This is a genomic window from Paraburkholderia phenoliruptrix, from assembly GCF_019511605.1.
GTDB lineage: Bacteria > Pseudomonadota > Gammaproteobacteria > Burkholderiales > Burkholderiaceae > Paraburkholderia > Paraburkholderia phenoliruptrix_A.
In genome coordinates, this window is the sequence record NZ_JAEUAV010000028.1 from 57,672 (window position 1) to 99,126 (window position 41,455).

Consider the following 41,455-nt stretch of genomic DNA (forward strand, 5'->3'; position numbering starts at 1 on the left):
GCGGCTGCTCGTTTCGCTCGGGGTGAACAGCCAGCTCGCGAAAAACACCGCGCAGCAGGTGCGCGCGAGTCTGCTGCAATCGGCCACGCGCTTTCAGACCGTTACGTCGACGTCGGGCACGACGTCCACGCCGGCTATCCAGGGCGGCGCGATGGGCGGCGGCTTCACCGACAAGCCCGGCATCGAGGACAGCGAAGACAGCGCCGCCCACGCGCCGCTGCAACTGACGAGTGTGGATTCGCTGCTCGACATTCCCGGCTACACGCCGGAGATGGTCGCGCGCTTGCGGCCTTTCGTCACCGTGTTGCCGACGGTGACGGCCGTCAACATGAACACTGCCTCCGCCGAGGTGATCGCGGCGGTGGTGCCGGGCATGAGCCTGTCTTCTGCGCAGGCGTTTGTCGCGCGTCGGCAGACGGTGTTTTTCCATAACGTGGGCGACGTGCAGCTCGCGTTGCGCGGCGCGGGCGTGCAGTCCGTTTCGATCGATCCCGCCGAGCTCGACGTCAACACCAACTACTTCTTCATTCACGGCCGCGTGCAGCATGAGCGCGCTGAAGTGGATCGTACGACGCTCGTCTATCGGGATGCTTTGACTCACACTACACGTATCGTGCGGGTGCAAGACCAACTATGAATAACGCCTTTCCCAGAGAGAGTGGCCTTTGAGCACGCTGATCGTCTTACTGCCGCCGCGTGATCCGGCGGTGCCGTCGCAGGAATGGCAACTGCCGGACCTGCCGTTCGTGCTGCTCGACAAGTCGGGGCGCACGCAACGCGCCGGGCGCTCGGCGCTTGGGCTGTTGCCGCGCGCCACGTCGACGGTGCTGATGGTCGCCGCGCGCGACCTGCTGATGATGCCGGCCACGCTGCCGCCGCTGCGCGGCCCGAAGCTGCGTCAGGCGCTGCCCAACATCGTCGAGGATCAGTTGATCCAGGACCCGCAAACCTGCCATATCGCCGTCGATCCGCAACCGGCTGCGGGCGGTCGCCAGGTGCTGGCGATCATCGACCGTGGCTGGTTCCGCTTTATCTGCGAAGCGTTCTCCGCTGCCGGTCATCGCAGCTTGCGCGCGGTGCCGGTAACGCGCTGCCTGCCCGACGCGCCGCGTGCCGCGCCTTCGCCAGACCCCGAAACGGTGGGTGCGGCGGAGCCGGCCCTGGCGGGCGCGGGTGCGGCTGTGGGCGCCGGCACGTCGGCGCGCGATGCCGCGCCAGGCAGGAACGCTGCGCCGGGCGCGGTGCCCGACGCCGTGCCTGAGCTCTCGCCGGAAGTGGTGCCGATGGTGGCGGCCGTACTCGGCGCGGTGGTGCAAACCGCGCCGGCGATGCTGCTGGAAGGCGCCGTGGAAAGCGGCCCGCCGCGCGTCGAACTGGCGATTGCACGCGGCGCGCAAGGCGAAGGACTGGCGGTGCCGGCGAGCGCCGTGAACGCGACGCTTGCTGCGCTTGCCGGCGCGACGCCGGTGTCGCTCTACATGCTGACCGAGATGCCGGGCAATGAGCCGAGCCTCGGCACCCGCAGCCCGGCGCGGCTTGCCGCCCAGGTGCACGGCGCGAGTCCGCTGCCGTTCGAGCAGCTCGCGCGGCGTGCGCTCACGTGCCGCTTCGACCTGTGCCAGTTCGAATTCGCTTCGCAGCCGTGGCGGCTCGACCGCGCGACGCTGCGTCGCTTGCGCCTGCCCGTGCTGCTGGCCGTGGGTGCGCTGGTGGTCGCGATTGTCGGAGCGAACGTGCAGTGGCTGATGCTTGCGCGCCAGCGGGACGCCATCACCACGCAGATGACCGAGTTGCTGCTCAACGCGTTCCCGAAGACCACCGTCGTGCTTGACGCACCGGACCAGATGTCGCGCCAATTGCAGCAACTGCGCGTGGCGGCGGGCCAGTTGTCTCCCGATGACTTCCTGTCGCTTGCCGACGGCCTCGCACGCTCGTTGCCGCCGGTGCCCGTGAACGGCATCGCCGCGCTGGATTATCACGACCGGCGGCTCGACGTCACCTTCAAGCCGGAGGTCAAGCTCGACCCGGATTTTGCCAAGCGCCTTTCGCGCAACGGACTGAACGGCGCGGTGGACAGCAATACCGGCAAGTGGACCATCAGGAACGGACAATGAAAGCTCAACTCGCTCAGACCTGGGCCGGCTTCTGGGAACAGCGGACCGACCGTGAAAAAGTGTTGCTGACGTGGGGCGGCGGCGTGCTTGCCGTGGTGATCGCATGGTCGGTGCTGTGGGCGCCCGCGCAGGAGGGACGCGCGCGTCTGCGTGAAACGCTGCCGACCTTGCAGCGTCAACTCGCGCAGATGACGGCGCAAGCCAACGAAGCACGCCAGCTCTCGGCGGCGGCGCAAGGCGTTGCGCCAACTGGCGGCGCGTTGAAGGACGCGCTCTCCGCGTCGCTTGGCGACCACGGCCTCGCCGCCGCGCAGGTTCAGGTGATCGGCAACGCGGTGCAGGTGCAGATGAAGAACGTGTCGTTTCCCGCGTGGACGGCCTGGGTCGACGACGTGCGCCGTCAGTTCAAGGTGCAGGTCGCGGAGGCGCACGTGACCGCGCTGAAGGAGGACGGCCAGGTGGATCTGACTGCGTCGTTGCAGCCGTCGACGGCGAAATGAGCGCGCAGCTACGGGATCTCGCATGACTTACTGGATGCGGCGCCTGCGTGCCGCCCTGCCCTGGTTGCTGGTCGCGGTGTTTTCCAGCGCGGCCGTGATGCTCGCGATGCTGCCGGCCGCGTGGATCACGCCACAATTCGCCCGTCAAAGCGGCGGGCACGTGAATCTGGTCGATCCGGCCGGATCGCTGTGGCACGGCTCCGCGACGCTGATGCTGGCCGCCGGCTCGGATATGAGCGCCGCGACGTTGCTGCCCGGCCGGATCGAATGGCACACGGCGTTCTGGCCGCTTTTCACAGGCCGCGTGCGCATGACCATGCGCCATAGCGAGGCGATGCCGGAGCCCATTACCATCGACGCGACGCCGCGCAGCGCGAATCTGACGCCCGGCTCGATTGCCGTGCCCGCTTCGCTGCTGACCGGCCTTGGCGCGCCGTTCAACACACTCGATCTGCAGGGCGATGTGCGGCTCTCGTGGTCCGACTGGCGCAGCTTCAACCGCGAGGCGTTCGGCCAGTTGACGGTCGCGCTGAACGACGTGAGTTCGCGGGTTTCGCCGGTCAAGCCGCTCGGCTCTTACCAACTTGCGTTCCAGGCGGAAGGCGTAGCGTCGACGCTCGAATTGCGGACCGTCAAGGGGCCGTTGATGCTGAGCGGGCGTGGCGTGGTGTCGCCCGCCTCCACGTCGTTTCGCGGCACCGCGACCTCCGCGCCCGAGGCGCGCGAGAACCTGGCGGGACTGCTCAACCTGCTCGGACGGCCGAGCGGACCGGATACCGTGACGTTGTCGTTCGTCCATTGAGCGGGATTCGCCGCCTGGCGCTGCTGTCCAGGCACGCGCAGACGCGCTTGCTGTAGCCGCAAAAAAAGAGGCATGACCGGTCATGCCTCTTTGCTTTTCTGCGTGATGCGGGCGATGTGCTGGCTTCGCCCGGCAGGTGCTAGTTGCTTTGCGCTGGCGGCTGGGTCCGGGTTTGCTCAGGCGGCGGCGTCGTGCCGCTCTGCGCCAACGGCGCCGCCGCTGATGCGGGCAGTGGCGCTGGCGCCGATGTGGGTAGCGGCGCTGGCGCCGCGGCGTCGCCGGTTTCGCGGTTCATTTGCAACACGTCCCAGCCGCCGCCCAAGGCCTTCACCAATCCGACCGACGACACCATCCGCTGACCCGCGATGGTCTGCAGCTTTTGCTCGGCGGTGAACGCCGTGGTTTGGGCGGTCAGCACGTTCACATAGCCGACCGTGCCGGCCTTGTACTCGTTGGTCACGATGGCCAGCGCCTGGCGCGCGGATTCGACCGCCTTTTGCTGCACCACGATTTCCTGTTCGAGAATGCGCTGCGACGCGAGATTGTCTTCCACGTCCTGGAAGGCCGTCAGCACCGCGAGGCGATAGGTCGCGACACTCTGGTCGTAGGCGGCACGGGCCGCTTCGGTTTGCGCGCGGCGCAGGCCGGCATCGAACAGGGTCGCCGCGAGTTGCGGGCCGACCGTCCAGAAACGCGAGGGCGCGGTCAGCAATTGCGAGAACACGGAGCTTTGGAACCCGCCGTTCGCCGACAAGGTCAGCGACGGAAAAAACGCGGCAATGGCAATGCCGATCTGCTCGTTGGCCGCAGCGGCCTTGCGCTCGGCCGAAGCGATGTCCGGCCGCCGCTCGAGCAGCGCCGACGGCATTTGCGCAGGCACGGCGGGCGGCGTCGCGGTGAGCGGCATCGGCGGAATCGAGAAGGTGGAAGCCGGCTCGCCGACGAGCACCGCGATCGCATGTTCGTCCTGCGCGCGCTGCACGCCGTTGTCGATGGCGGACGCCTGCGCCGATTGCAACTGCGTTTGCGCCTGAATCACGTCTGAACGCGCGGCTACGCCCGCGGCATACTGGTTTTGCGTGAGTTGCAGCGAGCGCTGATAAGCGGCTACGGTTTCGTCCAGCAGCTTCTGGTTGGCGTCGAGCGCGCGCAACGCGAAGTACGTCTGGGCGAGCGTGGCTTGTGCCGACAGACGCGCGTTCGCCAGGTCCGCTGCGGCGCCTTGCTGGCCCGCCTTCTGCGCGTTTACCGAGCGGCTCACGGAACCCCACAGGTCGGGCTCCCAGCTGGCGTCGAGTTGCAGGCTATAGCTGTTGTAGACGCCCGAGCGGCCCGCGCTGCTCGTGCTCGACGAAGAACCGCTGCCCGAACGCGTGCCGCTCGCCGTGGCGCCGAGGGTCGGGAAGTACGCCGCACGGGCCTCGCCCACCAGCGCGCGCGCCTGCCGGTAGGCGGCCGCATATTGCGCGATGGTCTGATTGGCGGCGTTCAGCTTGTCTTCGAGCGCGTTGAGTTGCGGGTCCTGATAAATGGTCCACCAGGGCCCGCGATCTTGTTGATCCGCGGGTTCCGCGACTTTCCAGCCGGGCGCGGCCTCCTTGTATGACGCGGGAATCTCGGCGGCGGGGCGCTGGTAGTCGGGGCCGACCGCGCAGCCGGCGACGAGGCCCGCAGCGGCAAGCGCGACGGCCAGGGTCAGGGCGCGCGGCGCACATGTCCGCGCGGGCGAGATTCGGTCAGACTGCATGCATTATTTCCTTCTGGACGCCACGATGCCGCGGATGACGGTGTCGGCCTGTGGATGTGCCGGCATGTTAGCGTATGAGTCCGCTCGGCGCGGCAAACAGAAAGGGTAATTCGGGCAGCGACGAAGGTGTGTTACTGAGGGTGTCGAGAAGGTTACGCGCTGTTACCGGCGCGGGAAGCGGGCGGGCTTTCGAGCGGAATTGGCTGGAGCCTTTGACTTTGCGAGTCAGCATGAGCGGATCGGAAAGCACGCATGCAGACTAGTGGGTCGGGCCTGCAGTTGAACGCGCGAATGGGACCCGCGAATGGGACCCGCGAACGGCACGCGCGAATGGCACGCGCGAATGGGACCGCCGAACGGGACCCGCCACCCAAGACCCCGAAGCTCAGAGCGGCAAGCCGAAGAGGCTAACTCAGACCCGTTCCACCGCGGTCGTCTTGCGCGCGAGCTTTCCTGCGGCGGCCCGGCACGGCGCGTCCGCACGCGCCTGGCATGCGCTCGTTGCGCCGTGTGCCGCGGTAGCCGCGCTGGCCGTAACTGTCGGCGCCGCGGTCTGGTCGGCGGACGCACCCTGCGTCCCTTTGCGCCCCCGACGATGCTCGAGCCAAGCCAGCACCGCGACCCCCACCGATCCACCCGGCAGCACGAACAGCGTCGCGAACAGCGCAAGCTTCCACCAGCGGCGCGGGCCGTGGAAGCTCTGCAATGTATGCAAAGCGGAACCGGTCAGGGAGCGGCCAAGGCCGCCGAGGGTATTTTTCAGGTACAGCATGGGAGGAACATCCTTGGGTCGCGCCGGCTTGGCGGCGGACGAAAAAAGCGGTCAGAACATAGGCTCGGGTGGCGCGAATCGCGTAACTCGTTGCTTAACATAATATTGACTATGCAAGTAAATTTCAAGATACTGTGCGGGTTTGCACGGCCCGCTGTTGTTTTTCGGCGGCTTGCGCGCTTATCCATTCGTTTCGCGGCAAGGTCCATGTACTCCAAATGACTGACGGCCATTACAAAGCCGACGAGATCCGGCTCGACACGAGTCTCGGCTACTACCTGTCGAAAGCGCGGAACGTGCTGGTGGAGCGCACCGATCGGGCGGTCAAGCCGCTGGGACTAACGGCGCAGCAGATCGGCGTGATCCTGATGCTGGCCGCGCAGCGCGCGAGCACGCCTTTCGAGTTGTCGCGCGTCATGTCGTACGATAGCGGTTCGATGACGCGGCTCCTCGACCGCCTCGAAAAGAAAGGCTTCCTGGTACGTACGCGCAGCGACGCGGATCGCCGGATGGTGAAGCTCGAATTGACGCCGCAAGGGCAGGAAGCGGCGCGGCAGTTGCCCGGCATCGGCGCGGCCGTGCTGAACGAGCAGTTGCGCGGTTTTTCGGCCGCGGACCTCGCCACGTTCATCGATCTGTTGGGCCGCTTCATTGCCAACGGTATCGATCCAGGCTCGAACGCAGGGTGTGGTTTGTGTCCGGGCGGGCAAGCGCCTGACACAACGCTCGACGATTCATCGCCGGAAAACGGCAAGCAGTAGCTGAAGTGCGCCTTCCTGGGCGCAGTTGCAAATCAATCTCTGTCTGGGCAGAGTGTGATGGAGCATGTAATGCTGCCTCACACGACGCGATAAACGTGGCGACAATCTTTTCGCGCTGAGGAGAACAACAAATGGCCGCTAGTGCTTCCGACGCTGCCGGATCGGCAGTTCAACCTGCCGCCCCGTCCGCGACTCCGCCTGCGGCGGAACCGGCTCCGCTGAAGGGCGGCGCGCTCGCGCTGCTGACCGTCGGCCTCGCGCTCGGCACTTTCATGGAGGTGCTGGACACCTCGATTGCCAACGTGGCCGTGCCTACCATCTCCGGCAGTCTCGGTGTGGCGACGAGCCAGGGCACGTGGGTGATCTCGTCGTACTCGGTGGCGTCCGCCATTGCGGTGCCGCTCACCGGCTGGCTCGCGCGGCGCGTTGGCGAGGTGCGGCTCTTCACGCTGTCCGTTCTGCTCTTTACGATTGCTTCCGCGTTGTGCGGTTTCGCGCAGAACTTCGAGTCGCTGATCGTGTTCCGTCTGGCTCAAGGTCTTGTTTCGGGGCCGATGGTGCCGCTCTCGCAGACCATTCTGATGCGCTCGTATCCGCCCGAAAAACGCGGGCTCGCGCTCGGGCTGTGGGCGATGACCGTGATCTGCGCGCCGATCTTCGGGCCCGTCATGGGCGGCTACATCACCGACAACTACACATGGCCGTGGATCTTCTACATCAACGTGCCGATTGGCCTTTTCTCCGCCGGTTGCGCGTTCCTGCTGCTGCGCGGACGCGAGACGAAAACCACGCAGCAGCGCATCGACGCCATCGGTCTCACGCTTCTCGTGATCGGCGTGGCGTGCCTGCAGATGGTGCTCGACCTCGGCAAGGATCGCGACTGGTTCAACTCGACCTTCATCGTGACGCTTGCCGTGATCGCGGTGATCTCGATTGCCTTCATGCTCGTGTGGGAGATGACCGAAAAAGAGCCCGTGGTGGACCTCTCGCTATTCAAGGACCGCAACTTCGCGCTCGGGGTGATCATCATCTCATTCGGCTTCATGGCCTTCTTCGGTTCGGTGGTGATCTTTCCGCTGTGGTTGCAAACCGTGATGGGTTACACCGCCGGCCTTGCGGGTCTTGCCACCGCGCCGGTCGGCATACTCGCCTTATTCCTCTCGCCGATGATCGGCAAGAACATGCACCGGCTGAACCTGCGCGTGGTGGCGAGCTTCGCGTTCGTCGTATTTGCGTTCGTTTCGTTGTGGAACTCCACGTTCACGCTCGACGTGCCGTTCAATCACGTGATCTGGCCGCGCCTCGTGCAAGGCATCGGCGTGGCCTGCTTCTTCGTGCCGATGACGACCATCACGTTATCGAGCGTGCCCGACGAACGGCTCGCGAGCGCCTCCGGCTTGTCGAATTTCTTCCGGACGCTCTCTGGCGCGATCGGCACTGCGATCAGCACGACGTACTGGGAAAACGACGCGATTCGCCATCATGCGATGCTGGTCGATAACGTCAACGTCTATGCGGCGAATACGAACGAGTACACGAACGCGCTGGCGGGCATCGGCCTTTCCGGCGACGGCATTACCGCGCAGTTGAATCAGGTGGTTACCGCGCAGGCTTATATGCTGGCCACCAACGACTTCTTCCGCATTTCATGCCTGGCCTTCGTCGTGCTTGCCGTACTCGTGTGGATCACGAAACCGCGCAAGGGCGTTGGCCCTTCTATGGGCCATTGAGCGCGCGCAACGCGCTGCTCACTGACTCGCGGCTTCGCCTGTGGACGGCACGACCGACTGCCCTTGCCGCGCGTCAGGATGCAGGGCGTCCGGTGCGGGCTTCACATCGCTTCGCTGTGTGGCCGGCCCGGCGCCGCGCACGTACTGCTTGAAGTCGGCGCCCGCTTCCCAGGGGTTCGGCTTGCAGCCGAGCGAGCCGTCGCAATGCGCGGCAAAGCCTATCGTCGAGGTTCCGTCGGGGTTGGGCGCGCGGGTGATCTGATAGGCGAGCGCGCGCTTGCCGCCGTCGGGGCCGGCGGTCTGGATCAGCGTGTCGGTCGAGGTTTCGACCTTGTACTTCGAGTTATCGGTCACCCAGGTGCGTGCGCGCTGCCACCACAGGTCGCACTCAGCCTTGCCGGAGCACGTGAGCGGCGTGGTGGCGATCTGCATTACGTCGGGATCCACTTGTCCGCGCGTCGAGCACCCCGTCGCGCCAACGGCCGCAGCCCCAACGCACAGCACGGCCAACAGGTTTGTCCTTATCACCTTGATCCTCCCTCTCGTTCGCGTGTTCCATGAGTTTGGACCGCATCGTGCAGAGCGTGTTTCGTTCAGATCAGAGAAAAGGTGAAATCTGCGCAGCATTTGCCGATCTGGCCGGCGCATCGCGTAGTCGTTACCGTCGCGCGTTGCGCGAAAAAAAAGCGGCTCACGAAGCCGCTTTCCTGTTTTGCCGTCGGCCCGCGCAAGCCGTGCGCGGGCCGCCGCGCTTATATGCTGAAGCGATTCAACGTGTACGCCCGATAAGCGGCGACGAATGCATCAAACGATCCGACTTCCTCGCGCTCGAGCTTGGCCTGTTCTTCGAGCGACTGCGCGGCGAGATCGGCAAACTCCTTCGCAACGCTTGCCTCCAGCGGACGCGCGCGGAAATGCGCAGCGTGTGCTTCGCTCTGCTCCAGACCGAACTGGAGAAAGCTCTGCTGCTTGTCGCGCATGGTTTGCAACACCCGCGCCGACGGCGTCAGCGACGCATCCGCCAGCTTTGCGCGTTGCACGGCCACGGAGCGGGCGTGCGCGTCGCCGCCATGCAGCGCGTCGAGTGCGGCTGCCGCTGCGTCGATCTTGACGAACAGTTCGTCGGCCCATTCGCTCATCGCAATCGCGTTGCCGTCGCGCGTGAGTTGGAGACCGGGCTTGCGCCCCTCGGTGGTTACGCGTGCGAAGTTCTGATTGGCTTCACAGTATGCGGGCGGCGGCAGCGGCGCGCTCTCGTCGAGCGCGCAGACGAGCAGATAGGCGTCGAGAAAACGCGACGTTTCGAGCGAAATGCCGACCGGCTCGAACGGATCGATGTCCATGCAGCGCACCTCGACGTATTGCACGCCGCGCGCCGCGAGCGCGTGCAGCGGACGCTCGCCAGGATGCGTCACGCGCTTAGGACGGATGGTCGAGTAGAACTCGTTTTCGATCTGCAGCACGTTGGTGTTGATCTGCACCCACTCGCCGTCGCGCTGCGTGCCGATGGCCTCGTACGCGGGATACGGCTGGCTCACGGCCTTGGCGAGAGCGTCGAGATAACCGGGCAGCGTGTCGTAATCGGCATGCAGCGCCGCCTGGGCGGTGGTGTTCGAGTAGCCGAGATCGCTCATGCGCAGGCTTGTCGCATAAGGGCGGTACAACGTGTCGGCGTCGAAGGTTTCGAGCGTATGTTTGCGCTCGCGCAAGAAGCGCCGATCGAGCGCAGGCGACGCGCCGAACAGATACATCAGCAGCCAGTTGGTGCGGCGAAAGTTGCGGATCAACGCGAGGTAACGCTCGGACTGGAAGTCGACGGCGCTCGCGGTGGATTGCTGATCGGCATGCAAGAGCCGCCACACTTCTTCGTTCAGCGAATAGTTGTAGTGGATGCCCGCGATGCACTGCATGGTGCGACCGTAACGCAGCGCGAGGCCGATGCGGTACACGTACTTCAGTTTGCCGATGTTGGAAGTGCCGTAGTTAGCGATCGGAATGCCTTCGTCCGTGTCGGGAAGCAGGCCCGGCATCGAGTTATTCCACAGAATCTCGTCGCCGAGTTCCGCGTAGACGAAACGATGCAACGTGTCGAGCTTCTCGAGCGTGAGCGCGACGTCGTGCTCGGCCGGTGTGATCAGTTCGAGCAGCGCTTCCGAATAGTCGGTAGTCAGCGAAGGATGCGTGAGCGCCGAACCTAGCGCGCGCGGATGCGGCGTCAGCGCGAGCCGGCCTTCGTGCGTCACGCGCAGGCTTTCTTTTTCTATGCCGCGCAGGCCGCGCAGCAGCGCGTCGCGCTGCGGCCCTGAAGTCAGCACGGACAGGCGGTGCAAGAACGCGTCGGTCGTGCGGGATGAGGTCGTGTTTGGCATTGATGCGAGTCGGGCGTTGTCGGCCGCCATGTGCCGCTTCGCGGCTTGCCGGCAGCAGCTTACGGTCGACAACGTTCGGCGGAATTTTCAGTAGCGGGCACTTTAACATCTCGCCACGGCGCCTGCTTGAGGCCGCCTCGGTGGCCCCTCGCGGACCGTCCGCTATTCTGTTTTCACGTCGCAAGCGCCACTTTGGCCTCACGTTTCCGAGGCTTATTGCCGCCCATTTGAGGATTGCGCGCTCGCCCTTCTAGCCGCCGCGCGCGGCCCCTGCCCGGTCGGCTACTTCGTTCCACAGATGCATTGCGGCGTAGGCGCGCCACGGGCGCCAGCTCTCGGTGCGGGTGCGCTGCTGCGTGGGCCGCACGAGCGACGGATCGCGCGCGCTGATTGACTGCATCAGCACCAGGTCCCACGCCGGCCACGCGTCCGGATCGCGCCACGCGCGCATTGCCACGTATTCGACCGTCCACGGGCCGATGCCCGGCAGTGCGAGCAACGCGGCGCGCAGGCTGTCCGTGTCGATGCCCGCGTTGTCGAGCGGCACGTCGCCGCTCGCAACGGCGCGTGCAAAGCCTTGCAGCGCCGCCACGCGTTTGCCCGGCATGCCGATTTGCGCAAGATCCACGGTAGCGAGGGCCTCGGGCGTCGGAAAGCGCCATGCGGTGTTCTCATGTGCATGCCCTTCAATGCGCTCGCCCGCGCGCTGCACCAGCCGGCCGATGATGGTGGTTGCACCCTTCACGCTGATCTGTTGACCGACAATGGCGCGCACGACCAGCTCGAAACCGGACCATGCGCCAGGCACACGCAAGCCGGGCGCCGCCTCGACAAGCGGCGCAAGCCACGGGTCCGCGGCAAGCGCGGCGCCGATTTTCCGCGGATCGGCGTGCAGGTCGAACATCTTCGCAATCGGCGCGGCAAGCGCGTCGGCATGACGGCTCACTGGGCCTTCGATGCTCGCCACCAGACAGCGCTTGCGCGCATGCCGACGCACGCTGAGCGTGCCGCTTTCTCCGGACCATTCGATCGCGCGGCGATACGCGTCGTCTTCGACGGTTTCGACGCCAGGCGTCGCGCGGCCACGGAAAAAGCGCAAGAGGCGCGGCCAGTCGAATGGGGCTTTATAGGGAAGTTCAAGAGTTGCGACGTGCTCGAGCGTGCTCACGCGGCGTGGTCCAGTTTGGTGGAAAGAATTGGATCAGAGGTCGTTTCGGGGCTGCTGGTTTCGTCGGCGGAAACGGGGTGCGCGTGCCGCGCCTCGTTCTCCAGCAGCGCGGCCTTGCGCGGCAAGCCCCAGCGGTAGCCGGCCAGCGCCCCGCCCTTTTGCACCACGCGATGACAGGGAATGGCCAGCGCAACCGGATTCGTCGCGCACGCGCTTGCCACGGCGCGCACGGCGCGCGGTGCGCCGACCGCCTCGGCAATCTCGGTGTAGCTGCGCGTCTCGCCGTACGGAATGCCTCGCAGCGCCTGCCAGACCCGCTGCCGGAAGGCCGTGGCGGCAACGTCGAGCGGCAGGTCGAACTGCTGACGCGTGCCGCGCAGGTAAGCGTCGATCTGCGCGATGAACGGTGCCAGCCGTTCGCCATCTTCCACGAGGCCCGCGTTGGCGAACTCGCCGCGCAGTTCGTCGACGAGCAATGCCGCGTCGTCGCCGAAACCGATCTTGCAGATGCCCTTGTCGGTCGCGGCCACCAGCACGAAGCCGAGCGGCGTGGGCGCGCTCGCGTAGCGCACCGTGAGCCCCGCGCCCTTGCGGCGATAGTCCGACGGCGCCATGCCCAACTCCGCCGGCGCGCTGTCGTACATCCGCGAAGGCGAGTTGAAGCCGGCATCCAGCGTGGCGCGCGTGACGTCCGCGCCGCTTCTGAGCGCATCGCGCAATGCCGCGCCGCGTCGCGCGGCCTGATATTCGCGCGGCGATACGCCTACCACCCGCTTGAAGATCCGCTGAAGATGAAACGGGCTCAGATGCACGGCGTCGCTCAGTTGCGCGAGCGTGAGACGCTGCTGCGGGTCGGCGTCGAGCGCGGCGCATGCCCGCTTCACGATTTCCAGTTCGCGCGGCAAGCCGCCCGGCTGACAGCGCTTGCAATCGCGGAAACCGGCCGCGCGGGCCGCGGCGGCATCGGCGAAAAAGGCGACGTTCTCGCGACGCGGCTGGCGCGACGCGCAGGACGGGCGGCAGAACACGCCCGTGGTCTTCACCCCGTAGAAGAAGGCGCCGTCCGCGAGCGGATCGCGGCGGGTGACGGCTTCCCAGCGCTCGTCGTCGGAACGGCAGGGGGGCCGGCTGGCGTTGGTGGGCATGCTGGCGCCGGTGCTCGTTTCAGCGGGATGGCGGGTGCGGTTCATGACGGTTCCCGAACAGTGCTTTCGATGCTCATCAATCTAGGCCGTGTCCCGCCACAGTACGCTCCGGTTCTTGCGGTGTCATTGCGCTTTCTCGTACGCGGCAGGCGCCCACGGCCCCCGTCAGACCCACGTTTCGCCTCAACTTGCGGCAAATCTGCACGATATCGGGTTTTCCCCTAAAAAGTTATTGCGTCGCACCAACCCCATGTGTATATTAGTACCTGTCTCCTCCATGTCTCCTCCTGATATGGATTCAGCCCGCTCCACATAGAGCGGGCTTTTTTTCGTCTGTACGCTCCGCACGGCCCGGCTCAGGCCGCTTCAACGCCCGCCTCGCTTTCTCCTACACTGGCTGTTCACCGTCGCTGTTCTCGTCAGAAGCCAGTTGCCGGAGGTGTTCTTTGAAGATCCATATACGCGAGATCGATCACGTGGTGATCCGGGCCGCCAACGCGCAAGCGCTCGCGCGGTTTTACTGCGATGTGCTTGGCTGCACGCTGGAAAAGGAACAGCGCGAGCTCGGTCTGACGCAACTGCGCGCCGGGCGCTCGCTAATCGACTTGCTGCAAGTAGGCGCGAAACTGGACCGCCCTGAGAACGGCGTGCCGGGTGCGGCTCGTAACATGGATCACGTGTGCCTGCGGGTCGAACCGTTCGACGCCGATGCGCTCAGGGCGCATCTGGCGGCACACGGCGCGCGGCTCGGCGAAGAAGGCGTGCGTTATGGCGCGGACGGCTACGGGCCGTCGCTGTATCTGTTCGATCCGGAAGGCAACATGGTCGAGCTGAAAGGACCGCCCCAGGCGGCTCACGCGACGTCGCTCTGAGCGCCGCACGCCTGCCCGCCCGGAACTCAGGCGTTCGCGGGCGCCTTCAACACCGTCCAGTCGATTTTCACCGCGTCGGCTTCGGCGCTGCCTAGCCACGCTTCGCCGTCCTGCACGGTGCATTGCAGGCGCATGGTGCGCTCTGCGAGCGAGCCGAGTTCAGCGGCCACGTTTTCGCCAAGCGACCAGACCGTCACGTTGCGCATGCGCTCGACCTTATTGCGCACGCCCTGCCACCAGATGTCCGAAGTCCGGCCGCCATACGCAATCACAATGACCTCGTTGGAACGGCCGCTCGCTTTCGCAATGCGACGTTCGTCGGGCTGGCCGACCTCGATCCACATGTCGATTGCGCCTGTCAGATCTTTTTGCCACAGATCCGGCTCGTCGACATCCGACAAACCCTTGCAGAACTCGAGGCGTTCCTGCGCGAACAGCGCGAACGCGGCGACGCGCACCATCATCCGTTCGTCGGTTTCCGACGGGTGACGGGCGATGGTGAGCGAATGGTCGGCGTAATAGTGCCGGTCCATGTTGGCGATCTGTAGTTCCGCCTTGTAAATCGTCGATTTGAGAGCCATGCCGTTGCTGAACCAGACGCTCGCCCCACCGGAGCGAACGGAAAATGAGTCGTCGACAGCGCGTTGCCGTCTTCCGTGTTTGTTGTACATTTTGCGTCCCTCCCGCGCCGTTAGCCGGCCATCTCATGTACGGGAAGAAGCATTTATCGAGCCACGGCCGCCTCCGAAGGCGTGCCGTACACCTCGCCGGCCGCCTCGCGCAGCGCTTCCAGCACCACGGAGGCCGCTGGCGAGAGCAGATGCGACTGGCGCGTGATGATACCGAAAGTGTCCATCCTGCACGGCAACTCGATCGGCAGGCGTTTCAATACGCCGTACTGTTGGTACTGACCCGCCACTTCGTTCGGCAACACTGCCAGCATGTCGCTTTGAAGCAGCAAGCTCGAAATGGCCAGGAAGTTGTTGGTGTTGACGACGTCTTGCGGCGGATTCAGCCCGATCTGCGAGAACATCAGATCGAAACGATGCCGCAGCACGCTGCCGGGCGGATGCAGCACCCAGCTCGCATTGACGATGCCGCGCAAGGTCAGGCCGGTCTCGTTCTCGAGCGGATGACCGGGCCGCGCGACCACGCAAAGCGGTTCGTCGGCGAGCGGTTCGTAACGGACCTCGGTCTTGAACTGGTTCTGCCGCTCCAGCACGCGGCCAATCATGATGTCGAGCTCACCTTCGGCGAGCCGCGGCAGCATGACGTCGGAGGTTTCGACTTCCGCCCACAACTGCAATTGCGGATAGCGCTCCTTCACGCTAGCAATCGCGCGCGGCACCATGGTTGCCGCCGCCGCCGCAATCACGCCGATCCGCACCTGCCCGGCGAGCCCGGCGCGCAGCGCCGAGATTTCGTCGTGCGCGTGGCTCAGATTGGACAGCACCATGCGCGCGTGGCGGATCATCACCTCGCCGTATAGCGTTGCATGCATGCCGTGCGGCGTGCGGTCGAAGAGGCTCACGCCCAGCATGTCTTCCAGTTCCTTGAGCAGCCGCGAAGCCGCCGGCTGCGTCATGCCGAGCACGTCGGCGGCGCGTCGCACGTTGCCCTCTTCCTCCATTGCGGCGAGCAGCAGCAACTGCCGCGTTTTCAGCCGCGCACGCACGAACCAGTTCGAGTAGCTACGCGTCATCGCCTGTCTCCAACGTCTTTGTCGTTGGCTCCATCATGCCATACCGGAATTGTTATCGGGATAGCCGAAAAAGGGATTGGAAAGTTATTGCGCCCACTCATACCATTCGTGGACTTTCAGGCTTCTCATGTGGCGCCATTCCGTCGATGAACCGCGATCCGCTCGTCCCGCTCGTTGCCAGCCCGCTGCGCCATTACATCAATGGCGGCTGGGAGACGGGCGCGACCACCGGCGTGTCGCTCAACCCGTCGGACCTCGACGACCTTGTCGGCGAATATGTCCGGGCCGACGTGCGGCAGACCGACAGCGCGATTGAAGCGGCCAACGCCGCTTTCGGCGAATGGTCGCTGAGCTCGGGCCAGCGTCGTGCGGACGCGCTTGACGCAATCGGCAGCGAAATGCTCGCGCGCCGCGACGAACTGGCCCGGCTGCTGGCGCGCGAAGTCGGCAAAACCTTGCCCGAGGCGCTGGCCGAGGCGACGCGCGCGGGCCAGATCTTCAAGCTGTTCGCTGCCGATGCGCAGCGCGCGTACTTGGAGCCGGTCGCGTCGTCCCGCGCCGGTGTAGAGATCGACATGACGCGCGAGCCGCTTGGCGTGGTCGGCATCATCGCGCCCTGGAGCGCGCCGTTCGCCACGGCCGCCGCAAAAATCGGCGCGGCGCTCGCGCATGGCAATTGTGTCGTGTTCAAGCCAGCCGAATCGACGCCGGCTTGCGCGGCGGCGCTCGCGTCCATTGTGAGCCGCGTGGGCTTGCCCGCCGGCGTGTTCAATCTGGTAATGGGCAGCGGCCGGCAGGTCGGCGCGCGCATCGTCGCGCATCCGCTCGTGGCCGGTATCAGCTTCAGCGGTTCGGCGGAAACCGGAACGCGCGTGCTGCAAGCCGCCGCGGCCCGTCAGGCGCGTGTACAACTGGAGATGGGCGGCAAGAACCCGTTCGTGGTGCTCGCCGATGCCGATCTCGACATAGCCGTGGAAGCCGCGTTGACCGGCGCCTACGGCTCGACCGGCCAGCGCAGCACGGCGGCGGCGCGGCTGATTGTCGAACGCGCGCTGTACGAGCCGTTTATCGACGCATTGCAGGCGAAGCTCGCCAAACTCACCGTCGACCACGCGCTCAAGCACGGCACCGACATGGGTCCGGTCGCCAACGCCGCGCAGCTCGAGCGCAATCTCGACTATGTCCGGATCGCGGCGCAGGAAGGCGCGCAACTACTGCATGGCGGCCGGCGGCTGGAACGCGCGACGCGCGGCTACTTCTTCGAACCGGCGCTGTTTGCGGGCGAGGCCGAACACCGTATCGCCCGCGAGGAAATTTTCGGCCCGCTCGCCGTCGTGCTGCGTGCCGACGATTACGAACACGCGCTGCATCTCGCGAACGACACCGCCTATGGCCTGTGTGCGGGCATTTGCACCCGTTCGCTTTCGCGAGCGCGGCATTTTCGCCGTCACGTGCATGCCGGCCTTGTCACGATCAACCTGCCGACCACGGCGGTCGAGCATCACGCGTCCGCGAGCGGCCGCAAGGCGTCTGCGTACGGCTCGACGGACGCCGCATTCTGGACCGCCGTGAAAACGGCTTACGTCGCGGCTTACGTCGCGGGTTGATCGTGAGGATCAGCACACGCATGGCCGCCGCAGGCCCCGATTCGCTGAACCGCTTTGTACGACCCGGCTAACGCCGTGTATCGCCTCGCTGCACATAAACGAAATCAATGCAGCTTTTCAACCTCAGGAGACAGACATGACCAGCAAGCTTCGCCGTTTGACGCTGACCGCAATCGCCGCGGCCACCCTTGCCGCGCCCTTTGCGATGCAGCTTTCCGCGCACGCCGACCAGCCGCTGAAGGTCGGCTTCCTCGTGAAGATGCCGGAACAGGCATGGTTCATCAACGAACAGAAAGCGGCGACCGCGCTGGGTCAGAAGGACGGCTTTTCGGTGGTGAACATCGGCACGCCGGACGGCGAAAAAGTGCTGTCCGCCATCGACAATCTCGGCGCACAAGGCGCGCAAGGCTTCGTGATCTGCGCGCCCGACGTGCGCCTCGGACCCGCGATTCAAGCGCGCGCAAAGCGCTACAACATGAAGTTCGTGACGGTCGACGACCAACTGGTCGATTCGACCGGCAAGCCGCTCGCCAACGTGCCGCACCTTGGCATGTCCGCGTTCAAGATCGGCAACCAGGTCGGTCAGGCGATCAGCGACGAAATGAAGCGCCGCGGCTGGAAGCCGGAAGAAGTCGGCGCGCTGCGCATCACGAACTATGAATTGCCGACCGCGAAGCTGCGCACCGACGGCGCGACGCAAACACTGCTCGCCGGCGGCTTCAAGAAAGAGAACATTTTCGACGCCCCGCAAAAGACGACCGACGACGAAGGCGGCTTCAACGCGTCGTCGCCGGTGCTCGCGCAGCATCCGAACATCAAGAAGTGGGTGATTTTCGCGCTGAATGAGGAAAGCGTGCTGGGCGGCGTGCGCGCGACCGAGCAGTTGCATATTCCGGCGGCGGACGTGATCGGTGTCGGCATCAACGGGGCGGGCGAAGCCTTTGCCGAATTCCAGAAGAAGGAGCCGACGGGCTTCTACGGCACGATCGCCGTGAGCTCGACCATGCATGGCCGCGAAAGCACGGAGAACCTCGTCCAGTGGATCAGGAACGGCAAGCAGCCGCCTGCTGACACGCAAACCACCGGCAAGCTGATGGTTCGCAGCAACTGGCAGGACGTGCGCAAGGAACTCGGCATCTAAGCCCCGTTCGAGTTTCGCACGCGGCGGGTCGCGTCGCGCTTCTCTCCCGGCTTCTCGCCTCTCGCGCGAAGCCGGGGCGGCCCGCACCGTTGTCCACCACTGAGGTTTTTTCGATGATGTCCTCCCACACTGCATCTTCCGCTGGCAATGCCGAGGCGGTGCAAGCGCCCTCGTCCGCGCTCGCCACCACTGAGCCGTATCTGCAACTGGACGGCATCACCGTGCGCTTTCCCGGCGTGCTGGCGCTCGACCAGGTGTCGCTCGAAGTGCGGCGCGGCGAAGTGCACGGACTGATGGGCGAGAACGGCGCGGGCAAATCGACGCTGCTCAAGGTGCTCTCCGGCGTGAATCAGCCGGTCGCGGGCACGCTGTCGCTCGGCGGCGTCGAGCAGCAGTTCACGACGACAAAGGCGGCCATTGCAGCGGGCGTGGCGATCATCTATCAGGAATTGCATCTGGTTCCGGAACTGACGGTCGCGGAAAACCTGATGTTGGGCGCCCTGCCCAATCGCTTTGGTGTACTGGACGAAAAGGCGCTGGTTGCGCGCGCGCTGCGCGAACTCGAACGGCTCGGCGAAAAGATCGACCCGTCGCAGCAGGTGAAGAATCTGTCGATTGGTCAGCGGCAGATGATCGAGATCGGCAAGGCGCTGATGCGCGACGCGCGTGTGATTGCATTCGACGAACCGACCAGTTCGCTATCTTCGCGCGAGACCACGCAACTGTTCCGGATCATCCGCGCGTTGCGCGCCGAAGGCCGCGCGATCATCTACGTCACGCATCGCATGGACGAGGTTTATGAGTTGTGCGACCGCGTAACCGTGTTCCGCGACGGCCGCCGCATCGACACGTTCGACGCGGGCGCCGGGCTCGACCGCGACCGCCTGATCAGCTGCATGGTGGGCCGCTCGATTGCCGACGTGTACGGCTATCGCACGCGCGAACTCGGCGACGTGCAACTGGACGTGAAGGGACTCATGGGCCCGGGGCTGCGCGAACCCGCGACATTCAGCGCGCGCAAGGGCGAGATTGTCGGCTTCTTCGGGCTCGTGGGCGCCGGGCGCTCCGAGTTGATGAAGCTCATCTACGGCGCGGTCAAGCCGACGGCCGGCGACATCATGCTCAAAGGCAAGCCTGTGCGTTTCGCCACGCCGCGCGATGCGGTGCGTGCGGGCGTTGCGTTGTGTCCCGAAGACCGCAAGCAGGAAGGCATTGTTTCGATCGCTTCGGTGTCGGACAACCTCAATATCAGTTGCCGCCGGCATTTCAGCCGCTTCAACGTGCTCAACGGCCGCAAGGAAGCGCAGACCGCGAAGGAGTTCATCGGCAAGCTTGCCATCAAGACGCGCAACGGCGAGACGCCGATCGGCACGCTCTCGGGCGGCAATCAGCAGAAGGTGATTCTGTCGCGCTGGCTCGCGGAAGAGATCGACGTGTTTCTGATGGACGAGCCCACACGCGGCATCGACGTCGGCGCGCGCAGCGAAATTTACGGGCTGCTGTATGGGCTTGCTGAAGCGGGCCGCACGGTGATCGTCGTGTCGAGCGATCTGGCGGAAGTGATCGGCGTGACGGATCGCGTGATCGTGATGAAGGAAGGACGGCTTGTCGGCGATCTACCGAAAGCGCAAGCCACGCCCGATGCACTCATCAAGCTCGCCCTGCCCCGCTAGAGCCGCCGACTCGCGTCGCCGGCCGGAACAACGCAACAGAAAGCACAAAACAGAAGCACCCACCGGAAAGCACGCAGCTGGAAACACGAAACTGAATCGCGCCGCTGACACAAACAGCGACATTGAAACGGAACACACACCATGAACACACCTTCAACCGAATCCTCCACGCCAGCCGTCGCATCGGCGGGCCTGAGCGCGCGCGCCGCGCGCACGTGGGATCTGATCAACAAGTCCGGCATCGTGATGGTGTTCATCATTCTGTTTGCGGTGCTGTCGTTCACCGTGCCGGACTTCCTGAGTTCGCGAAACATTCAGGGCCTGCTGCTTTCGGTCACGCTGATCGGCTCGATCTCCGTGACGATGATGTTCGTGCTCGCGCTCGGCGAAGTCGATCTGTCGGTGGCGTCGATCGTGGCCTTTGCGGGCGTGGTGGCGTCGACATTGATTACGGCGACCCACAGTGTGCTGCTCGGCGTGGCGGCGGGCGTGCTCGCGGGCGGCGCGGTCGGGCTCGTGAACGGCGTGCTGGTCGCGCGCTACAAGATCAACTCGCTGATCGTCACGCTGGCCATGATGGAAGTCGTGCGCGGCCTCGCCTACATCACCTCGAGCGGCGACGCGGTGATGATTTCGGAGGAACGGTTCTTCGACCTCGGCGGCGGCTCGTTTCTCGGCATTTCATATCCGATCTGGAGCAACATCATCGGCTTCGTGCTGTTCGGCTTTCTGCTGAAAAAGACCGTGTTCGGCAAGAACGTGCTGGCGGTCGGCGGCAATAGCGAAGCGGCGTTGCTCGCAGGTCTGCCCGTCACGCGCATCAAGATCACGGTGTTCGTTCTGCAAGGCCTCGTCACAGGCTTTGCGGGCGTGATGCTTGCGTCACGCATGAGTCTCGGCGACCCGAAAACGTCGGTCGGCCTCGAGCTCGGTGTGATTTCCGCGTGCGTGCTCGGCGGCGTGTCGCTGACGGGCGGCGTCGCGACGATTTCCGGTGTGCTGGTCGGCGTGCTGATCATGGGCTCGGTGCAGGACGCGATGAGCCTCATGAACGTGCCGACGTTCTATCAATACCTGATTCGCGGCGGGATTCTGCTGCTTGCGGTGCTGTTCGACCAGTTCCGCCGCAGCAAGCGCGTGCACTGACAGGCGCCCCGCTCTACACGTTTGCCAACAGGAGATTTCATGGCTGATTCCAACCAGACTAAAAAGCCGCTGCGCAGCCAGGCGTGGTTCGGCCTCAAGGACCGCGACGGCTTTTTGCATCGCTCGTGGATGAAAAACCAGGGCATTCCGCACGACGAATTCGACGGACGCCCGGTTATCGGCATCTGCAATACGTGGTCGGAACTCACGCCTTGCAACGCGCATTTCCGCGAGCTCGCCGAGTACGTGAAAAAAGGCGTGCACGAAGCAGGCGGTCTGCCGCTCGAGTTTCCGGTAATGTCGCTCGGCGAAACGAATTTGCGGCCCACGGCCATGCTGTTTCGCAACCTCGCTTCAATGGATGTGGAGGAATCGATCCGCGGCAATCCGATGGACGGCGTGATTCTGCTGGTCGGCTGTGACAAGACCACGCCCGCGCTGCTGATGGGCGCGGCGTCGTGCAATCTGCCCGCGCTCGCGGTGTCGGGCGGGCCGATGCTGAACGGTCGCTTTCGCGGCAAGCACATTGGCTCGGGCACCGGCGTCTGGCAGATGTCCGAGGAAGTGCGCGCCGGCACCATGACGCAGGAGGAGTTCACCGAAGCTGAGTCGTGCATGAACCGCTCGCGCGGCCATTGCATGACGATGGGCACGGCTTCGACTATGGCCTCGATGGTCGAATCGCTCGGCATGGGCCTGCCGCACAACGCGGCGATTCCCGCTGTCGACGCCCGCCGCCAGGTGCTCGCGCATCTGGCCGGCCGGCGCATTGTCGAGATGGTTCGCGAGGACCTGACAATGGACAAGATTCTCACGCGCCAGGCATTCGAAAACGCGATTCGCACCAACGCGGCGATTGGCGGCTCGACCAACGCGGTCGTGCATCTGATCGCGCTCGCCAAGCGCATTGGCGTGGAGCTTTCGCTGGACGACTGGGAGCTCGGCTCGAACGTGCCGTGTCTCGTGAATCTGCAGCCGTCGGGCGAATACCTGATGGAAGACTTCTACTATGCGGGCGGTTTGCCGGCGGTGCTGAAGCAACTCGGCGAGCAGGGTCTGCTGCACCGCGAGGCGCTCACGGTGAACGGAAAGACCATCTGGGACAACGTGCGCAACGCGCAGAACTACGACGAAAAGGTCATCACCCGCTTCGAAGAGCCGTTCAAGCCGAAGGCGGGCATCGCGGTGCTCAAGGGTAATCTGGCGCCGAACGGCGCAGTGATCAAACCGTCCGCGGCCACGGCCGAACTGCTCAAGCATCGCGGCCGCGCGGTGGTGTTCGAGAACATCGAGGAACTGCACGCGAAGATCGACGACGAGTCGCTCGACATCGACGAAAACTGCATCATGGTGCTCAAGGGCGCGGGGCCGAAGGGTTATCCGGGTTTTGCGGAAGTAGGCAACATGCCGTTGCCGAAGAAGGTGCTGCAAAAGGGCATTACGGACATGGTGCGGATTTCCGATGGACGCATGAGCGGCACGGCGTACGGCGCAGTGGTGCTGCACGTGTCGCCCGAGGCGGCCGCAGGCGGCCCGCTTGCGCTCGTGCAGACCGGCGACATGATCGAGCTCGACGTGCAAGCGCGGCGCCTGCACCTGGAAGTGAGCGACGAGGAACTCGAGCGCCGGCGCGCCGCATGGCAGGCTCCCGAGTCGCCCAAGCGCGGCTACTACAAGCTCTATGTGGAGCACGTGTTGCAGGCCGACCAGGGCGCGGATCTGGACTTCCTGGTCGGATCGAGTGGCGCGCCGGTGCCGCGCGATTCTCACTGAACGGCGTGAGCGAATCGACGAAATAAACAGTGTTTCCTGCGCTTTGCGAGAAGGCGTACTGCCGATGCGGACCCCATGCCGCATCGGCTTTTTTTCGCTTTTATCGCCTTACGCAATTCGCCGGATGCAAACGAAAAAATCGGCTCGACACATTATCAGTGTCTCGCCGATTTTTTGATTGCAAGCTCACCGTCTCCGGCTTTTAGAAGCCAGAGAATTAGCTCATACACACTGCGCTCCGGCGCTTGGCCGGAACATCAGGGTACGGGTGTGCCGGAAAAGCCTACTGCTTGATAAATCGATCGTTCGCCCAGAGGCCTTGCGTATCGCTATTGCTGGCGTTCACGAATTCGAAGTCGTGACCGACCACGCGCACGACGCGGAAGCTCGAATTCTCCGGCGTGGAAACGCATTGGTATCCCGAGAAGAATTCCTGCATCTTCTGCTGTTCGCCCGCCTGCGCGTGCTGATTGACGGCGTCGAGTTTGTCCTTGGACAGACAGCCGTATGCGTTGGCCTTGAACTGAATGGTTTGCTGCGGCTTGATCACGACGTCTTGCGCCTGAACGGTTGCGGCAGCCAGACTTGCAATGGCGAAAACAAGGGCGAGTCGAGTTTTCATAGTTCCTCCGGTGCGGGCCAAATGCTCAGGTTAGCTATGTATTTAACTCCATCGTCTAACCCGCACATTGCACTCTAGGAGAACGGCGAAGAACAACAAGCACATCTTGTGTGCGGTTGCAACAGCGGCGAATTGTCGCACTGCGCGCCACACCTGCCTAAACCTTAGGCAGCGCTTCAAAGTGGGCAAACTAGCACGGATAACTAAACTTCCGACACCGTCGAGCGCTTTCACCAGTAACGGTTTGCGGCCCGCATTAGCGTAAACGCGATATTAGATTTAAGCGATTTACTACAATCGCCCGCGTGCTTGGTGCGTTGCACACAAAGTCATCTGCATAACCGGCTCGTAAAGACGAAATAACGCTGCAATTGCAGAAAACAAATAATGCCAGCGTTCGGCTCACGCTATATGGCGACCGTAATGCGCGGCGGTGCGCAGTGCGGGTACGTGCGGTGCTCTAGAATGAAATCAATGCTCGTGCAAACGGAGGCCGCCGTGATCGAGAACGTGATTCTGGGCGTTTTTCTCGTCCTACCGCTAATCATCGTCGCGTTTCTTTTCTCCGACGAATTGTGGCAGGAACATCGCCATTTGCACGACATGCGGCCCATGCACGCGAAGCCGCGGCGGCTCGACTGGCGTCATCCGCTGCGGCGCTCGCGGCACAGGCTCTAAGCGGCGGGCGTGGTCCTTCGTCGACCAGCGAGGCGGGCGCATCCTCGCCCGAGCAGTGCGGCGCGGCAGTGGGCCTCTCAGTGAGCCTGTCAGATGAGCCCGTAAATGAGCCCGTCAATCGGCGCGCCAATGGGCGCGAATGCGTTTGGCGAGCGCTTCGAGCGTGTCCGCGTCGGCGACCTCACGCGCGTGCATGTGCAACGGCTGACCTTCCCACCGCGGAATGATGTGAAAGTGCACGTGCGGCACCGTCTGGCCCGCCGCCGCGCCGTTGAACTGGCCGATGAACACGCCGTCCGGGCGCAACGCAGCGCGCACGGCGATCGCCAGCTTCTGCGTCATGCGCATGCACGCGACCGTCGCCGCGTCCGACAGATCGAATATCTCCGCGGCGGCCTCTTTCGGCACCACAAGCAGGTGTCCGTCGGCTTGCGGCATCAGGTCCATGAAGGCGAGCGCCGCATCGTTTTCCGCGACTTTGATACACGGTAGTTCGCCACGCAGAATCTTCGCGAACGGATTGCTGTCGTCATACTTCATCGCTTTTTCTCCGGTTGGGTCATCGCAATTCTGCCTCGCGCGCCCGGTTGTCGGGGGGCCCTGCGACAGTGCTGTAACCGGCTGACCATTCCGATGGCAACTCTCAAATTTACGCGGACAGGGCAAAAATTCTGCCGGCAAGGCGCGGGATGGAATAAACGGACTGTCAAAACGCCAAATCACAAGCAAAACAGATGCTCATTTTGCGCATCCGCAAGTACCATTGACTCACTCGATTCTGAACCGAACGTGTCGATGCGGGAGTGGTGCCATGACGGATTTATCCAGCGGTAAAGAGCAATTGCGGTCTTTGGCCGGCGAACGCGCCGCGGCGGCAGTGGACGCCGATCCGCAGGAAACCGCCGAATGGCTGGAGGCGCTCGACGCGGTAGTCGAGCACGTGGGCCGCGAGCGCGCGCAGTTTCTCTTCGACCGGCTGGCGAGCCATGCGGTCTCGCTTGGCGTCGAATCGACGCGCACCAACGTCACGCCATACCGCAACACGATCCCAGCGCACGAGCAGCCGCGTTATCCGGGCAATCTCGAGCTCGAGGAGCGGCTTGCTGCCGCGCTGCGCTGGAACGCGCTGGCGATGGTCGTGCGTGCGAACAAGGCGTATGGCGAACTGGGCGGGCATATCGCGAGTTATGCATCGGCGGCGGATCTGTTCGAGGTCGGCTTCAACCATTTCTTCCGTGCGTCGGCGCGGGACGCGAGCGAGCGGGCAGGCGAGGGCAGCGGCGATCTGGTGTACTTCCAGCCGCACTCGTCGCCCGGTGTGTATGCGCGCGCGTATCTGGAAGGCTTTCTGTCCGAAGAGAACCTGCAGCATTACCGCCGGGAGATCGGCGGGCCCGGCCTGTGTTCGTACCCGCATCCGTGGTTGATGCCGGACTTCTGGCAGTTTCCCACCGGCTCGATGGGCATTGGCCCGATCAACGCGATTTACCAGGCGCGCTTCATGCGCTACCTCGCGAATCGCGGCCTTGCGCGCACCGAAGGGCGCAAGGTATGGGGCTTTTTCGGCGACGGCGAGATGGACGAGCCAGAGTCGACCGGCGCTTTGTCGCTGGCCGCGCGCGAAGGGCTCGATAACCTCGTGTTCGTGATCAACTGCAACTTGCAGCGTCTGGACGGCCCGGTGCGCAGCAACGGCCGCATCATCGACGAACTGGAGGCGCATTTCACAGGCGCGGGCTGGAACGTGATCAAGGTGATCTGGGGGTCGGACTGGGACGCGCTGTTTGCGCGCGATAGCAGCGGTGCGTTGCTGCGCGCGTTCGCGCATACCGTCGACGGCCAGTTCCAGACTTTTTCGGCCAACGACGGCGCCTACAACCGCGAGCGCTTCTTCGGCCAGAACGCCGAACTGGCCGCGCTCGCCGCGCAACTGAGCGACGACGATATCGACCGCCTGAAGCGCGGCGGCCACGACGTGCGCAAACTGCACGCCGCTTACGCGAAGGCGCTCGAGCATCGCGGCCAACCTACGGTGATCCTCGCGAAGACCATGAAGGGCTTCGGCATGGGTACGGCCGGGCAGGGCCGCATGACCACGCATCAGCAGAAGAAGCTCGACTACGACGACCTGAAGGCGTTTCGCGACCGCTTCCGCCTGCCGCTCACGGATGCGGACGTCGAACAGCTGAAGTTTTACAAACCCGCGGAAGACAGCCCCGAAATGCAATACCTGCATGCTCGCCGGGCTGCTCTCGGAGGCTATCTGCCCAGAAGGCGGAGAGTTGCATCGGAGGGGCTGATCGTCCCTCCGATGTCCTCCTGGAGCCAATTCGCGCTGGAATTCAACGGCCGCGAGATGTCCACGACCATGGCTCTCGTGCGCATGTTGACGGCGCTCCTGAAAGACGCCGCAGTGGGGCCGCGCATCGTGCCGATTGTCGCTGACGAGGCGCGCACCTTCGGCATGGCCAACATGTTCCGGCAGGTCGGCATCTACTCGCCGCTCGGCCAGTTGTACGAGCCAGAGGACCTCGGCTCCATGCTGTATTACCGCGAGGACACGCAAGGGCAGATCCTGGAAGAGGGCATCTCGGAGGCGGGCGCGGTGTCGTCATGGATCGCGGCCGCCACGTCGTACAGCGTGCACGATCTTCCCATGCTGCCGTTCTACATCTACTACTCGATGTTCGGCTTTCAGCGTATCGGCGACCTCATCTGGGCGGCGGCCGACCAGCGCGCTCGCGGCTTCCTGATCGGCGCGACCTCGGGCAAGACGACGCTCGGCGGCGAGGGCTTGCAGCATCAGGACGGCACGAGCCACGTGGTGGCATCGACCATTCCGAACTGCCGGGCGTACGACCCCGCGTTCGCTTATGAAGTCGCGGTGATCGTCGACGAAGGCATGCGCGAGATGGCCGAGCGCCAGCGCGACATGTTCTATTACGTGACGGTGATGAACGAGAACTACCCGCAGCCTGGCGCGCCGGGCGGCGACCTGGGCGCCGTGCGCGAAGGCATTCTCAAGGGCATCTACGCGCTGTCCGCGCATGCCGGGCAGAGGGCGGCGGCACAGGTTCAACTGCTCGGGTCCGGAGCGATTCTCGGCGAGGTCATCGCGGCGCAGCGCATGCTCGAGGAGGACTGGCAGATCGCCGCGGCCGTGTGGAGCGTGACGAGCTTCAGCGGACTGCAGCGCGACGGGATGGCGGCGGAGCGCCTTGCGCGTTACGGAGAGCCGTCGACGCAAGCGCCATACGTGACCCAAGTGCTCGGCAACTCGCAAGGGCCGATTGTCGCTGCTACCGATTATGTGCGCGCCGTGCCGGAGCTGATTCGCGCATACGTGCCTCGCCGGTATGTGACGCTCGGCACCGACGGCTTCGGCCGCAGCGATACCCGGGCGGCGCTGCGCGAGTTCTTTGAGGTGGATCGCAAGGCTGTGGTGCTGGCCGCGCTTAAAGCGTTGGCAGACGACGGCGTGATTCAGCCGCAAGTGTTGCGCGAGGCGCGGCGCAAGTACTACGGCGATGCGCCGGTGCAAGCGCCGTCGTGGCAACGGTGAGTCGCGCCCGGCGCGAGGTGCCAGGTGCCAGGTGCGAGGTGCCAGGTGCCAGGTGCCAGGTGCCAGGTGCCGGCAGAGCGGGGCCCGCGACGTTGCCCGAGTCGGTTACACGGGTAATGTGTCGTTACCACTTGCAGCATCTATTTCTGCGCGCGTCGCCGACAATTCGTTCCATGCCTGAACGGCGGGAGCGAAAAATGAAAAAGTTAGCAGTGGCTTTGGTGATGGTGGGCAGCTTGAGCGTTGCCGGACAAGCGTCGGCTCATGGCCATGACGGCGGTAATGTGGTCGGTGCGTTGATTGGCGGCGCTGTGCTCGGCGCGGTGGTCACGTCGATATTGAATCCGGCGCCGGTGGTGGCCTATCAGCAGCCCGTGTATGCGCAGCCTGTGTACGCACAGCCGGCCTATCAACCGGCCCCCGCATACTCCGGCCCGCCGCCGGGCTACTGCTATGACCAGTACCAGCGCGCGTATGTCGCGTGTGAAGCGCCGCCGCGGCAGTACGAATATGCGGACCCCGCGCCCAGGTGGTAAGCCGCGCGCGCCATGATGGCGTGTTGCAGACAGAAAGGCCGTCGCTCTCCGCGACGGCCTTCTTGTATTGGCGCCGCCTTGCGCTACCGCTCAGTGCCTGTGATGCAGCCACTCCGCGTAATGCGTATCGAGCCAGCGCTCGAGTTTTTGCGGTCCCGCCTTGTGGTGATAGCGGGATGCCACCCAGATTGCCGCGCCGACCAGCAGCATGACGGTCGGCCCGAGCAGGTAAGCGATCAACGATTCGGACATGGCAGCCTCCGTGGAAAGGTTGCATCGTTGCTCCAGTGTAGGCGATCAATTGCAGGAGAAAAGTGCTGTGTGAAGGGGCCGCAGCGTGCGGAGCATCCATGCGGTATGCGGTGTTTTAGTAACCTTATGAACGCAGCGTCTTTTCCCATGTGTACGGAGATTCGCGCGGTCGAGTCTTAGGTCTGTGTACCTAAAATAGGAGCGCTGCACGGCGTCTTTGTTGCGCTCCGGGCTTCACCAGATCTCAGTCGTCTCAAACCGCTGCTGTCCGCGCTACGTCAAGCTGGGCGTCCACATAGTCCGCCCACCGCTGCGCGATTCGCCGCTGTTCGTTCGCCTTGCTTTGCGCCTCGGCTTGCGACGCGCCTTGTCGCGTTTGCGCTGAGGTTTTGTCCTCTTGTGCGTGCTGCGCCATTTCCCGAAGATGGGTCGACGCGGTCCGCCTGAAGTCGTGCAGAACGAAATGTTCGACCGCGAGGCCAAGCGCCTTCACCGCCTGGTTGAGCGTGCTTTTCGCAATGGGCCGGTCTTCGCCCCTTACGCTCGGAAACACGAATCCCGTAGCGGCACGCTGACGGTGCAGCTCACGCAGCAGCGCCACGGCCTGCTGGGACAGGTAGACCAGGCGGTCGGCCGTCTCTCCCAGACGCGCGGCCGGAATACGCCACAACCCGTGGTCGAGATCGAATTCGTCCCACGTCGCTTCGACCAGGTCGGACTTGCGCACCATGGTCAGCACCAGCAGATGCAGCGCGATCTTGAGCGGCCGGCGGATGCTGGATGTTTCGATTGAATGCAGCATGGTGCCGATCTCGTCACCAGAGAGCACGCGAGTGCGGCTCTCGAAGGTGGCGATGGAGCGCGCCGGCACCACCTGCGCCGGATTGGCCGTCGCGAGCTGCCGTGCCATCAGGTACTCGTAGAGGCGCTTGATCACGTTGCGCGTGTGCAGCGCCATTTTCGGCGAGCCGCGGCTTTTAATGCTGTCGCAAATCGCGACGACGTGCTCCGCCGTCACGCTCTTCACCGGCAAGCCGCCGATGGCGGGCAGTATGTCCTTGTCGAGCGCGCGCCGCGTCGTGCGGCGATATTCGTCGGACTTCCCCGCCATTTCGGTGGCCATATAAAGTTCGGCGGCTTCGCGCAGCAAGTCGGCTTTCGCTTCCGCGCCACGGTCGCGGCGCGCGGTGGCGACCGGCGAAATGCCTTGTGCGACCAGATCTGCGTACTTCTGCGCTTTGGCGCGCGCGACTCGCAGCGAGATCATCCGGTAGTCGCCGATGGTTGCAAGCGGCTGGCGCTTGCCGTTCAGCGAATAGCGGAAGCGCCAGACCTTGGTGCCGGTCGTCATTACCTCGATCACGAGGCCGTTGCCGTCGGCGACGCTGTAGCGGGTGGCGCGCGGTTGCAGTGCGCGGACTTGGGATTCGGTAAGAGGGACGGCTTGGCGGGGCATGCTCTGAGGGCTCGTAAGCGACAGCGCAAGTTTAAACTGCCGGGGTTTGTGTACCAAGCAATTCGGTTATTGTTGGTCCACAGCGGCGGCCTGTTCGGCATGGGCTGAAATCAAGAGTGCGCATTTCTACGGCTTTTCTAAGGGGCCAAACGGTTCCCGGCGCAGTTCCCCTACTTGCCGATACAGAACCTGCTGAAAATTACTCCGAGCAGATCATCCGAGCTGAACTCGCCAGTGATCGAGTTGAGCTGGTCCTGTGCAAGCCGTAGTTCCTCGGCGAAAAGATCCAGCGCCTGCGAGTTTTGATCCGCGTGCGCGGCGGCAGTGGCGAGATGCTCCTGCGCGGCGCGCAGTGCGATCAGATGACGCTCGCGTGCAAGGTAGACGCTTTCGGCACCGGCCTGCCAGCCGGCGATCCGCAGCAGTTCGTCGCGCAGCAGGCTCACTCCGTCGCCCTGTTTCGCCGACAGGCGCACTTCGCTGAGGCCGAGATCAACGTCGAGCGCGCGCGTCTGCGGCGGCAAGCCGACCAGATCAGTCTTGTTCAGCACTCGCACGACCGGCACGCCGGCGGGAAAGCGCTTCGCGATGGTTTCGTCCTCGGCGGTCATGCCGGTGCGCGCGTCGAGCAGGTGCAGCACCACGTCGGCACGCTCGATCTCGCTCCATGTGCGCGCAATGCCGATCTTCTCGACCTCGTCTTCCGTGTCGCGCAGGCCGGCGGTGTCTATCACATGAAGCGGAATGCCCTCGATCTGGATGGTCTGTGCGACCTTGTCGCGCGTGGTGCCCGCGATCGGCGTGACGATGGCAAGCTCGGCGCCGGCAAGCGCATTCAACAGCGACGACTTGCCGACATTCGGCTGTCCCGCGAGCACCACCGAAAGCCCCTCGCGCAGCAGCGCGCCCTGGCGCGCCTCGGCGAGCACGCTTGCAAGGCGCTCGCGAATGCGCGCGAGCTTGCCGCGGGCGTCGGCGGCTTCGAGAAAGTCGATCTCTTCTTCGGGGAAGTCGAGCGTGGCTTCCACCAGCATGCGCAGCGTGATTACTTCTTCAACCAACGTGTGGATGTCGCGCGAAAACGCGCCGTCGAGCGAACGGCCCGCCGAGCGTGCGGCGGCTTCGGTGCTCGCCTCGATCAGGTCCGCCACCGCTTCTGCCTGCGCGAGATCCAGCTTGTCGTTCAAAAACGCGCGGCGGGTGAACTCGCCGGGTTCGGCGAGCCGCAGACCGAATGCGCGTCCGGCGTCGATACAGCGTTGCAGCACGAGCTGCAGCACGACCGGGCCGCCGTGGCCTTGCAACTCGAGCACGTGTTCACCGGTGTACGAATGCGGCGCGGGAAAGTAAAGCGCGATACCGCGATCGAGCGGATTACCGCTGCCGTCGAGAAACGGCACGTAGCTCGCGTGGCGCGGCGCAAGCGCCTGGCCGGTGAGCGCGTGCATCAGCGGCTGCGCGGCGACCTCGCCGGTGCGGCCGAACGAAATCCGCACCACACCGATGCCTCCCCGGCCGGGCGCGGTGGCAATGGCGACAATGGGATCGGAGTCGGTGGTCAGCATGTGGAGGGCGGCGAAATCGGAGGATTGGAGCAGGGCGCTGCGCTCAGGCGCGCGGCGCCGGGCATTGTAACGCGGGGTCCGGCACCGGCTGGGCGGCGAACTGCCTGCGGATGAGCGCGCGCCATTTTTGCGACGCACTTAAGATTGATCTTAGACAAGCTAGGATTGTGATTGCGCCATTAGGACCGAGCGAAGTTCGGCGCGAACCGTCAACCGCTACGACCTAAGCTCTGTAAGGAAATTTCGCAAATTTTGACATCCGCCGCGAGCGCTGATGTATTGGGCGCGTCAAGCTAAAATTATCTCAAATACGCTAAACATGAGCCTGTTCAGTTGTCAACTGGGAGGACGCAGAATTGCACAATCTGGCCCATGCCGACCCCCAAAGAAAAAGCCGCCTTCGCCCGGAGGCTGAAGGACAGCCTGGAGCCGCTGAAAATTCGCGGCGGGACCAAGCTCGCCGAGCAGTTCAATCTCCGCTATCGCGGCGACCGTCCTGTCACGCCGCAAACCGCTCACAAGTGGCTGACGGGCACGACGATTCCCAAGCCCGACAAGTTGCGCACGCTGGCGGAGTGGTTAAACGTGAAGGAGCATTGGCTTCACTATGGACCGTCGCCTGGCGCAAGCGCTCGGCCCATGGCCCGCGGCGAGAAATATCCGCCGTCGCAGGAGACCATCGAACTGGCTTCGAAGATCCAGTCTCTGACGCCGAAGGACCGGTTTCTCGTCGAAGAAATGGTGGTGCGCTTCTACGGTGAGGATACCGAAGAACAGTAACAGAGGTACTGTTTGCATCGCGAGGCAGATAAAAAAAAGCCGCCCGGTTCGTTGAGCCGGGCGGCTTTTTATTTGCGGCTGGTGTTGGCGGCTGGCGCGGCGTCTGCCGCGCTGTCTTGCGCGACCGCGATCAGGCCGGCTTGGCGTTCGACTGCCCCATCATGCGCGTGATGTAGTACTGCTGCGCGATGGACAGCACGTTGTTCACCACGTAGTACAGCACGAGACCCGCCGGGAAGAAGAAGAACATGACCGAAAACGCGATGGGCATGAACATCATCATCTTGGCTTGAACCGGGTCCGGCGGCGTGGGGTTCAGCTTCGTCTGCAGGAACATGGAGACGGCCATCAGCACGGGCAGGATGAAATACGGGTCTTGTTGCGACAGATCGTGAATCCACAGAATCCACGGCGCGCCGCGCATTTCCACGGACGACAGCAGCACCCAGTACAGCGAGATGAACACCGGAATCTGCACGACGACCGGCAGGCAGCCGCCGAACGGATTCACCTTCTCGGTCTTGTACAGCTCCATCAGCGCGGCGTTCATCTTCTGCGGATCGCCCTTGAAGCGCTCGCGCAGCGCCTGCATGCGCGGCGTGATCGCCTTCATGCGTGCCATCGACTTGTAGCTCGCGGCCGACAGCGGGAAAAACACGGCCTTGATCAGCAGCGTGAGCAACACGATTGCCCAGCCCCAGTTGCCGACATAGCTGTGAATCTTCTCGAGCAGCCAGAAAAGCGGCTTCGCGATGATCGTCACCCAGCCGTAGTCCTTTACCAGTTCCAGGCCCGGCGCGATGCCTTCGAGCATGCGCTCTTCTTCCGGACCGGCGAAGAGGCGCGCGGAGACGTCGACCGTCTGTCCCGGCGCAATGGCGGCAACCGGCTGTTTGACGCCGACGCGATACAGAGCCGGGTCGATTTTCTCCACGTAAATGTCGCGCTTCACGCCCTGCTGCGGAATCCACGCCGACGCGAAGTAATGCTGCACCATCGCGATCCAGCCGTTATCGGCCTGCTTCGCGTAGTCTTCCTTGTTCTTGTCGATGTCGCCGAACGTCATTTTCTGGAAGTGATGCTGGTCGGTGTAGACAGCCGGCCCGATGAACGTGTGCGAGAAGCGCGGCGTTTCCACAGGCTGGTCGTCGCGCACCAGTTCCATATAGACCGACGGGCTCACCGGCGTCGTGCCGACGTTCTGAATCTTCGTGTCCACGCCGATCACGTAGCTGCCGCGCGTGAACGTATAGGTCTTGATGACCTTCAGACCGCCCTTGACCGGCGACTCGAAGCTGAGGCTGAACGACTTCTGATCGCCTTTGAGGTCGGTCTGCTGATTCGGCATCAGCGTGTAGACGTCGTTGTGATTCGGGAAGTCGCCGCCGAGCAGGCCCGTACGCGCGAGATAGGTGTGATTGCCGGTGCGGTCGAACAGCGTGATGACGAGATCCGGCTGCTTGCCGTCGCCCTCTTTGACGAGCGACAGCTTCGACAGCGTACCGCCGCGAGTGTCGATTTCGCCGCTATAGACGTCGGTGCTGAACTTGACGAGCTGCGATTGCGTGGCCGCCGGGGTGTTGGCCGGCGCTGCTGCGTTGGTGGCCGGCAAATCGGCGGGCTGGGTACCCGGCGTCGTGGTTCCCGGTGCAGCGCTGCCGGCCGTTTTGGTCGGCGTGGCGCTCGGGAAGAACATCGACGGGCGTCCGTGGTCACGTTGCCAGTTGTCGAACAGCATGACCGCTGACATGAAGAAGATGACCCATAGGACGGTGCGTTTGATATCCATGCGTTGTCTCAGTGTCGATGGAACGGCGCGTCAGCGCTTTTCAGAAGTGGGAGGCGGGACCAGATCGATGCCGCCCGCGGAAAACGGGTGGCAGCGGCAAATACGCCTGGCGGCGAGATAAGTCCCGCGCGCGGCGCCATGATACTGGATTGCTTCGCGCGCGTAATCAGAGCAGGAAGGGTAAAAACGGCACCGGTTGCCGAGCATCGGGCTCACGGCAAGCTTGTAAAAGCGCAGTAAAGCGATAAGTACCGTTTGCATGGCTCATGCGGCCGGACGGCGCCGCGCAACGTGGAGTACCGGACGGCGCCCGTTGCCGGTGGCCGCCTAAGCTACGGTGGTCCGCGCGAAAAAGCGGGCGGTCACCTGAGCGTCACTCCGTCTTGGGCGCTTGTGCGGGCGGCGCCTGACGACGGGCAATTTCACGCGCTGCCTTGTCGAGCAGCGCCTCGATCTCACTGCGGCACAGTGCCTTGAGCGGCGGCGACGAGGCGCTTGGCAACGCCTTCCTGTCGAAGCGCGTGTGCAAACGCAGCAGCACATCCCAACCGCCGAACTCCGCGCGCCGCAGCCGGAAGGCCTCACGCGCGATTCGGCGTACCAGATTACGCGTGGCCGCGCGCGGCGCATACTTCTTGCCGATCACGAGACCCAGACGCGCGTCATTGCCGGTGGGCCGCCCATACACGACGAAGTGCGCGGTGCGGCGCCAGGGGCGCAAACGAAAAACGGATGAAAATTCATCCGTTTTCAGTAGCCTCGCGGCTTTGGGGAAGGCAGCTTGCGCTCGCAACGGTACGGAGCCCTGTTGCGCCGCTTCGGCCGGTTCCGCTTTGCCGCGGGTGTTGCCGCCGGCGTTGCCACGGGTGTCATCTTGCACGTTCAAACCTTGCACATTCGAACCCGGCACGGCCTGGCCACGCGCAGACAGAGCGCGCAATCCGTTCGCCTGCCTTAGATGGCGAGGCGCTTGCGGCCCTTCGCGCGGCGTGCGTTGATGACCTTGCGGCCGCCAGCGGTCTTCATGCGAACGCGAAAGCCGTGGGTGCGCTTGCGACGGGTAACGGAAGGTTGGTAAGTACGTTTCATGTTGCTCTCACTTGATCGAAAAAAACCGCGCGATCATCGCTGAAAGCGCAATGGCCGGAGGTTTGCTGAATTGGTTTTCGCGGAACCCGCTATTTAAACCCGTTTTGCGTTGACCGTCAACAGTTTAGCCGGTGCCGCCTGCGCGCGCCGGGTGCTGCCCCGGATGATCCGTCCCTGTGGATAACTCACTTGCGGCTCCGATTTGGCGTTAGAATCTCGCCTTACCTCCCAAAAATGATGCACGCCGCTCCGGCTCGCTTGCCCCGCAAACCCTTGTGGCACAAGCGCCTGGGGCTGTTACGCCTGGCTGCTCCGGGCCTTGTTGCGTGCGCGCGACGGGGGCAGCGGCGAGCCCCGTGCACACCATAACGACAGCAACTTGATGAACGAATTCTGGCAACACTGTTCCGCATTGCTGGAGCGTGAACTCACGCCCCAGCAGTACGTGACGTGGATCAAACCGTTGGCCCCGGTCGCCTTCGACGCCGCTGCGAACACGCTCAGCATTGCCGCGCCGAACCGCTTCAAGCTCGACTGGGTCAAGAGCCAGTTCTCCGGCCGCATCGCGGATATGGCCCGCGATTTCTGGCATGCCCCGATCGACGTGCAATTCGTGCTGGACCCGAAAGCCGGCATGCGCGCGCCTGCGGCAGCGGCGCCTGCCCCGGCGCGCGCAGGTTCGTCCTCGGCGCAGGGTGGCAACTTCGGCGGCAACGCAGCGGGCGGTCCCGGCAGCCATGCCGGCGGTAACGCCGCGGTGGACGCCGCCGTCGGCGCGGTGCAGGCGGCGCAGGCCGCGCGCGCCAATCCGGCGCTGGCCGCGCACAACGCCAATGCGCGCGCGGCTGCCGAAGATGCAGCCGACCTCGACTTGCCGAGCCTCGACGCGAACGAAGCCGCGGCGGCGCGCCGCACGTGGCGTCCGGGCCAGAGCGCAAGCTCGAACGGCTCGGGGGACAACGACTCGATGTACGAGCGCTCCAAGCTGAACCCGGTTCTGACCTTCGACAACTTCGTGACAGGTAAGGCCAACCAGCTTGCGCGCGCCGCGGCGATTCAGGTCGCGGACAATCCCGGCATCTCGTACAACCCGCTCTTCCTGTACGGCGGCGTGGGGCTCGGCAAGACTCACCTGATTCACGCAATCGGCAACCAGTTGCTGATGGACAAAGCCGGCGCGCGGATTCGCTACATTCACGCGGAACAATACGTGTCCGACGTGGTGAAGGCGTATCAGCGCAAGGCGTTCGACGACTTCAAGCGCTACTACCACTCGCTGGATCTGCTGCTGATCGACGATATTCAGTTCTTTTCCGGCAAGTCGCGTACCCAGGAAGAGTTTTTCTACGCGTTCGAGGCGCTGGTCGCGAACAAGGCGCAGGTCATCATCACGAGCGACACGTATCCGAAGGAAATTTCGGGTATCGACGACCGCCTGATCTCGCGCTTCGACTCCGGCCTCACGGTGGCTATCGAGCCGCCCGAACTCGAAATGCGCGTGGCGATTCTGATGCGCAAGGCGCAGTCGGAATTCGTCAGCCTGAATGAAGACGTGGCGTTTTTCGTCGCCAAGCACTTGCGCTCGAACGTGCGCGAACTGGAAGGCGCGCTGCGGAAAATTCTCGCGTACTCGAAGTTCCACGGCCGCGAAATCACCATCGAACTGACGAAAGAAGCCCTGAAAGATCTGCTGACGGTGCAGAACCGGCAGATTTCCGTGGAAAACATTCAGAAGACCGTGGCTGACTTTTATAGCATCAAGGTCGCGGACATGTATTCGAAGAAGCGTCCGGCCAACATTGCGCGGCCGCGGCAGATCGCCATGTACCTGGCCAAGGAGCTGACGCAGAAAAGTCTGCCGGAAATCGGCGAGCTGTTCGGCGGACGCGACCACACCACCGTGCTGCACGCGGTACGCAAAATTGCCGACGAACGCAGCAAGGACGCGCAGCTGAATCACGAATTGCACGTGCTTGAACAGACGCTGAAGGGCTGAGCGGCGCGGGTGGAAAAACAACCTGTTTATTTCCGAAGTCGCCCCCAATTTAGTGAGGCGGTTCCTTTTTCAGGCACAATACAGGTTTAACCGCCCGGCGCGGCCGCGGGCGGAATTCACGCCGTGACAGGCGCTGCGTGGCGCCGGCGGGGAGCCACGGCTGCGTGCGGAAATGCCTTGAACGGCTCGAAGGCGCGCAGGCCGTTATATCAACGAAGGAACTCTATGCAACTGGTCAAGACCGAACGCGATAACCTCCTCAGGCCGCTGCAAACCGTGAGCGGCATTGTCGAACGCCGCCATACGTTGCCGATCCTCGCCAATTTGCTGATTACCAAGAACGGCCCCGACGTGTCGTTCCTGTCAACCGACCTGGAGTTGCAGATCACCACGCGCGCCGATTTCGGCGTGGGCGGCGAAACTGTGGCGACCACGGTGGCAGCGAGAAAGCTCCTCGACATTCTGCGCGCCATGCCTGACGGCCAGGTCACGCTCACGCTGAACGACAAGCGTTTGACGGTGCAATCCGGCAAGAGCCGCTTTGCGCTGCAAACGCTCGCCGCGGACGAATTCCCGACGGTCGCGCAAGCTAAAGACTACGGCGCGAGCCTCGTGGTTCCCCAAAAGACGTTCCGTCAGTTGCTCGGCATGGTCCATTTTTCGATGGCCCAGCAGGACATTCGCTACTACCTGAACGGCATGCTGCTGGTGGTGGACGGCGACCAGTTGATGGCAGTGGCAACCGACGGCCACCGCCTCGCGTTTTCGTCGATGAAGATCGAAGGCTCGTTCGCGCGCCAGGAAGTGATCATTCCGCGCAAGACGATTCTCGAGCTGCAGCGCCTGCTCGAAGACATCGACGACACGCTGAAGATCGACATCGCGCAAACGCAGGTGAAGTTCACTTTCGGCCAGGTGGAGCTCGTGTCCAAGCTGGTGGAAGGCAAGTTCCCCGACTTCCAGCGCGTGATTCCGAAGTCGCACAAGAATCAGTTCGTGATTGGCCGTGAAGAACTGCAGCGTTCGCTGCAACGCGCGGCAATTTTGACGTCGGACAAGTTCAAGGGCGTGCGCTGCATTATCGAGCCGGGCCAGTTGAAGATCATGTCGACCAACGCCGACCAGGAAGAGGCGCAGGAAGAACTGGAAATTGCTTACGACGGCGACAGCGTCGATATCGGGTTCAACGTCACGTATCTGCTCGACGTGCTTGCGAACCTGAAGGTCGACATGCTGCAAGTGAGCCTCGGCGACGCCAGTTCCAGTGCGCTGATCACGATTCCCGAGAACGACGAATTCAAATACGTGGTGATGCCGATGCGCATCTGACGCGTCCAACACCAGCAACACACCAAGGGGCGCAGCGCCCCTTTGGCGTTTTTATGGCGTTTTGAAAAGTCCCGAGCAGCAACCCAGCAGTAATGCAGAACCGGAAAAAATCCATGACTGAAACGAACAATACGCAACCCGACAACAGCTACGGCGCCTCGTCCATTCAGATCCTCGAAGGTCTGGAGGCGGTGCGCAAGCGGCCGGGGATGTACATCGGGGATACATCGGATGGCACCGGTTTGCACCACCTCGTGTTCGAAGTGCTCGACAACTCGATTGACGAAGCGCTGGCCGGGTATTGCAACGACATCCAGGTGATCATCCACGCGGACAACTCCATCTCGATCACCGACAACGGCCGCGGCGTGCCGACCGGCCTGAAGATGGACGACAAGCACGAACCCAAGCGCAGCGCCGCCGAAATCGTCATGACCGAGCTGCATGCCGGCGGCAAGTTCGACCAGAACAGCTACAAGGTGTCGGGCGGCCTGCACGGCGTGGGCGTGTCGTGCGTGAACGCGCTTTCCGCGTGGCTGCGCCTGACCGTGCGCCGCGACGGCAAGAAGCACTTCATGGAATTTCACCGTGGCGTGCCGCAGAACCGCGTGCTCGAAGAGATCGACGGCGTGATGACCTCGCCGATGCAGGTCATTGGCGACACCGAAAACCGCGGCACCGAAGTGCACTTCATGGCCGACGAGACGATTTTCGGCAACGTCGAATATCACTATGACATTCTGGCCAAGCGCATTCGCGAACTGTCGTTCCTCAATAACGGCGTGCGCATTCGCTTGCTCGATCAGCGCTCCGGCAAGGAAGAAGATTTCGCGTTTGTCGGCGGCGTGAAGGGTTTTGTCGAGTACATCAACAAGACCAAGAGCGTGCTGCATCCCACCATTTTCCACATTACCGGCGAGAAAGACGGCGTGGGTGTGGAAGTGGCCATGCAGTGGAACGACAGCTACAACGAAAACGTGCTGTGCTTCACGAACAACATTCCGCAGCGCGACGGCGGCACGCACCTTACCGGCTTGCGCGCCGCGATGACGCGCGTGCTGAACAAGTACATTGCCGATCACGAAGTCGCGAAAAAGGCGAAAGTCGAGACGTCCGGCGACGACATGCGTGAAGGGCTTTCGTGCGTGCTGTCGGTGAAGGTGCCTGAGCCCAAGTTCAGCTCGCAGACGAAGGACAAGCTGGTGTCCTCGGAAGTGCGCGCGCCGGTGGAAGAAGTGGTGGCAAAGGCGCTCGAGGAATTCCTGCTCGAAACGCCGAACGACGCGAAAATCATTTGCAGCAAGATTGTCGACGCGGCTCGCGCGCGCGACGCGGCCCGCAAGGCGCGTGAAATGACGCGACGCAAGGGCGTGCTGGACGGCGTCGGTTTGCCCGGCAAGCTCGCGGATTGCCAGGAGAAGGATCCGGCGAAGTCCGAGATTTATATCGTCGAGGGCGACTCCGCAGGCGGCTCGGCGAAGCAGGGCCGCGACCGCAAATTCCAGGCGATCTTGCCGCTGCGCGGCAAGGTGCTGAACGTCGAAAAGGCGCGTTACGACAAGCTGCTGTCTTCGGAACAGATCGTGACGCTGATCACCGCGCTTGGCTGCGGCATCGGCAAGGACGACTACAACCTCGAGAAGCTGCGTTATCACCGCATCATCATCATGACCGATGCTGACGTGGACGGCGCGCACATCCGCACGCTGCTGCTCACGTTCTTCTACCGTCAGATGCCGGAGATGATCGAGCGCGGCTATATCTACATTGCGCAGCCGCCGCTGTTCAAGATCAAGGCGGGCAAAGACGAGCGGTACCTGAAGGATGAGACCGAGGTCAACGCTCATATTCTGAAGCTGGCATTGCAGGGTTCGGAATTGCTGCCTTCGGAAAACGGCACCGCGATTACCGGCGAAGCGTTGGGCGAGTTGGCGCGCGCGTATCTGCTGGCGCAGGCGGTGGTGGATCGCTTGAGCCGCCTGTACGACGCCGGCGCGCTGGAGGCGGTGATGGACGGCGTGGCGATCGACCTTTCGAGTGAGGCGGCGGCCGAGGCATCGGCGAAAGCTCTGGAAGCGAAGCTGCGTGACGATGCTTTGAAGCCTGAGGTTACGGTGACTCAAATGTACGACCCGGTGCGCGAATTGCGCTCGCTGAAGGTTGCGCGCACGCATCACGGGAATCAGAAAATCTCCGTGTTCGACGAAGAGTTTCAGTTGACTGCCGATTATCAGCAATTGGTGAATACGGCGAATACCTTCAAGGGCTTGATTGGCAGCGGCGCAGTGATCAAGCGCGGCGAACGCAGCATGGCGGTTAGCGACTTCAAGTCTGCAATGAAGTGGCTGTTGGCCGATGCCGAGCGGAACGTTTCCAAGCAGCGCTATAAGGGCTTGGGCGAAATGAACCCCGAGCAGCTTTGGGAGACGACGATGGACCCGGCTGTGCGTCGATTGCTCCGCGTGCAGATTGAAGATGCGATTGCAGCGGATGGGATCTTTACGACACTGATGGGGGATGATGTTGAGCCGCGACGGGCGTTTATTGAGTCTAATGCGTTGCGGGCGGGGAATATTGATGTTTGAGGGGAGGTAGCTGCACGCAAAACCCCGTCAGCAGGGAGTGTCTGAATTTTTGTGTGCAAGGCGTCTTAACATTTCGGGCGTGGTGGGCGATCAATTTCATTCTAGCTGTCGGGTCGTGTGAAGCGATCCTCGTAGAGGATCGCGAACTGCCGCATCGCAGCCTTCCAGTCGTGGGCAGCGCGGCTCCAGTCGCT

At 63.6% G+C, this 41,455-nt stretch carries 36 protein-coding genes (1 of these 36 running past the window's edge); 19 read left to right on the forward strand and 17 right to left on the reverse strand.

The features are described from left to right. The 4 genes in view from gspK to JNB89_RS26350 are tightly spaced (at most 28 nt apart) and all read left to right on the forward strand, a layout consistent with a single transcriptional unit that may run on beyond the window. Positions 1-637 carry the 3' portion of a type II secretion system minor pseudopilin GspK gene (gene gspK, locus JNB89_RS26335; RefSeq protein ID WP_223216862.1) on the forward strand. 557 nt of this gene lie to the left of the window's left edge, so the window shows 637 of its 1,194 coding nt (coding positions 558-1,194); the start codon falls outside the window, past its left edge; its stop codon occupies positions 635-637. A 28-nt stretch (positions 638-665) separates the two neighbouring features. Continuing rightward, positions 666-2,114, forward strand: a complete 1,449-nt coding sequence (gspL, locus tag JNB89_RS26340) for a type II secretion system protein GspL (RefSeq protein ID WP_220364158.1) — start codon at positions 666-668, stop codon at positions 2,112-2,114. After that, on the forward strand, positions 2,111-2,614 hold the full coding sequence (locus JNB89_RS26345; protein WP_013340982.1) for a type II secretion system protein M: 504 nt from the start codon (positions 2,111-2,113) through the stop codon (positions 2,612-2,614). The genes gspL and JNB89_RS26345 overlap by 4 nt, the downstream gene beginning before the upstream one ends. Before the next feature lie 22 nt (positions 2,615-2,636). Further along, positions 2,637-3,416: a type II secretion system protein N gene (locus JNB89_RS26350; protein WP_220364159.1), complete on the forward strand. Its 780-nt coding sequence runs from the start codon at positions 2,637-2,639 to the stop codon at positions 3,414-3,416. A 139-nt stretch (positions 3,417-3,555) separates the two neighbouring features. On the opposite strand, the gene JNB89_RS26355 is transcribed toward JNB89_RS26350, so the two are convergent. Both JNB89_RS26355 and JNB89_RS26360 read right to left on the reverse strand, forming a co-directional pair. Beyond that, positions 3,556-5,163: an efflux transporter outer membrane subunit gene (locus JNB89_RS26355; protein ID WP_220364160.1), complete on the reverse strand. Its 1,608-nt coding sequence runs from the start codon at positions 5,161-5,163 to the stop codon at positions 3,556-3,558. 412 nt (positions 5,164-5,575) lie between these two features. Continuing rightward, positions 5,576-5,935 carry a hypothetical protein gene (locus JNB89_RS26360; RefSeq protein ID WP_220364161.1) on the reverse strand — a complete coding sequence of 120 codons (360 nt, stop codon included), beginning with the start codon at positions 5,933-5,935 and terminating at the stop codon, positions 5,576-5,578. Between the two features lie 218 nt (positions 5,936-6,153). Here JNB89_RS26360 and JNB89_RS26365 point away from each other — a divergent pair, with 218 nt between their 5' ends. Continuing rightward, positions 6,154-6,696: a MarR family winged helix-turn-helix transcriptional regulator gene (locus JNB89_RS26365; protein ID WP_220364162.1), complete on the forward strand. Its 543-nt coding sequence runs from the start codon at positions 6,154-6,156 to the stop codon at positions 6,694-6,696. 131 nt (positions 6,697-6,827) lie between these two features. Next, positions 6,828-8,426, forward strand: coding sequence for a DHA2 family efflux MFS transporter permease subunit (locus tag JNB89_RS26370; protein ID WP_013340987.1), 1,599 nt, complete (start codon positions 6,828-6,830; stop codon positions 8,424-8,426). An 18-nt stretch (positions 8,427-8,444) separates the two neighbouring features. Here JNB89_RS26370 and JNB89_RS26375 read toward each other — a convergent pair whose 3' ends face one another. From JNB89_RS26375 to ada, 4 genes are all read right to left on the reverse strand, one after another. Continuing rightward, on the reverse strand, positions 8,445-8,951 hold the full coding sequence (locus tag JNB89_RS26375) for a hypothetical protein (protein ID WP_041729177.1): 507 nt from the start codon (positions 8,949-8,951) through the stop codon (positions 8,445-8,447). Between the two features lie 227 nt (positions 8,952-9,178). Then, positions 9,179-10,795, reverse strand: coding sequence for a glutamate--cysteine ligase (gene gshA / locus JNB89_RS26380; RefSeq protein ID WP_220364163.1), 1,617 nt, complete (start codon positions 10,793-10,795; stop codon positions 9,179-9,181). Positions 10,796-11,045: 250 nt separating this feature from the next. Further along, positions 11,046-11,963, reverse strand: coding sequence for a DNA-3-methyladenine glycosylase family protein (locus JNB89_RS26385; protein WP_220364164.1), 918 nt, complete (start codon positions 11,961-11,963; stop codon positions 11,046-11,048). After that, positions 11,960-13,153: a bifunctional DNA-binding transcriptional regulator/O6-methylguanine-DNA methyltransferase Ada gene (gene ada, locus JNB89_RS26390; protein WP_220364165.1), complete on the reverse strand. Its 1,194-nt coding sequence runs from the start codon at positions 13,151-13,153 to the stop codon at positions 11,960-11,962. Before ada ends, JNB89_RS26385 begins: the two co-directional genes overlap by 4 nt. 401 nt (positions 13,154-13,554) lie before the next feature. Here ada and JNB89_RS26395 point away from each other — a divergent pair, with 401 nt between their 5' ends. After that, the gene (locus tag JNB89_RS26395) at positions 13,555-13,980 is read left to right on the forward strand and encodes a VOC family protein (protein ID WP_220364166.1); all 426 of its coding nucleotides are present in this window, start codon (positions 13,555-13,557) and stop codon (positions 13,978-13,980) included. A 26-nt stretch (positions 13,981-14,006) separates the two neighbouring features. Here the strand turns inward: JNB89_RS26395 and JNB89_RS26400 are convergent, their stop codons facing one another. Beyond that, positions 14,007-14,561, reverse strand: a complete 555-nt coding sequence (locus tag JNB89_RS26400) for a YaeQ family protein (RefSeq protein WP_135892541.1) — start codon at positions 14,559-14,561, stop codon at positions 14,007-14,009. A 143-nt stretch (positions 14,562-14,704) separates the two neighbouring features. Beyond that, a complete protein-coding gene (locus tag JNB89_RS26405; protein ID WP_013340994.1) occupies positions 14,705-15,682 on the reverse strand; it encodes a LysR family transcriptional regulator in 978 nt (325 codons plus the stop codon). A 146-nt stretch (positions 15,683-15,828) separates the two neighbouring features. Between JNB89_RS26405 and JNB89_RS26410 the strand changes: the two genes are divergently transcribed. The 5 genes from JNB89_RS26410 (at position 15,829) to JNB89_RS26430 (ending at position 23,022) form a co-directional block, all read left to right on the forward strand. Beyond that, positions 15,829-17,289: an aldehyde dehydrogenase family protein gene (locus JNB89_RS26410; RefSeq protein WP_220364167.1), complete on the forward strand. Its 1,461-nt coding sequence runs from the start codon at positions 15,829-15,831 to the stop codon at positions 17,287-17,289. Positions 17,290-17,425: 136 nt separating this feature from the next. Then, positions 17,426-18,430 carry an arabinose ABC transporter substrate-binding protein gene (locus JNB89_RS26415; RefSeq protein WP_013340996.1) on the forward strand — a complete coding sequence of 335 codons (1,005 nt, stop codon included), beginning with the start codon at positions 17,426-17,428 and terminating at the stop codon, positions 18,428-18,430. A gap of 113 nt (positions 18,431-18,543) precedes the next feature. Next, positions 18,544-20,103: an L-arabinose ABC transporter ATP-binding protein AraG gene (araG, locus tag JNB89_RS26420; RefSeq protein ID WP_220364168.1), complete on the forward strand. Its 1,560-nt coding sequence runs from the start codon at positions 18,544-18,546 to the stop codon at positions 20,101-20,103. Between the two features lie 141 nt (positions 20,104-20,244). Beyond that, positions 20,245-21,249, forward strand: a complete 1,005-nt coding sequence (gene araH / locus JNB89_RS26425) for an L-arabinose ABC transporter permease AraH (protein ID WP_013340998.1) — start codon at positions 20,245-20,247, stop codon at positions 21,247-21,249. Positions 21,250-21,288: 39 nt separating this feature from the next. Beyond that, positions 21,289-23,022: an IlvD/Edd family dehydratase gene (locus tag JNB89_RS26430; protein WP_013340999.1), complete on the forward strand. Its 1,734-nt coding sequence runs from the start codon at positions 21,289-21,291 to the stop codon at positions 23,020-23,022. 283 nt (positions 23,023-23,305) lie between these two features. Here the strand turns inward: JNB89_RS26430 and sap1 are convergent, their stop codons facing one another. Next, positions 23,306-23,644, reverse strand: coding sequence for a surface attachment protein Sap1 (sap1, locus tag JNB89_RS26435; protein WP_013341000.1), 339 nt, complete (start codon positions 23,642-23,644; stop codon positions 23,306-23,308). Between the two features lie 465 nt (positions 23,645-24,109). Between sap1 and JNB89_RS26440 the strand changes: the two genes are divergently transcribed. Beyond that, positions 24,110-24,322 carry a hypothetical protein gene (locus JNB89_RS26440; RefSeq protein ID WP_222859069.1) on the forward strand — a complete coding sequence of 71 codons (213 nt, stop codon included), beginning with the start codon at positions 24,110-24,112 and terminating at the stop codon, positions 24,320-24,322. 114 nt (positions 24,323-24,436) lie between these two features. On the opposite strand, the gene JNB89_RS26445 is transcribed toward JNB89_RS26440, so the two are convergent. Continuing rightward, a complete protein-coding gene (locus JNB89_RS26445) occupies positions 24,437-24,862 on the reverse strand; it encodes an HIT family protein (RefSeq protein WP_013341002.1) in 426 nt (141 codons plus the stop codon). 271 nt (positions 24,863-25,133) lie between these two features. Between JNB89_RS26445 and mdeB the strand changes: the two genes are divergently transcribed. Beyond that, a complete protein-coding gene (gene mdeB, locus JNB89_RS26450; RefSeq protein ID WP_220364169.1) occupies positions 25,134-27,884 on the forward strand; it encodes an alpha-ketoglutarate dehydrogenase in 2,751 nt (916 codons plus the stop codon). 197 nt (positions 27,885-28,081) lie between these two features. Then, a complete protein-coding gene (locus JNB89_RS26455) occupies positions 28,082-28,420 on the forward strand; it encodes a hypothetical protein (RefSeq protein WP_013341004.1) in 339 nt (112 codons plus the stop codon). 90 nt (positions 28,421-28,510) lie between these two features. On the opposite strand, the gene JNB89_RS26460 is transcribed toward JNB89_RS26455, so the two are convergent. The 3 genes from JNB89_RS26460 to mnmE form a co-directional block, all read right to left on the reverse strand. After that, the gene (locus tag JNB89_RS26460) at positions 28,511-28,672 is read right to left on the reverse strand and encodes a hypothetical protein (RefSeq protein WP_013341005.1); all 162 of its coding nucleotides are present in this window, start codon (positions 28,670-28,672) and stop codon (positions 28,511-28,513) included. Positions 28,673-28,925: 253 nt separating this feature from the next. Further along, positions 28,926-30,128, reverse strand: coding sequence for a tyrosine-type recombinase/integrase (locus tag JNB89_RS26465; RefSeq protein ID WP_220364170.1), 1,203 nt, complete (start codon positions 30,126-30,128; stop codon positions 28,926-28,928). Positions 30,129-30,298: 170 nt separating this feature from the next. Further along, on the reverse strand, positions 30,299-31,693 hold the full coding sequence (gene mnmE / locus JNB89_RS26470) for a tRNA uridine-5-carboxymethylaminomethyl(34) synthesis GTPase MnmE (RefSeq protein ID WP_220364171.1): 1,395 nt from the start codon (positions 31,691-31,693) through the stop codon (positions 30,299-30,301). A 372-nt stretch (positions 31,694-32,065) separates the two neighbouring features. Between mnmE and JNB89_RS26475 the strand changes: the two genes are divergently transcribed. Next, a complete protein-coding gene (locus tag JNB89_RS26475; RefSeq protein ID WP_013341008.1) occupies positions 32,066-32,473 on the forward strand; it encodes a transcriptional regulator in 408 nt (135 codons plus the stop codon). A gap of 130 nt (positions 32,474-32,603) precedes the next feature. On the opposite strand, the gene yidC is transcribed toward JNB89_RS26475, so the two are convergent. The 4 genes from yidC to rpmH all read right to left on the reverse strand — a co-directional run bounded on the left by yidC (position 32,604) and on the right by rpmH (position 35,351). Continuing rightward, positions 32,604-34,262, reverse strand: a complete 1,659-nt coding sequence (gene yidC / locus JNB89_RS26480; RefSeq protein ID WP_013341009.1) for a membrane protein insertase YidC — start codon at positions 34,260-34,262, stop codon at positions 32,604-32,606. A 30-nt stretch (positions 34,263-34,292) separates the two neighbouring features. Then, positions 34,293-34,523 carry a membrane protein insertion efficiency factor YidD gene (yidD, locus tag JNB89_RS26485; protein ID WP_006050604.1) on the reverse strand — a complete coding sequence of 77 codons (231 nt, stop codon included), beginning with the start codon at positions 34,521-34,523 and terminating at the stop codon, positions 34,293-34,295. A gap of 112 nt (positions 34,524-34,635) precedes the next feature. After that, entirely contained in the window at positions 34,636-35,142 is a 507-nt protein-coding gene (locus JNB89_RS26490) for a ribonuclease P protein component (RefSeq protein ID WP_431026607.1), read from the reverse strand. A 74-nt stretch (positions 35,143-35,216) separates the two neighbouring features. Continuing rightward, positions 35,217-35,351 carry a 50S ribosomal protein L34 gene (gene rpmH / locus JNB89_RS26495; RefSeq protein ID WP_004198824.1) on the reverse strand — a complete coding sequence of 45 codons (135 nt, stop codon included), beginning with the start codon at positions 35,349-35,351 and terminating at the stop codon, positions 35,217-35,219. A 382-nt stretch (positions 35,352-35,733) separates the two neighbouring features. Here rpmH and dnaA point away from each other — a divergent pair, with 382 nt between their 5' ends. The 3 genes from dnaA to gyrB all read left to right on the forward strand — a co-directional run bounded on the left by dnaA (position 35,734) and on the right by gyrB (position 41,261). Then, positions 35,734-37,347 carry a chromosomal replication initiator protein DnaA gene (gene dnaA, locus JNB89_RS26500; protein ID WP_220364172.1) on the forward strand — a complete coding sequence of 538 codons (1,614 nt, stop codon included), beginning with the start codon at positions 35,734-35,736 and terminating at the stop codon, positions 37,345-37,347. 225 nt (positions 37,348-37,572) lie between these two features. Continuing rightward, positions 37,573-38,676 (forward strand): DNA polymerase III subunit beta, encoded by a 1,104-nt coding sequence (gene dnaN / locus JNB89_RS26505; RefSeq protein WP_013337655.1) that lies wholly within the window; start codon positions 37,573-37,575, stop codon positions 38,674-38,676. 113 nt (positions 38,677-38,789) lie between these two features. Next, positions 38,790-41,261 carry a DNA topoisomerase (ATP-hydrolyzing) subunit B gene (gene gyrB, locus JNB89_RS26510; RefSeq protein WP_013337656.1) on the forward strand — a complete coding sequence of 824 codons (2,472 nt, stop codon included), beginning with the start codon at positions 38,790-38,792 and terminating at the stop codon, positions 41,259-41,261. Positions 41,262-41,455: the final 194 nt, after the last annotated feature.

Excerpts from the sequence above, each read along its gene's own strand:
- JNB89_RS26345 (WP_013340982.1), top strand. The coding sequence starts at position 2,111 with ATGAAAGCTCAACTCGCTCAGACCTGGGCCGGCTTCTGGGAACAGCGG.
- JNB89_RS26350 (WP_220364159.1), top strand. The coding sequence starts at position 2,637 with ATGACTTACTGGATGCGGCGCCTGCGTGCCGCCCTGCCCTGGTTGCTG.
- JNB89_RS26355 (WP_220364160.1), bottom strand. The coding sequence starts at position 5,163 with ATGCAGTCTGACCGAATCTCGCCCGCGCGGACATGTGCGCCGCGCGCC.
- JNB89_RS26360 (WP_220364161.1), bottom strand. The coding sequence starts at position 5,935 with ATGCTGTACCTGAAAAATACCCTCGGCGGCCTTGGCCGCTCCCTGACC.
- JNB89_RS26365 (WP_220364162.1), top strand. The coding sequence starts at position 6,154 with ATGACTGACGGCCATTACAAAGCCGACGAGATCCGGCTCGACACGAGT.
- JNB89_RS26370 (WP_013340987.1), top strand. The coding sequence starts at position 6,828 with ATGGCCGCTAGTGCTTCCGACGCTGCCGGATCGGCAGTTCAACCTGCC.
- gshA (WP_220364163.1), bottom strand. The coding sequence starts at position 10,795 with ATGCCAAACACGACCTCATCCCGCACGACCGACGCGTTCTTGCACCGC.
- ada (WP_220364165.1), bottom strand. The coding sequence starts at position 13,153 with ATGAACCGCACCCGCCATCCCGCTGAAACGAGCACCGGCGCCAGCATG.
- JNB89_RS26400 (WP_135892541.1), bottom strand. The coding sequence starts at position 14,561 with ATGGCTCTCAAATCGACGATTTACAAGGCGGAACTACAGATCGCCAAC.
- JNB89_RS26405 (WP_013340994.1), bottom strand. The coding sequence starts at position 15,682 with ATGACGCGTAGCTACTCGAACTGGTTCGTGCGTGCGCGGCTGAAAACG.
- JNB89_RS26410 (WP_220364167.1), top strand. The coding sequence starts at position 15,829 with ATGAACCGCGATCCGCTCGTCCCGCTCGTTGCCAGCCCGCTGCGCCAT.
- JNB89_RS26415 (WP_013340996.1), top strand. The coding sequence starts at position 17,426 with ATGACCAGCAAGCTTCGCCGTTTGACGCTGACCGCAATCGCCGCGGCC.
- araG (WP_220364168.1), top strand. The coding sequence starts at position 18,544 with ATGATGTCCTCCCACACTGCATCTTCCGCTGGCAATGCCGAGGCGGTG.
- araH (WP_013340998.1), top strand. The coding sequence starts at position 20,245 with ATGAACACACCTTCAACCGAATCCTCCACGCCAGCCGTCGCATCGGCG.
- JNB89_RS26430 (WP_013340999.1), top strand. The coding sequence starts at position 21,289 with ATGGCTGATTCCAACCAGACTAAAAAGCCGCTGCGCAGCCAGGCGTGG.
- sap1 (WP_013341000.1), bottom strand. The coding sequence starts at position 23,644 with ATGAAAACTCGACTCGCCCTTGTTTTCGCCATTGCAAGTCTGGCTGCC.
- JNB89_RS26440 (WP_222859069.1), top strand. The coding sequence starts at position 24,110 with ATGAAATCAATGCTCGTGCAAACGGAGGCCGCCGTGATCGAGAACGTG.
- JNB89_RS26445 (WP_013341002.1), bottom strand. The coding sequence starts at position 24,862 with ATGAAGTATGACGACAGCAATCCGTTCGCGAAGATTCTGCGTGGCGAA.
- mdeB (WP_220364169.1), top strand. The coding sequence starts at position 25,134 with ATGACGGATTTATCCAGCGGTAAAGAGCAATTGCGGTCTTTGGCCGGC.
- JNB89_RS26455 (WP_013341004.1), top strand. The coding sequence starts at position 28,082 with ATGAAAAAGTTAGCAGTGGCTTTGGTGATGGTGGGCAGCTTGAGCGTT.
- JNB89_RS26460 (WP_013341005.1), bottom strand. The coding sequence starts at position 28,672 with ATGTCCGAATCGTTGATCGCTTACCTGCTCGGGCCGACCGTCATGCTG.
- JNB89_RS26465 (WP_220364170.1), bottom strand. The coding sequence starts at position 30,128 with ATGCCCCGCCAAGCCGTCCCTCTTACCGAATCCCAAGTCCGCGCACTG.
- mnmE (WP_220364171.1), bottom strand. The coding sequence starts at position 31,693 with ATGCTGACCACCGACTCCGATCCCATTGTCGCCATTGCCACCGCGCCC.
- JNB89_RS26475 (WP_013341008.1), top strand. The coding sequence starts at position 32,066 with ATGCCGACCCCCAAAGAAAAAGCCGCCTTCGCCCGGAGGCTGAAGGAC.
- yidC (WP_013341009.1), bottom strand. The coding sequence starts at position 34,262 with ATGGATATCAAACGCACCGTCCTATGGGTCATCTTCTTCATGTCAGCG.
- yidD (WP_006050604.1), bottom strand. The coding sequence starts at position 34,523 with ATGCAAACGGTACTTATCGCTTTACTGCGCTTTTACAAGCTTGCCGTG.
- rpmH (WP_004198824.1), bottom strand. The coding sequence starts at position 35,351 with ATGAAACGTACTTACCAACCTTCCGTTACCCGTCGCAAGCGCACCCAC.
- dnaA (WP_220364172.1), top strand. The coding sequence starts at position 35,734 with ATGAACGAATTCTGGCAACACTGTTCCGCATTGCTGGAGCGTGAACTC.
- dnaN (WP_013337655.1), top strand. The coding sequence starts at position 37,573 with ATGCAACTGGTCAAGACCGAACGCGATAACCTCCTCAGGCCGCTGCAA.
- gyrB (WP_013337656.1), top strand. The coding sequence starts at position 38,790 with ATGACTGAAACGAACAATACGCAACCCGACAACAGCTACGGCGCCTCG.